48 protein-coding genes and 5 tRNA genes are annotated in these 56618 nt (G+C 65.6%); 34 read left to right on the top strand and 19 right to left on the bottom strand.

From position 1 onward, the window contains the following. Positions 1-19: 19 nt before the first annotated feature. A complete protein-coding gene (locus tag VIR62_RS03220; RefSeq protein ID WP_431868632.1) occupies positions 20-646 on the bottom strand; it encodes an HAD family hydrolase in 627 nt (208 codons plus the stop codon). Then, a complete protein-coding gene (locus VIR62_RS03215) occupies positions 643-894 on the bottom strand; it encodes a DUF3572 family protein (protein ID WP_431868631.1) in 252 nt (83 codons plus the stop codon). The genes VIR62_RS03220 and VIR62_RS03215 overlap by 4 nt, the downstream gene beginning before the upstream one ends. Positions 895-956: 62 nt before the next feature. Here VIR62_RS03215 and VIR62_RS03210 point away from each other — a divergent pair, with 62 nt between their 5' ends. Continuing rightward, a complete protein-coding gene (locus VIR62_RS03210; protein ID WP_431868630.1) occupies positions 957-1355 on the top strand; it encodes a response regulator in 399 nt (132 codons plus the stop codon). Positions 1356-1473: 118 nt separating this feature from the next. On the opposite strand, the gene rpmG is transcribed toward VIR62_RS03210, so the two are convergent. Continuing rightward, positions 1474-1641, bottom strand: a complete 168-nt coding sequence (rpmG, locus tag VIR62_RS03205) for a 50S ribosomal protein L33 (protein ID WP_106640541.1) — start codon at positions 1639-1641, stop codon at positions 1474-1476. 175 nt (positions 1642-1816) lie between these two features. Here rpmG and VIR62_RS03200 point away from each other — a divergent pair, with 175 nt between their 5' ends. The 6 genes from VIR62_RS03200 (at position 1817) to VIR62_RS03175 (ending at position 7512) form a co-directional block, all read left to right on the top strand. Beyond that, positions 1817-2143, top strand: coding sequence for a hypothetical protein (locus VIR62_RS03200; protein ID WP_431868629.1), 327 nt, complete (start codon positions 1817-1819; stop codon positions 2141-2143). Positions 2144-2155: 12 nt separating this feature from the next. Continuing rightward, the gene (locus VIR62_RS03195) at positions 2156-2722 is read left to right on the top strand and encodes a TMEM165/GDT1 family protein (RefSeq protein ID WP_431868628.1); all 567 of its coding nucleotides are present in this window, start codon (positions 2156-2158) and stop codon (positions 2720-2722) included. 87 nt (positions 2723-2809) lie between these two features. Continuing rightward, positions 2810-3307 (top strand): Dps family protein, encoded by a 498-nt coding sequence (locus VIR62_RS03190; protein WP_431868627.1) that lies wholly within the window; start codon positions 2810-2812, stop codon positions 3305-3307. An 87-nt stretch (positions 3308-3394) separates the two neighbouring features. Further along, the gene (locus VIR62_RS03185) at positions 3395-5377 is read left to right on the top strand and encodes a sulfotransferase (RefSeq protein WP_431868626.1); all 1983 of its coding nucleotides are present in this window, start codon (positions 3395-3397) and stop codon (positions 5375-5377) included. Between the two features lie 206 nt (positions 5378-5583). Beyond that, positions 5584-7191 carry a cisplatin damage response ATP-dependent DNA ligase gene (locus tag VIR62_RS03180; protein ID WP_431868624.1) on the top strand — a complete coding sequence of 536 codons (1608 nt, stop codon included), beginning with the start codon at positions 5584-5586 and terminating at the stop codon, positions 7189-7191. A 75-nt stretch (positions 7192-7266) separates the two neighbouring features. Further along, a complete protein-coding gene (locus VIR62_RS03175; protein WP_431868623.1) occupies positions 7267-7512 on the top strand; it encodes a hypothetical protein in 246 nt (81 codons plus the stop codon). A gap of 97 nt (positions 7513-7609) precedes the next feature. On the opposite strand, the gene VIR62_RS03170 is transcribed toward VIR62_RS03175, so the two are convergent. Further along, a tRNA-Lys gene (locus tag VIR62_RS03170) sits at positions 7610-7685 on the bottom strand. 419 nt (positions 7686-8104) lie between these two features. On the opposite strand from VIR62_RS03170, the gene addA reads away from it, so the two are divergent. The 3 genes from addA to secA all read left to right on the top strand — a co-directional run bounded on the left by addA (position 8105) and on the right by secA (position 14914). After that, complete coding sequence (addA, locus tag VIR62_RS03165) at positions 8105-11557, top strand: double-strand break repair helicase AddA (RefSeq protein WP_431868622.1); 3453 nt, start codon at positions 8105-8107, stop codon at positions 11555-11557. Between the two features lie 50 nt (positions 11558-11607). Continuing rightward, entirely contained in the window at positions 11608-11928 is a 321-nt protein-coding gene (gene trxA / locus VIR62_RS03160) for a thioredoxin TrxA (RefSeq protein ID WP_431868620.1), read from the top strand. Positions 11929-12187: 259 nt separating this feature from the next. After that, positions 12188-14914: a preprotein translocase subunit SecA gene (secA, locus tag VIR62_RS03155; RefSeq protein WP_431868618.1), complete on the top strand. Its 2727-nt coding sequence runs from the start codon at positions 12188-12190 to the stop codon at positions 14912-14914. 74 nt (positions 14915-14988) lie between these two features. Here secA and VIR62_RS03150 read toward each other — a convergent pair whose 3' ends face one another. The 3 genes from VIR62_RS03150 to VIR62_RS03140 form a co-directional block, all read right to left on the bottom strand. Beyond that, positions 14989-15609: a hemerythrin domain-containing protein gene (locus tag VIR62_RS03150; protein WP_431868617.1), complete on the bottom strand. Its 621-nt coding sequence runs from the start codon at positions 15607-15609 to the stop codon at positions 14989-14991. Positions 15610-15719: 110 nt separating this feature from the next. Further along, positions 15720-15794, bottom strand: a tRNA-Asn gene (locus VIR62_RS03145). Between the two features lie 69 nt (positions 15795-15863). Further along, the gene (locus VIR62_RS03140; protein ID WP_431868616.1) at positions 15864-16646 is read right to left on the bottom strand and encodes an NAD kinase; all 783 of its coding nucleotides are present in this window, start codon (positions 16644-16646) and stop codon (positions 15864-15866) included. Positions 16647-16793: 147 nt separating this feature from the next. Here VIR62_RS03140 and VIR62_RS03135 point away from each other — a divergent pair, with 147 nt between their 5' ends. Next, positions 16794-18803, top strand: a complete 2010-nt coding sequence (locus VIR62_RS03135) for a putative bifunctional diguanylate cyclase/phosphodiesterase (RefSeq protein WP_431868614.1) — start codon at positions 16794-16796, stop codon at positions 18801-18803. A 380-nt stretch (positions 18804-19183) separates the two neighbouring features. On the opposite strand, the gene mfd is transcribed toward VIR62_RS03135, so the two are convergent. Next, the gene (mfd, locus tag VIR62_RS03130) at positions 19184-22663 is read right to left on the bottom strand and encodes a transcription-repair coupling factor (protein WP_431868613.1); all 3480 of its coding nucleotides are present in this window, start codon (positions 22661-22663) and stop codon (positions 19184-19186) included. Continuing rightward, a complete protein-coding gene (locus tag VIR62_RS03125) occupies positions 22664-22930 on the bottom strand; it encodes a succinate dehydrogenase assembly factor 2 (protein ID WP_431868612.1) in 267 nt (88 codons plus the stop codon). 68 nt (positions 22931-22998) lie between these two features. Between VIR62_RS03125 and recG the strand changes: the two genes are divergently transcribed. After that, the gene (recG, locus tag VIR62_RS03120) at positions 22999-25056 is read left to right on the top strand and encodes an ATP-dependent DNA helicase RecG (protein ID WP_431868610.1); all 2058 of its coding nucleotides are present in this window, start codon (positions 22999-23001) and stop codon (positions 25054-25056) included. Between the two features lie 24 nt (positions 25057-25080). On the opposite strand, the gene tyrS is transcribed toward recG, so the two are convergent. Continuing rightward, positions 25081-26310, bottom strand: a complete 1230-nt coding sequence (gene tyrS / locus VIR62_RS03115) for a tyrosine--tRNA ligase (RefSeq protein WP_431868608.1) — start codon at positions 26308-26310, stop codon at positions 25081-25083. Positions 26311-26369: 59 nt separating this feature from the next. On the opposite strand from tyrS, the gene VIR62_RS03110 reads away from it, so the two are divergent. From VIR62_RS03110 to VIR62_RS03100, 3 genes are read left to right on the top strand one after another with little or no spacing between them, the layout of a single operon-like run. After that, on the top strand, positions 26370-26897 hold the full coding sequence (locus VIR62_RS03110) for a DOMON-like domain-containing protein (protein WP_431868607.1): 528 nt from the start codon (positions 26370-26372) through the stop codon (positions 26895-26897). Positions 26898-26900: 3 nt separating this feature from the next. Next, the gene (locus tag VIR62_RS03105) at positions 26901-28106 is read left to right on the top strand and encodes an exo-beta-N-acetylmuramidase NamZ family protein (protein ID WP_431868605.1); all 1206 of its coding nucleotides are present in this window, start codon (positions 26901-26903) and stop codon (positions 28104-28106) included. Next, entirely contained in the window at positions 28103-29572 is a 1470-nt protein-coding gene (locus tag VIR62_RS03100) for a tetratricopeptide repeat-containing sulfotransferase family protein (RefSeq protein WP_431868604.1), read from the top strand. Before VIR62_RS03105 ends, VIR62_RS03100 begins: the two co-directional genes overlap by 4 nt. A gap of 25 nt (positions 29573-29597) precedes the next feature. Here VIR62_RS03100 and VIR62_RS03095 read toward each other — a convergent pair whose 3' ends face one another. Together VIR62_RS03095 and VIR62_RS03090 are read right to left on the bottom strand one after the other, a co-directional pair. Continuing rightward, positions 29598-31616, bottom strand: coding sequence for an amidohydrolase family protein (locus tag VIR62_RS03095; protein WP_431868602.1), 2019 nt, complete (start codon positions 31614-31616; stop codon positions 29598-29600). 76 nt (positions 31617-31692) lie between these two features. Next, the gene (locus tag VIR62_RS03090) at positions 31693-32874 is read right to left on the bottom strand and encodes a vWA domain-containing protein (protein WP_431868600.1); all 1182 of its coding nucleotides are present in this window, start codon (positions 32872-32874) and stop codon (positions 31693-31695) included. 111 nt (positions 32875-32985) lie between these two features. Here VIR62_RS03090 and VIR62_RS03085 point away from each other — a divergent pair, with 111 nt between their 5' ends. The 4 genes from VIR62_RS03085 to VIR62_RS03070 all read left to right on the top strand — a co-directional run bounded on the left by VIR62_RS03085 (position 32986) and on the right by VIR62_RS03070 (position 37312). Next, positions 32986-34395, top strand: coding sequence for a methyl-accepting chemotaxis protein (locus tag VIR62_RS03085; RefSeq protein ID WP_431868598.1), 1410 nt, complete (start codon positions 32986-32988; stop codon positions 34393-34395). 159 nt (positions 34396-34554) lie between these two features. Next, positions 34555-34639: transfer RNA gene (locus tag VIR62_RS03080), tRNA-Leu, on the top strand. 62 nt (positions 34640-34701) lie between these two features. Then, positions 34702-36225: a trigger factor gene (gene tig / locus VIR62_RS03075; RefSeq protein WP_431868597.1), complete on the top strand. Its 1524-nt coding sequence runs from the start codon at positions 34702-34704 to the stop codon at positions 36223-36225. Between the two features lie 115 nt (positions 36226-36340). Next, on the top strand, positions 36341-37312 hold the full coding sequence (locus VIR62_RS03070; protein ID WP_431868595.1) for a glycosyltransferase family 2 protein: 972 nt from the start codon (positions 36341-36343) through the stop codon (positions 37310-37312). 178 nt (positions 37313-37490) lie between these two features. On the opposite strand, the gene VIR62_RS03065 is transcribed toward VIR62_RS03070, so the two are convergent. Continuing rightward, on the bottom strand, positions 37491-37985 hold the full coding sequence (locus VIR62_RS03065) for a hypothetical protein (RefSeq protein WP_431868594.1): 495 nt from the start codon (positions 37983-37985) through the stop codon (positions 37491-37493). Between the two features lie 332 nt (positions 37986-38317). Between VIR62_RS03065 and VIR62_RS03060 the strand changes: the two genes are divergently transcribed. The 9 genes from VIR62_RS03060 (at position 38318) to VIR62_RS03020 (ending at position 47109) form a co-directional block, all read left to right on the top strand. Further along, positions 38318-38596, top strand: a complete 279-nt coding sequence (locus VIR62_RS03060; RefSeq protein WP_431868593.1) for a hypothetical protein — start codon at positions 38318-38320, stop codon at positions 38594-38596. 66 nt (positions 38597-38662) lie between these two features. Next, complete coding sequence (locus VIR62_RS03055) at positions 38663-38893, top strand: type II toxin-antitoxin system Phd/YefM family antitoxin (protein WP_431868592.1); 231 nt, start codon at positions 38663-38665, stop codon at positions 38891-38893. Beyond that, on the top strand, positions 38890-39357 hold the full coding sequence (locus VIR62_RS03050) for a PIN domain-containing protein (protein ID WP_431868590.1): 468 nt from the start codon (positions 38890-38892) through the stop codon (positions 39355-39357). The genes VIR62_RS03055 and VIR62_RS03050 overlap by 4 nt, the downstream gene beginning before the upstream one ends. Before the next feature lie 233 nt (positions 39358-39590). Next, positions 39591-39800: a terminase large subunit domain-containing protein gene (locus VIR62_RS03045; protein ID WP_431868701.1), complete on the top strand. Its 210-nt coding sequence runs from the start codon at positions 39591-39593 to the stop codon at positions 39798-39800. Further along, positions 39743-40531 carry a hypothetical protein gene (locus VIR62_RS03040; protein ID WP_431868589.1) on the top strand — a complete coding sequence of 263 codons (789 nt, stop codon included), beginning with the start codon at positions 39743-39745 and terminating at the stop codon, positions 40529-40531. Before VIR62_RS03045 ends, VIR62_RS03040 begins: the two co-directional genes overlap by 58 nt. 207 nt (positions 40532-40738) lie before the next feature. Then, positions 40739-43597, top strand: coding sequence for a TonB-dependent receptor (locus VIR62_RS03035; protein ID WP_431868587.1), 2859 nt, complete (start codon positions 40739-40741; stop codon positions 43595-43597). A gap of 198 nt (positions 43598-43795) precedes the next feature. Beyond that, on the top strand, positions 43796-44437 hold the full coding sequence (clpP, locus tag VIR62_RS03030; RefSeq protein WP_431868586.1) for an ATP-dependent Clp endopeptidase proteolytic subunit ClpP: 642 nt from the start codon (positions 43796-43798) through the stop codon (positions 44435-44437). 111 nt (positions 44438-44548) lie between these two features. Beyond that, positions 44549-45808, top strand: a complete 1260-nt coding sequence (gene clpX / locus VIR62_RS03025) for an ATP-dependent Clp protease ATP-binding subunit ClpX (protein ID WP_431868585.1) — start codon at positions 44549-44551, stop codon at positions 45806-45808. A gap of 194 nt (positions 45809-46002) precedes the next feature. Beyond that, the gene (locus VIR62_RS03020; RefSeq protein WP_431868584.1) at positions 46003-47109 is read left to right on the top strand and encodes a methyltransferase domain-containing protein; all 1107 of its coding nucleotides are present in this window, start codon (positions 46003-46005) and stop codon (positions 47107-47109) included. Between the two features lie 138 nt (positions 47110-47247). On the opposite strand, the gene VIR62_RS03015 is transcribed toward VIR62_RS03020, so the two are convergent. From VIR62_RS03015 to VIR62_RS03000, 4 genes are all read right to left on the bottom strand, one after another. Then, the gene (locus VIR62_RS03015; RefSeq protein ID WP_431868582.1) at positions 47248-48381 is read right to left on the bottom strand and encodes an ABC transporter permease; all 1134 of its coding nucleotides are present in this window, start codon (positions 48379-48381) and stop codon (positions 47248-47250) included. A gap of 103 nt (positions 48382-48484) precedes the next feature. Then, positions 48485-49402, bottom strand: a complete 918-nt coding sequence (locus tag VIR62_RS03010) for an ABC transporter ATP-binding protein (RefSeq protein ID WP_431868580.1) — start codon at positions 49400-49402, stop codon at positions 48485-48487. Continuing rightward, complete coding sequence (locus tag VIR62_RS03005) at positions 49399-50379, bottom strand: HlyD family secretion protein (RefSeq protein ID WP_431868578.1); 981 nt, start codon at positions 50377-50379, stop codon at positions 49399-49401. The genes VIR62_RS03010 and VIR62_RS03005 overlap by 4 nt, the downstream gene beginning before the upstream one ends. Further along, entirely contained in the window at positions 50376-51011 is a 636-nt protein-coding gene (locus VIR62_RS03000) for a TetR family transcriptional regulator (RefSeq protein WP_431868577.1), read from the bottom strand. Before VIR62_RS03000 ends, VIR62_RS03005 begins: the two co-directional genes overlap by 4 nt. Positions 51012-51243: 232 nt before the next feature. Between VIR62_RS03000 and lon the strand changes: the two genes are divergently transcribed. The 3 genes from lon (at position 51244) to VIR62_RS02985 (ending at position 54307) form a co-directional block, all read left to right on the top strand. Next, on the top strand, positions 51244-53655 hold the full coding sequence (gene lon / locus VIR62_RS02995; RefSeq protein ID WP_431868575.1) for an endopeptidase La: 2412 nt from the start codon (positions 51244-51246) through the stop codon (positions 53653-53655). 150 nt (positions 53656-53805) lie between these two features. Continuing rightward, positions 53806-54081 (top strand): HU family DNA-binding protein, encoded by a 276-nt coding sequence (locus VIR62_RS02990; RefSeq protein ID WP_431868573.1) that lies wholly within the window; start codon positions 53806-53808, stop codon positions 54079-54081. Between the two features lie 154 nt (positions 54082-54235). Then, positions 54236-54307: transfer RNA gene (locus VIR62_RS02985), tRNA-Val, on the top strand. A gap of 78 nt (positions 54308-54385) precedes the next feature. On the opposite strand, the gene VIR62_RS02980 is transcribed toward VIR62_RS02985, so the two are convergent. Together VIR62_RS02980 and VIR62_RS02975 are read right to left on the bottom strand one after the other, a co-directional pair. Further along, complete coding sequence (locus tag VIR62_RS02980) at positions 54386-55372, bottom strand: LLM class flavin-dependent oxidoreductase (RefSeq protein ID WP_431868572.1); 987 nt, start codon at positions 55370-55372, stop codon at positions 54386-54388. Positions 55373-55542: 170 nt separating this feature from the next. Further along, positions 55543-55722, bottom strand: coding sequence for a hypothetical protein (locus VIR62_RS02975; protein ID WP_431868570.1), 180 nt, complete (start codon positions 55720-55722; stop codon positions 55543-55545). A gap of 34 nt (positions 55723-55756) precedes the next feature. On the opposite strand from VIR62_RS02975, the gene VIR62_RS02970 reads away from it, so the two are divergent. From VIR62_RS02970 to VIR62_RS02960, 3 genes are all read left to right on the top strand, one after another. Beyond that, on the top strand, positions 55757-55906 hold the full coding sequence (locus tag VIR62_RS02970; protein WP_431868568.1) for a hypothetical protein: 150 nt from the start codon (positions 55757-55759) through the stop codon (positions 55904-55906). An 81-nt stretch (positions 55907-55987) separates the two neighbouring features. Beyond that, positions 55988-56064: transfer RNA gene (locus VIR62_RS02965), tRNA-His, on the top strand. Positions 56065-56096: 32 nt separating this feature from the next. Continuing rightward, positions 56097-56618, top strand: a 522-nt coding sequence (locus VIR62_RS02960; protein WP_431868566.1) for a Glu/Leu/Phe/Val dehydrogenase dimerization domain-containing protein, incomplete at its 3' end; no start/stop codon positions are given.

The raw sequence follows: 56618 nt of genomic DNA, 5'->3' as shown, positions 1-56618 counted from the left end.
CACCGGCAGGTACGCCGGGTCAAGCCTCGGCCGGTCCTTCCTCGAACCGTCCCAATATCCAGCCGCGTGCTTCGTCCCATTCGTCGATGCGGGCGTGGGCATGCGGGGCAGGGGGCATGTGCACCGCCGATTTCGGTTCGGCGATCATGTGTAGCCGCCACACCTCCGGCGCGTGCTTCGCCACCGATTCATGGTGTACGGCGAGGTCGTCGACGAAGACCGTGACGCTGGGCTTCAGCTCTTGCAGCAACTCGCGGACGGGACGACCCTTGCCGCCGCGATTGCACAGCACGCGATGGCGGATGTCAAAGGCTACGAGCTGCTCGACGCGGCTCGTGTGATATTCGTCGCCCAGATTGGTGAGGATGACGATGTCGGCGACCTCGCCGATCGCGGAGAGCGCCTCGATCGCGCCCGGCACGACATTCTGCCGATGCATCTCGCTGTCGAAGAAGCCGTCGAGAAGAGGCCATATTCGTTCCTCGGCGACCAGCCTTCCGGTTTCCCTTTCGCGGACGGCATCGCGGAAACTCGTGGCATCGAGCGCGAGGTCGAAACCATGCGCTTCGCCGATCCAGTCCGCGAAATGGCGGAGCATGTGGAGGAGTACCTCGTCGCAGTCGCTGATGAGGAGGGGACGGCTCATCTTTCCAGCGCCCTTCGCGCCTCGATCAGCTCGATCGGTTGGATGCTCAGCGCCTCCGCACAGGCAAGAAGGTCCGGTTCGTGCGCTTCCAGGAAGCGAACCGTCGCCACTAGCAAGGCCGGCTCGCCCACTCGCAATCTGAGATCGCTCGGCGAGAGGCCGGTCAGCGCCAGCAACCGCTGCGCCCGGGCGTCGTCGGCCAGTGTCCAGCCGAGGGCCGAAAGCGCGATGGCCGCCGCCTTATCCATGTTTGTTTCCTGAATCTTCATCGCCTAAAGGTGCATTGGAGGGCTTGTGCAGAGGCGAACGCGTGCCGAAAAAAATACTCGTTGTCGAGGACAACGAACTCAATCTGAAGCTCTTCTGCGACCTGCTTCGGGCCCACGGCTATGAGGCGGAGCCGGTAAGGGACGGCCGCGACGCCATGGAAAAGGCCCGCGATTTCGAGCCCGATCTCATCATCATGGATATCCAGATGCCGCATATCAGCGGGCTGGAGCTCATCGAGCAGCTGAAGGCCGACGAGGCGCTGAAGGCCGTGCCGATCATGGCGGTCACGGCCTATGCCGCCAAGGGAGACGAGGAGCGCATCCGCGATGCCGGCGCCGAAGGCTATGAATCCAAGCCCATTTCGGTCGTGCGCTTCGTTGAGGCGGTGGCGGCGCTGCTGGCCGGGCGGGAACACGGGGAATCCGAATTCGGCACCTAGCCGTCATACCGGCTAAGGCCGGTATCGCAGGACGAGAAGTCCCAACGGGTCTCGCTGGAATCCCGGCCCTCGCCGGGATGAAGCCGGACCTAACGGCGAGACGCCGTAAGGTCGTGCGTCACTTGATCTTGGCTTCCTTGAACTCGACGTGCTTGCGCGCGACGGGGTCGTATTTGCGGAAAGTCATCTTCTCGGTGATGTTCCGCGGATTCTTCTTGGTCACGTAGAAAAAGCCGGTGTCGGCGGAGCTGACGAGCTTGATCTTGACGGTTGCTGGCTTGGCCATGGCAGCCTCTTGAAACTGGGGTGTGTCGAAAAATAAAAGCGGCGTCGCCGCCGCCTTCATGCGCGGCCGGCCTCTGCCCCCATCCGCGCTTTCTGTCAAGGGGAAGTGGCTGCTTAACCGGGCTGTAACTCTACTGGTGCATGATGCAGGCATCGGGAACGGCAGGAGGCTCGACATGCGAGCCGAACATGATGCGACGATGCTGGTGAGGGCCGAGCTTTGCGAGCGGCTCGAAACCCTGCAGCGCCTGTCGCGCCGCCGCCCCGGGCAGGGCTTCATCCAGTCGGTGCAATCTATCCGACGTCTCGCCGCCGCCTATGGGTTGACGCCCGTCGTTCGCCTCGCCGAAGCGATGGAGCGCGCGGCGGCCGAAGGCGGCCCGCATCGCTGCCCCACGGCCCTCTATCTCGACCGCCTTCGCGACGCCATCGGCTGCGACAGCAACGACGACCAGGTAAGCCAGGCGATGATCGCGTCGGTGTCCGTGCGCCTCGGCGCCTGACGCCCTCTACGAATGGACGCGCTGCTCACCACCTTTCTCGCCGCTTTGCTTGCCGAATTCGGAGACAAGACCCAGCTATTCGCTATGGCGCTCGCCGCGCGCTATGGCCGGCCGGCGCCCATTGTCCTTGGCATTGCCGTCGCTGCCATCGCCCACTGCATTTTAGCCGCGACCGGCGGCGTCCTGCTCAATGATCTCATAACCTTTTGGGCAACCTCGCTGCTGGTCGCCCTGGCCCTGGTTTTCTCGGGCGTCAGCGGCCTGATCGACCAGAAGCGCCCCGACATGGGCTCGAACTGGAAAGTGGGCGCCTTCGTCACCACAGCGACGGGCTTCTTCCTGCTTGAAATGGGCGACAAGACCCAGTTCCTCACCGTCGCACTCGCCGCCCAGTTCGACTCCTTCGGGCTGGCCGCTGCCGGGGCGGCCGCCGGAATTTTCGCCGCCAACGTACCGGGCGTTTTTCTGGCGGAACGGCTCGGGGTCGTTCTGCCGCTTCGGTGGATCAGGATCGGCGCCGCCCTCATATTCCTGTTCGCCGGATTCCTCGTCGCGATCAATGCTCTGCGCCTGATCTAGCGATGCGATCAGAGACATCTAACTAATTGAGGGAGCCGATTAGTTCCTCATCTGTTATAGAAGCAGGCAATCAATCAGGAGGAATTAATGGCCACGGCACCGGCTCAGCTGAAAAACCCGACCGGACTCGAACGTAATGCGATCGGCACCGTCGCCGAAGCGTTGAATGCGATTTTGGCGGATAGTTACGCGCTCTACATCAAGACCAAGAACTTCCACTGGCACGTCTCGGGTCCCCATTTTCGCGACTATCATTTGATGCTGGACGAGCAGGCAACCCAGATTCTCGGTACGACCGACGCCATTGCCGAGCGCGTCCGCAAGATCGGCGCCACCACCTTGCGTTCGATCGGCCATATCGCCCGCCTGCAGCGGATAGGGGACAATGACACGGAGTTCGTGAGCGCCAAGGACATGCTCTCCGAACTCCACCGCGACAATCTGGCGCTCGTCGAGTCCCTGCGCGAGGCGAAGGAGATCGTCGACGCCGCCGGCGACAACGGCACCTCAGGAATTCTCGACGACTGGACGGATCAGGCCGAGGAGCGCGCCTGGTTCCTGTTCGAGACCGGTCGCGGCGCCTGACGTCGACGGCCTTGCGCACCGACAAGCTTTCAGGGAATGAGGCGGCAGGAATCCCGCGAGCGGGAGAATGCCAGCAGAGGACCGGCCTTGCCTGAAAACACGACCGCGCTCGACCGCGCCTTTGATCTTCATAAGCGCGGGGACTTCGCCGAGGCCCGTTCCGTCGGTGAAACCGCGCTGCCGCAGCACCCCGATAACCCGTCGCTGCTGCGACTGCTCGGCGACAGCTCCTGTCGCTCCGGCGACCTGACCAGAGGTGTCGAATATCTTCGAAAGGCATACGACCTCACGCCCGCCGACCTTCAAATCCGCCTCGATCTCGCCAACGCACTCGCGGCGCTTGGCGACCTGTCGACGGCCGAGGCCGTCTGTGGAACCGATGCCAGTCAAAGTCCCGAGCTCGGGCGGCTGCGCGGCTACATATTGAATGCCCAGGGCCGACATGGCGAGGCGATCGATGCCTATGGACTGGTGCTCGACAAGAACCCTGATGATTGGGAAACCTGGAACAATCTTGGCAACGCCTTGCGGGCGGCGGGCGACCGGGAGACGGCAGCCGAGGCGCTGGCCCGTGCGACGCGGCTTCGGCCGGACGCCGTCGCGGTGCACCTTAATCTGGGTGCCACGCTGGTCGAATTGGGCCGCCTTCAAGATAGCGTAGCGGCCTATCAGGCGGCGGCTCGGCTCGCGCCGGACCAGGCGCCGATCCAGTTCGAGTTCGGGCGACTCCTGCGGTACCTCGGCCGGCTCTCGGAGGCGCTGGCGCCGCTGGAACGGGCGGCGGAATTGGCGCCGCTACAAGGCGAAATATTGCTCGAATTGGCGCGTGCGCTGGTTGGCCTCATGCGGTTCGAAGAGGCCGAAGCCATCTATCGGCGTGTGCTGGAAAGCGATCCAAAGTCGATCGCGGCCTATCTCGAGCTCGGCATCGTTCTGGAACGCGGCAACCGGCTCGACCGACTCGCCGATCTCCTGATGATGGTGGACACGGATGGTGTTGCGGCGAAGGACCTCACTTATCTTCGCGCCCTGTCGATGAGGCGGGAGGGAAAGCTGACGGAAGCCCTCGCCCTCGCTCAGGAGGCGCCTGCTCACATCGAACCCGCGCGGCGCGCGGGTTTGATCGGCAGGCTCGCCGACAGCCTGGACGATGCGGATAAGGCCTTTGAGGCATTCGATGAGATGAACCGGCTCGCGTTGCGTCGTCATCCGGATGCCCGACAGCGCGCTGAACGTTATCGGCGGGAGATAGCGTCAATCGCCGCTCTGGTGAGTGAGGATTGGCACAGGAGCTGGCGGCCCGCAAATCCGGATCGAGGCCGTCAGGCGCCTGTCTTCCTCGTCGGCTTTCCGCGCTCCGGAACGACATTGCTCGACACCCTCCTCATGGGCCATCCGAGCATCCAAGTCCTTGAAGAAGTACCGATTCTCGAGCCGGTAAAGGCGGCGCTGGGCGATTTCTCCCGGCTCGCCACGCTGGAGGTCGGAGAGGTCAGCCGCTTGCGGGCGCTCTATTTTTCCGAGCTCGACGAGCGGATTCCGGCAAAGGCCGGCCGGCTCATCATCGACAAGCTCCCGCTGAACCTGGTCGGCGCTCCGCTCATTCATCGGATTTTCCCCGACGCCCGCTTCATCTTCGCGCGGCGCCACCCTTGCGACGTGGTCCTCAGCTGCTTCATGCAGGACTTCGACATCAACGATGCGATGGCGAACTTTCTCGACCTCGGCGATGCCGCTCTGCTCTATGATGGCGTGCTGACCCTGTGGGAGAGATGCACGAAGGTTCTGCCCCTGCGCGTCCACGACATCAGATACGAGGGGATCGTGGAGGATGCGGAGGCTGAGATTCGTCCTCTCCTCGAATTCCTCGACCTACCCTGGAACGACAAGATTCTCGACCACCAGCGAACCGCCGTGGAGCGGGGCCGGATCATGGCGCCGAGCTATGATCAGGTGACAGAGCGGATCTATGACCGCGCAAGCGGCAGGTGGGAGCGCTACCGGAAACAAATGGCGGGCGTGCTGCCGACGCTCTCGCCTTGGGCCGAGCGCATGGGTTACCGCGTCTGACGGCCTAGAAGGCCAGATCAAGGAGGCCGCTGACGACGAGAAGCCCGATCACGGCCAGGATGACGACGATGCAGCCGATTGCCCTTAACATTCGAGGCCTCCTTTTGGCGCTGCCTCTCTAAACCCGAAGATGCCCCGGGCGTTCCGGGCACCGGTGACTTCGCACCCCTTGCATCCGCGGCGGGCGTCTGTTCGTTACGCCGGCGATGCACGATTTCTCCCAGCTTCTCGACGGTCTCGTTTATACCCGTTCGCGCAACGCGAAGCTGAAGTTGATCGGCGATTATCTGAAGGCCACACCGGACCCCGATCGCGGCTACGCTCTGGCGGTGCTGACCGGCGAGCTTGATCTCCCTGCAGTGAAACCGGCCGCCGTCCGCGCCATCGCCGAGGAGCGCGTCGACCCTGTGCTCCTCTACATGAGCCGTGACTATGTCGGCGACATGGCGGAGACCGTGTCGCTGCTCTGGCCCAAAGGGATCGATCAGCCGGCCGACATCGACGACGGCACCTTGCGTATCGCCAACGTCGTCGAGCGGCTGGCGAGTCTCGGACGGGCCGAAGCGCCGGGCGCGCTGGCAGAAATGCTCGACCATCTCGACGCCAGCGGCCGTTACGCGCTCCTCAAGCTCGCTACCGGCGCGCTGCGCATCGGCGTTTCCTCGCGTCTCGCGAAGCTGGCGCTGGCCCAGGCGTTCGATCTCGACGTCGATGCGGTGGAGGAGGTGTGGCACGGCATCGGCCCGCCCTATCTGCCGCTCTTCGCCTGGGCCGAGGGCAGGGGCGCTCAGCCGACGGCGGAGAATTTGCCCGTCTTCCGGCCCTTCATGCTGGCGCATCCGCTTGAGCAGACGCGGCTGTCGATGGACGAATTTGCCGCCGAATGGAAATGGGACGGCATCCGCGTCCAGATCGTTCGCGCGGTTGGTGAAACCCGGCTCTATAGCCGCGCCGGGGACGACATCACCCGCAGCTTCCCCGATATCGCCGCCGCGTTCGATCGCGACGGCTCGGTGGACGGCGAGCTGCTCGTTAAGGGCGAGGCCCAGGGCGCAGCGGCGCATGGCGGAGCGGCGGCGAGCTTCAACGCCCTCCAGCAGCGGCTGGGTCGAAAGACCGTCTCGGCGAAAATGCTGAGCGACTATCCCGCCTTCGTTCGCCTCTACGACATCTTGTTCGACGGCGTGGAAGATCTTCGGCCACTGCCCTGGGCTGAGCGACGAGCGCGGCTGGAGCGCTTCGTCACCGCGATCAACCCCGATCGTTTCGACGTTTCCGCGCTGATCGACGCCACCGACTTCGACTCGCTCGAAACCCTCCGCGGCGGCGCCCGCGATGCCGCCATCGAAGGCGTCATGCTGAAGCGCCGCGACAGCCCCTATGTCGCCGGCCGCAAGGTTGGCCACTGGTATAAATGGAAGCGCGATCCCCTCGTCGCCGACTGCGTGCTGATGTATGCCCAGCGCGGCAGAGGCAAGCGCTCATCCTATTATTCCGACTACACGTTCGGCTGCTGGGCCGAGGAGGGTGAGCTGCTCCCCGTCGGCAAGGCCTATTTCGGCTTCACCGACGAGGAGCTGAAGTGGCTGGATCACTTCGTCCGCAACAACACTATCCAGCGATTCGGACCGGTGCGCGAAGTGGAGAAAACGCTGGTCCTCGAAGTCGCGTTCGATTCCATCCATTCGAGCAAACGCCACAAGTCGGGCCTCGCCATGCGCTTCCCTCGGATCAGCCGCATCCGGATCGACAAGCCCGCCGCCGAAGCCGATCATCTGGCAACCTTGCGGCGAATGGTCGCTGGGGCGACGTGAATTGAGGAAAGAAAGACTGGCCGGCCGGTTGGATAGGCTCGCGCAGACAATAGCCGTCGCACCCAAGGAAGTATCATGCTCAAAAAGACAACGGCCGCGCTGGCTTCTCTTTCGCTCCTGCTGGTCACGGCGCCCGCGCTCGCGCAGTCCGTGCCGCAGCCCGCGACCGAAGCGGGCCTCGGCTCCCAGGGAGAAAGCGCCCAGTTCGAGGGTGGCAACATTCTCGGCTATGTGTTGCTCGCCGCGTTCGGCGTGGCGAGTGTATGGGCGCTGATCGAAATCATCGACGACGACGGCGACGATATTCCCGTCAGCCCGTAACGTCTTTCCATCGACACCTCTCGCCGCGGGATGACTTTCCTCGCGCGAGGGCTTTCGATGTCCTGCCCCATCGGGCAGGTTCTCATTTCAGAGAAAATGGTGGACGCACTAGGGCTCGAACCTAGGACCCGCTGATTAAGAGTCAGCTGCTCTACCAACTGAGCTATGCGTCCATGCCGGAAGGCAAACGCGCTTCGGGAGACCGATAGGTTCCCGGCGCGGCGTGCCCGCTAGCATGGCCGATGCGGCGATGCAATGGCGAAGCATCCTGCCCGCCCCGGGACGCGACTGGCCCGGCGGCACGCTCTATGGGGATGGCGCCTGGCCGACCGTGCTGGGCTGTTCGGCGGCGAGCTGCGACCAGCGCGGGCCCAAGGCGTCAGTCCCCATTTTTCCGGGCCCGCACCCTCGGAATTCTTTCAAGCATGCGGATAGACCTCGCGCCTACCACTGCCGCCGGCAACTCCCTTTGTTGCCAACCCCTTAGAGGAAGGGCTGACGCCGATCGGTGGGCCCCTGTCCAACTTGGCCGGGCGGTGGCGAAGTCGATATTCCTCGCCTATAGCTGCTTCGATGCGGGGACATTCTCGAATTGCCTAAGCGCCTGAAGCCTCTCGCGCGGCTGGTCGGCGACCAGCTTCGCGCCTCATCCCCACGCGACCACGCCGCGCTCTCGGCCTCCGCGGGCACGGGCAAGACCCATGTCCTCACGGCCCGTGTGCTGCGCCTGCTTCTTGCCGGCGTCGACCCGGCTTCCATCCTCTGCCTCACCTTCACCAAGGCGGGGGCTGCCGAGATGGCGCATCGCATCCATGAGCGGCTGGCCTATTGGGTGCGGTTGAAGGGCGCGGCGCTTGGCGCGGAGCTGGCCGCGCTGGGCGAGGAAGTGGGCCCGGAAATGCGCGAGACCGCCCGCACGCTCTTTGCCCGGGTGCTCGACGCTGCCGGGGGAGGGCTCAGGATCCAGACCATCCACGCCTTCGCCCAGAGCCTGCTCACCGCCTTTCCCGCCGAAGCTGGCCTCGTCCCCGGCATCCGGCCGCTCGAAGGGCGCGAAGAGCAGTTGCTGGCACGCCAGACGCTGGCGGACATGCTCGTTCGCGCCGAGCGGGAAGGGGATCAGCCCCTGGTTCGCGATCTCCAGGCTTTGAGCCATCGGCTGGGCGAGGGGGGTGCGGAATCCTTCCTGATGGACTGCGCCCGCGCCCCTGCCGCGATGGAGGCGATGGGACCGCGCGACGGGATAGAGGCTCGCCTCCGCCACGCCTTTGGTCTGCCGCTAGGCGACATCGAAGAGGCCATCGCCGCCGCCTGCCGGGACGACGTCTTCGATCGCGCTACCGTGGAGGCCATCGCTGCCGCCAACCGCGCCTGGGGGACGGCCACAGGCCTTAACACCTGCGATGTCATCGCCGCATGGCTCGCCGGCGACGGGGCCGCCCGCGCCGCACGCCTCGCCGATCTCTCCGGTATTGTCCTCAAGAAGGATGGCGAGTCGCGCTCCATCTCCGCCGGTCTCGTCAAGGCCGATTCCGCTTATTCGGATCAAGCCTCGCGGCTGGTCGAATGCTGTCGTGCGTTGCTGGCGATGCGGGCGACGGGCGGCCTCGTCGCCCTGTTCGCCGCGGGGTTGCGCGCCGGCCAGACCTTCGCTCGCGCCTATGCCGAAGCCAAGCGCGCCCAGGGCGTGGTCGATTTCGACGATCTCATCGCCCATGCCGAGACGTTGCTCCTCACGCACGGAATGGGCGACTGGGTGCGCTACAAGCTCGACCAGGCGACCGATCACATCCTCGTCGACGAGGCGCAGGACACCAATGAGCGGCAGTGGAACATCGTGCGCGCCCTCGCGCTCGAATATTTCGCCGGCGAAGGCGCTCGCGGCGGCGGCGAGGATGAAGAGTCCGGCCATCGCACCATCTTCACCGTCGGCGATTACAAGCAAGCGATCTTCGGCTTCCAAGGCACGGACCCCAAAAGCTTCGATACGGCCCGCGCCTACTTCGCGCGAGAAGCGGGCGCTATCGACCGCGACTTTCTCGACCTGTCGATGGACCGTAGCTTCCGCTCCTCGCCGCCGATCCTGGCGCTGGTCGACCGCTATATCGCCGATCTCGGCCACGAGGCGCTGGGCCTCCCCCGCCGCCCCAATCCGCATGAAAGCCACCACGCCGCCCGTCCCGGCGCCGTCACGCTGTGGCAGCCCTATTCCGAGGAGGTCGCCGTGGCTTCGGACGAAGCGGGCGAGGAGGGGTGGGTCAGCGACACGATCCGTCGCTACGCCGGCAAGCTCGCCAAGCAGATCCGCCACTGGCTCGACCACCCCTTCGAATTGGGGGGTGAGAAGGAGCGTCCCGTTCGCCCCGAGGACATTCTCATTCTCGTCCGCCGCCGGAGCACGCTCGCCTCGCTGATCGTCGCTCGTCTCCATGCCGAAAACGTTCCTGTGGCCGGCGTAGATCGCCTGCTTCTCTCGGCCCCCCTGGCGGTTCAGGACCTCCTCGCCGCCGCCCGCTTCGCGATCCAGCCGCTCGACGACCTCAACCTCGCCGGGCTTCTCGTCTCTCCGTTGTTCGGCTGGAGCCAGGACGATCTCTTCGCCGCAGCCCATGGCCGCCCGGGCCATCTCTGGAGTAATGTGCGCGACACCTCCGCCGACATCCCCCCGCTCGCCGAAACGCGCGGGCGGCTGGGCGACATCCTCGCGATGGCGGACTTCGCCACGCCGCACCAATTCTTTGAAACGCTGCTCTCAGGTCCTTTACAGGCTCGCCGACGCCTCCTGGAACGGCTCGGACCGGAGGCCCGCGATCCGATCGAGGAGCTGCTCGCCGCCGCGCTGGAATTCGAGGTGAGCGGCACGCCCTCGCTCCAGCGCTTCCTCGACTGGTTCGTGAGGGGGGACGTCGAGATCGTCCGCGATCCGAGCGCGCCGCGCGACGCCGTGCGGGTGATGACCGTCCACGGTTCCAAGGGATTGCAGTCGCCGATCGTCATCCTCGCCGATTCCTGCGTCGACCCGAACCGGTCGCCGGGCAAATCCGCCGAACTTGGCCTGGGGGACGGCACGCCACCGATTCCCGTCTTCCGGCCGCGCAAGAGCGAACTGGCCGAGCCGCTAAAATCCCAGATCGAAGCGCAGGACGCGCTCGACCGGCAGGAGCATTGGCGCCTTCTCTACGTCGCCCTCACTCGCGCCGAGGAGCGTCTGTATATCGGCGGCGCCCTCGGTCCCGCCGATCGCAACGGTCCGCCGGAGGAGAGCTGGTATGCCGCACTGCACGCTTCGTTCGACGCGATAGACGGCGCGTGGCGGGACGATCCTCATTGGGGCCGTTCACGTCGCTTCGGCGATGCCGAAATCCCATTCCATAACCCGCGTGCAAAGCCGGCCGAGCCGGAGCGGGAGTTGCCCGCCTGGCTCGGTCAGGCCGCGCCGGTCGAAGCACGCCCGCCGCGGCCGTTGGCGCCTTCCTCGCTCGGGGAGGACGATGTTCCGAGCCCGCCGCCGAACCCGGCGATGCGGGCGGCCGCGGATCGCGGCAAGCTGCTCCACCAGCTTTTCGAGCGGCTGCCCTCGGTCGACATGGGGATCAGGCCCCGGCTCGCCGATAGCTGGCTGCAGCATTCCGCCGGCGTTTCCGATCCCGCCTTGAGAAAGAGCCTGGTCGACGATGCCTGCGGGATTATCGGCGACCCGGCTTTCGCCGACATCTTCGGCTCCGACGCACTTGCCGAAGCGCCGATCGCGGCGGTCACGCCGGACGGCTCCGTCATCACCGGCACGGTCGATCGGCTGCTCGTCACCGACGAGCGTGTTCGCGTCATCGACTTCAAGACGGGAAGAGCCGTGCCCACCGCCCCGGCCGACATTCCCGTCCCGCATCTTCGCCAGATGGCTGCCTACACGGCCGCCCTGGAAATGATCTTTCCCGGGCGCGCGGTCGAAGCGTCGCTGCTCTACACCGCCGGCCCGGCGTTGCATCCGCTGCCGCGCGGCCTGCTGGAGGCTTACCGGCCTGGGGCCGTTCTCGCCGACGGTTGAGCCAGCGCCGTCCGCATCCTACATCCGTTTCAAAGCTTCAGGAGATCATCATGACCACCAAGACCGTCACCGACGCCTCATTCCAGACCGATGTGCTGGGCGCCTCCGAGCCCGTGCTCGTCGATTTCTGGGCGGAATGGTGCGGCCCCTGCCGGATGATCGCGCCGGCGCTGGAAGAGATCAGCGACGAACTGGACGGCAAGGTGACGGTCGCCAAGCTCAATATCGACGAGAATCCGGACGCCCCGGCCAAATATGGCGTGCGCGGCATTCCGACGATGATCCTGTTCAAGAACGGCCAGCCCGCCGCCACGAAGGTCGGCGCCGCTCCCAAGAGCGCGCTGCAAAGCTGGCTCGAGGGCCAGCTCTAGAATGCTGGCGGATGCGGCAATGGCACCAGCCGGCGTCGAAGGGCGCGCTCCTGAGTTGATAGCGCACGGCGCCGCACGCGCATCCGCCTGAAAGGGCAGGGTTCATGGGCAGGGTTCATGACCGGGCGCTAGGCCCCGGCCGCTGGCGCGTCAATTGACTTGGCAAGAGGTGGACCCTACATCGCCGACGACATTTTAGCGGGGGTCTGCGGCTTTTCGTCGCCTCGCGCGGCCACGTATTCTAACGACAGGAACGCCCATGTTTGGCGGATTTGCCAAAGCCATTTTCGGATCGTCCAACGACCGCTACGTCCGCTCCCTCCAGAAGATCGTCGACCGCATCAATGGTTTCGAGCCGACCGTCTCGGTGATGACCGACGAGGAGCTTCGCGGCCAGACGCCGATTCTGCGCCAGCGCCTCGCCGACGGCCAGTCGATCGATGATATCCTGCCGGAGGCCTTCGCCACCGTCCGCGAGGCCGCGAAGCGGACGCTCGAGCAGCGTCACTACGATGTGCAGATGGTCGGCGGCATCGTCCTCCATCGCGGCTCGATCGCCGAGATGCGAACCGGCGAGGGCAAGACGCTGGTCGCGACGCTCGCCACCTATCTCAATGCCCTCGAAGGCAAGGGCGTCCACGTCGTCACCGTTAACGACTATCTTGCCCGCCGCGACGCCGACTGGATGGGCCAGATTTACCGCTTCCTCGGCATGACCGTGGGCGTCATCGTTCCGAACCTCACCGACCAGCAGCGCCGCGCCGCCTATGCCGCGGACATCACTTACGGCACCAACAACGAGTTCGGCTTCGATTATCTGCGCGACAACATGAAATACGACCGCGCCCAGATGGTGCAACGACCGTTCAATTTCGCGATCGTCGACGAGGTAGATTCGATCCTGATCGACGAGGCTCGAACGCCGCTCATCATCTCGGGTCCGACCGACGACAAGTCCGAGCTCTACATCTCGGTCGACGCGATCGTGAAGCAGCTCGTTCCCGAGGACTATGAGGTCGACGAGAAGCAGAAGTCGGTCGTCCTCACCGAGGACGGCACCGAGAAGATCGAGCGCATGTTCGAGAATGCGGGCGTCCTCGTCGGCAGCAATCTCTACGATTTCGAGAATACGCAGGTCGTCCAGCACCTCAACCAGGCGCTCAAGGCCAATGTCATCTTCAAGCGCGACACCGACTATATCGTCAAGGAAGACAAGGTTATCATCATCGACGAGTTTACCGGCCGCATGATGGATGGCCGGCGCTGGTCCGACGGCCTCCATCAGGCGGTGGAGGCGAAGGAAGGCGTCAAGATCGAGCCAGAGAACCAGACGCTCGCCTCGATCACCTTCCAGAATTATTTCCGGCTCTATCCCAAGCTCAGCGGCATGACCGGCACGGCGCTCACCGAGGCGCCTGAATTCTACGACATTTACAAGATGAACGTCGTCACCATCCCGACCAACCTGCCCGTCCAGCGGACAGACGAGGACGACGAATTCTACAAGAATATGAATGACAAGTTCGCCGCTATTGCCACGGCGATCAAGGAGAAGCAGGAGGTCGGGCAGCCGGTTCTGGTCGGCACCGTATCGATCGAGAAATCGGAGCTGCTCTCGGATTATCTCAAGCGCGAGGGCGTTCGCCACGAAGTTCTGAACGCGCGCTACCACGAGCAGGAAGCGCATATCATCGCGCAGGCGGGCGCGATGGGGGCGGTCACGATCGCCACCAACATGGCCGGTCGCGGCACCGATATCCAGCTGGGTGGCAATGTCGATTTCCGTATCGAGGACGAACTGTCGGATGTCCCCGAAGGACCGGAGCGCGATGCGGCGATCGCGAAGATCAAGGAAGAGGTCGCGGTCCAGAAGCAACGCGTTCTCGACGTCGGCGGCCTGTTCGTGCTCGGCACCGAGCGCCACGAGAGCCGCCGCATCGACAACCAGCTTCGCGGCCGCTCGGGTCGCCAGGGCGATCCGGGCCTGTCGCGCTTCTACCTCAGCCTCGACGACGACCTGCTGCGCATCTTCGGGCCGCAGACCATGTTCTCGCGCCTGATGAACAAGAACCTGGAGGATGGCGAGGCGATCGTAAGCCCCTGGATTTCCAAGGCGATCGAGACCGCGCAAAAGAAGGTCGAGGCGCGCAACTACGACATCCGCAAACAGGTCGTCGAATATGACGACGTCATGAACGACCAGCGCAAGGTCATTTACGAGCAGCGCGCCGACATCATGGACGCCGACACCGTTGGCGACGTGGTCGAGGACATGCGCGCCGAGACGGTGAACGGCATCGTCGGCGAGGCGTGCCCGCCCAACTCCTATCCGGAACAATGGGATGTCGAGCATCTGAAGGCGCGCGTGGACGAGATTTTCGGCCTGTCACTGCCCATCGACGACTGGCTGAAGGAGGAATCGGTCGATCCGGAGATGCTGGTCGACCGCATCCGCGCCGCCGCCGATGCCCAGATCGCCGACAAGACGGCGTCACTCGCGCCCGAAACCTACATCCAGATCGAGAAGAGCATCCTCCTCCAGTCGCTCGACCATCACTGGAAGGAGCATCTGGCGATGCTGGATGCGCTGCGGCAGGTGATCCATCTTCGCGCTTATGCGCAAAAGAAGCCGATCGACGAATACAAGCATGAGGCGTTCCAGCAGTTCGAGCGCATGCTCGGCGCGATCCGCGAGGACGTGACGCGGACGCTCGCCTTCGCGACCTTTACCTTCCAGCAGCCGGATCTTCCGGACATGCCGGATTTCGTCACGCACCATATCGATCCCTTCACGGGCGAGGACGACAGTGCGGATTTGGACGCCGCGACCGGCAATGTCCTATCACGCCTGCCGCCCCTCCAGGTGCCGCGGCCTGAAATGCCGGGCGATACAGCCGTCGCCGAGATCGTGCCGCCTGCCAGCCGCAACGCACCTTGCCCGTGCGGTTCGGGCCGCAAATACAAGCACTGCCACGGCGCGCTGTAGCCTATCGTTTCCCGGCGGAAAGCGGGACCCAGTCGATGGCATGAATCTGGCCCCGGCTTTCGCCGGGGAACAGACTAGGCGTGCTTGAAGCCTTCCTTGTTCATCATCGTGGTTAGCTTGCTGTTCTCCTCGTCGGAGAGCTGGGCGCGGAACGGCGGGAAGATCGTCTGCTCCTCCTCGCGCATGTGCTCCTCGATCTCGCCACGGAACGCCCGGACCTTGGCGAGCCAGGCGGGGTTGTCGTTCGACATCGTCTCCAATTCGTAAAGATACGTTTTGACCATGCCGTGGTCGGAGTTGAGGTGATCCGCCTGGCCGCCATGGCCCGCCTGCCGCAGCGCCGGATAGATGACCATCTCTTCCTCGGCCGCATGCTTGCTCAGCGCATGTTTGAGCTTGGTGAGAAGGTGCGAGCGCATCATCGTCTGGCTGTCGTCCGTCGCCTCGATCTTGTCGAAGATGGCGAGCGCCATTTCATGCTCCATCTTCAGCGCCTCGAACCAGTCGCCCGCTGTGACGTTGCCGAACTGCATGAACAGCTTGCGGCCGGCATTGGCCGCCAGACCGACCGCGGCGCCCGCGACCGCGGCGCCGACCAGGACTCCCGTGTTGCCGTTGTTCCAGCTGAGCGCAGTCTTCTGGTCGCTGTGGGCCTTGCTCTCGCCGGTGCTTTTCGATTTCGTCGTCGTCGCCATCGTGACCTCCTCCTGATCAGGAAGAGGGAACAAGCGGCGCGGCAGGCCAGTTCCTGCGTTCGGCTCGGCGGACGATCCGTTGGGCGAAATTCGGCGGCTGAAAAGGAAAGTGGCTCCCCGGGACGGATTCGAACCATCGACCAACCGGTTAACAGCCGGTTGCTCTACCGCTGAGCTACCGGGGAGCAGCCCCTTGGGGCAGGCGGGCCTATAGCAGCCCCTTTTCGCGGCTGGCAAGCACCCTTGGGCGATAATCAGACGGCGAACTGTTCCATCGCGATCCGCTCGTCGAGGGCATGTTCGGGATCGAAGAGCAAGGTAAGCGCGCGGGTCCTGTCGACGGTCACCTCGACGATGGAGACCTCGCGCACCTCCATCTGGTCCGCGACGGCGGAAACGGGGCGCTTCTCGGGATCCAGGATACGGAACGAGACCTTGAGATCGTCCGGCAGGATCGCTCCGCGCCAGCGGCGGGGCCGGAAGGGGCTGATCGGTGTCAGCGCGACCATCTTCGAGGCGAGCGGCAGGATCGGACCATAGGCCGACAGGTTGTAGGCGGTCGAGCCAGCCGGGGTCGCCACCAGCACGCCGTCGCAGACCAACTCGGGCAGGACCACGCGGCCGTTGACCGACACCTCGATCCAGGCCGTCTGCCGCGTCTCGCGAAGCAGCGACACTTCGTTGATGGCGGGGTTGGTGCGCGTTTCCCCCTTGACGGTGGTCGCCACCATCTTGAGCGGCGCGACCGAGAAGACCTTCGCCCGGGCAATGCGCTCTTCCAGGCGATCGAGCCGCCAATCATTCATCAGGAAGCCGACGGTGCCGCGATTCATGCCGAAGACGGGACAAAGCTTCTCGCGGTGAAGCATTTCGTGGAGCGTCTGGAGGAGAAAGCCGTCGCCGCCTAGGGCAACGATAAGCTGCGCTTCCGAGAGCGGCACGAAATCGTAGCGCTTCCTCAGCATGCGCTCCGCCGCCTGTGCCGCCTGGGTGGAGGAGGCGACGAGCGCCATGGGCTGGTCCGTGAAGTCCCGCATCGCCGCCATAGCTACGGGGCTTGCTCGCACCGGGCAAGCGGCGGGTGTCCCAGAACGAGTCGCTCCCGGAAACGCGATTGGCGCGCGGGCGGGGGCAGGGTAGACCGCTGAAAGGCACCGTCGCCGCGGAGAGGATTGCGAAAGATCATGATCGCTGGTGGGCCGGCCGCCTTGTTCATCCTCTCCTTCCGCCATCGCGACGAACTGACGAAGGTTTCGGAAGGCGCCGGCTGGCAGCCGATCGCGGCGCGGCGCCTCGCCAATGCGGAGGCGCGGTTCATCGCCTCGAGCGCGACGGTCGCCGTGGTCGACGCGCGCGGCGCGCTCCCCGACGGGCAGGAAGCGGTACGCACGCTGGGCGACACCATCGAGGCCAATGCGGGGGCCCTGCTCGTCCTTCTGTCGCGCAATGACGGGGCGGCGCTGGACCAGTTCCACGCCGACGGAGCCACACATTTCCTAGTGAGCCCGTTCAGCGAGCAGCAGTTCGTCAAGGCCATGCAGTTCGCCGCCCGCCACGCCGAGCGCGTCGCTGGCGGTTATCGCCGCCGCGCCGGCGACGAAGGACAGGAGCGGCAGGGCTCATGGCGATGGGAGGCCGGCTCCCGCACGATCGAGCTCAGCCCCGCGCTCGCCCGAAAGGCGGGGCTCGGCGAGGACCACGGACGACGGATCAGTTTGCTGGAGCTGTTTCGCAAGCTCGATCCGGAAGGTCGCCGCGCCGCCCGGAGCGCGGTGGCGCGGCTGATGGAAACGGGGGAATCGACCGCTTTTGCCCATGAGGATTCCGAAGGGGCGCGGCTTGCCCATCATCTGCGCGCCGGCAATGAGGGGCGGGAGATCATCGGCCATACCGAGACCATCGCCGGGATCGACGCCGGTGCGTTCCAATCCCGCGATCCGATAACCGGTGTCCGCGATTCCCGCGCGGCGCGAGGCTGGATCGAGGACACGCTGATCCGCGAGGGCGGGCTTGTCGTGCTGCTTCTCGCCGTCAGCCGCTTCGACGCGATCAATGCCGCCTTCGGTCGCGCCACCGGCGACGCCGTTCTGCAAGCCGCGGCGCGCCGGATCGAGCGGCTGGTCGACGGAGGCGCGGGTAGGCGCTTCGTTGCCCGGCTGGCGGGCGCCGAGTTCGCGGTGCTGCTGGCGGCGCCGGCAAGCCTCGGCGAGGGCCGATTTCTGGCCGGAGAACTGGTCGAGGCGCTCGCCCGACCGTTCATGTCGGGTGATCATGTCATCACCCTTGGCAGCCGGGTCGGCGTCGCCGCCTCGGCACCGGGCGATAATGCCGCGACCTTGCTCCGCCGCGCCAGTGGCGCCCTCGCCGAGGCGAAAGAGTCGGAGACGGGCGCCGTCCGGGTTCTCGATTCCGCGGGAGCCGAAGATGCCGCGATCGGCGACCGGCTGGAAATCGACCTGCGCCGTGCCCTCGACAAGGACGAGATCGAGATAGTCTTCCAGCCGCAGGTCTCCGTCACCAGCGGAGACATTGTCGGCGTCGAGGCGCTGGCGCGCTGGCGGCACCCGGGTTTGGGCGAGCTGGGTGCCCCGACGCTGTTCAATGCCGCCGAGCGGTCAGACTATCTCGTCCAGCTTTCCGACCATGTGCAGAAGAAGGCCATCGCGGCGGCCGCTGCCTGGCCGGCGGCATTGTCGGGCCTCCGGCTTTCAGTCAACATCACCGCCGCCGACATCGTCCGCCCCGGCTTCGCCGCGCAGTTCCTGGCGCTGGTCGATGCGAGCGGCTTCGACCCCGGACGCGTGACGGTGGAAGTGACCGAGAGCGGGCTCATCGAGGACCTCGGTGCCGCCGCGACCTTGCTGGCGGGGCTGAGGGAAGGGGGCCTTCGCGTCGCCATCGATGATTTCGGCACCGGCTATTCGAGCCTGGCTTATCTCAAGGCCTTGCCGCTCGATTATCTCAAGATCGACAAGCGACTGGTCGAGGACATCGCCGGCTCCCCCCGCGACCGGATCGTCGTGCGCAGCGTCATCGACATGGCCCGCTCACTGGGCCTTGGCGTCATAGCCGAAGGGGTGGAAACCGAAGAGCAACTCGACCTTCTCGCGCAGGAGGGATGCACGCTCTATCAGGGCTTCCTGTGCTCCAAGCCGGTCGCTTCGGGGGCGCTGGAGGCGCTAGTGGTCGGCTGACTAGGAAAAGATGAATTCCCCTACATGCCCGGTGGGCGCGGATGTGCTAACCTTCCGCCGGTTCGATCGCGAAAAGGGCAGGGCGTGGCCGCTCCTGGTGCTGGATCCGGACATGCCGTTGTCGCCGGCGCGGGAAACGCTGGGCTGGCCGCCGCCGCGGCGCGGTCGCCGCTGTTCGATACGATTACCATCTTCGAAAAGGACCGGCTGCCCGCCGATCCGAGGCCGCGCGAGGGCGTCGCCCAGGGCCAGTATGTCCATGTCTTCCTGATCGGCGGCCTCGCCCGCCTCGACGAGCTTCGTCGACGACTTCCGGGCCGTGCCGGTCGAGCTCGGGCTGCGTGCAAGGGTGCAAAGCGCTCTGGGTGGCGGAGGGAGGATTATTTGACGATCTTCGCCAAGCCCTTCGACAACTGCAGCGCGCCGTTGATGCGGGATTGGGGGTCGGGCCAGTCGCGGGCGATGACGAGCTTGCTGTCGGGCCTTAGCTTCGCCGTGCCCTGGAGCCGCTGGACATAAGCGATCAGGCCCTCGAGGTCGGGGAAGCAGTCATTGTGGAAGTGGACGAGGGCGCCCTTGGGGCCGACGTCGAGCTTGACGATGCTCGCCTTGCGGCAATTGAGCTTCGTCTCGATGACCTTGAGAAGGTTTTCCGTTGGCGCCGGGACCTTGCCGAAACGGTCGATCATCTCGGCCGCGAAGGACTCGATGTCCTGGCGGTTCTCCAGTTCGTTCATACGGCGGTAGAGGCCCATGCGAAGGTCGAGATCGGGGACATAATCCTCGGGCAGCATGATCGGAGCGTCGACGGTGATCTGCGGGGAGAAGTCCCCGGCGCGACGTTCCAGGCCAGCGTCGCCGGCTTTGGCGGCGACGATCGCCTCCTCCAGCATCGACTGGTAGAGCTCGAAGCCGACTTCCTTGATATGGCCGGACTGCTCGTCGCCCAAAAGGTTGCCGGCGCCGCGTATGTCCAGGTCATGGCTGGCGAGCTGGAAGCCGGCGCCCAGCGAATCGAGATTGGCCAGCACTTGCAGTCGCTTGTCCGCACCCTCTGTGATCGTGCGTGAAGGCGTGGTAGTGAGATAGGCGTAGGCGCGGGTCTTGGCCCGGCCGACGCGTCCGCGGAGCTGATAGAGCTGGGCGAGGCCGAAGCGGTCGGCGCGGTGGATGATGAGGGTGTTCGCCGAGGGGATGTCGAGGCCGCTTTCGACGATGGTCGTCGAAAGGAGCACATCATATTTGCGGTCGTAGAAGGCCGACATGCGCTCCTCGACCTGGGTGGGCGCCATCTGACCGTGGGCGCTGATGAAGGTGACTTCGGGTACCTCGTCGCGGAGGAACTGCTCGATGTCCGGAAGGTCGGCGATGCGAGGGGCGACGAAATAGCTCTGGCCGCCGCGATAATGTTCGCGGAGCAGCGCCTCGCGGACGACCACCGGATCCCATGGCATGACATAGGTGCGCACCGCTAGGCGATCGACCGGCGGCGTCTGGATGACCGAAAGCTCGCGCAGGCCCGACATCGCCATTTGAAGCGTGCGCGGGATGGGCGTGGCGGTAAGCGTCAGCACATGCACGTCGGAGCGGAGCGCCTTCAGCCGCTCCTTGTGCGTCACGCCGAAGCGCTGTTCCTCGTCGACGATGACGAGGCCTAGATTCCTGAACGCGATGCCCTTGGCAAGGAGGGCGTGAGTGCCGATGACGATGTCGACCTTGCCAGCGGCGATGCCTTCCTTGGTCGCCTTGGCCTCGGCGGCGGGGACGAGCCGGGAAAGGCGGCCGATCTCGATCGGAAAGCCCTGAAAACGTTCCTTGAACGTGTTGTAATGCTGGCGGGCGAGGAGGGTGGTGGGGCAAACGAGCGCGACCTGCATGCCGGCCATCGCGGCGATGAAGGCGGCGCGCAGGGCCACCTCGGTCTTGCCGAAGCCAACGTCGCCGCAGACGAGGCGGTCCATCGGGCGGCCGGCACCCAGATCGCCGACGACCTCGCCGATGGCGCGGTCCTGGTCGTCGGTCTCCTCATAGGGGAAGCGATCGACGAAGGCGGCGTAGCCGGTGTCGGGCTCGGCGACAGCGCCGGCACGCAAGGCGCGCTGGGCCGCCGTCTTGATGAGCTCGCCCGCGATCTCGCGGATGCGCTCCTTCATCCGCGACTTGCGACGTTGCCAGGCTTCGCCGCCCAGCTTGTCGAGCGCGACGCCGTCGCTCTCGCTGCCATAACGGGAGAGGATGTCGATATTCTCGACCGGCACGTAGAGCTTGTCGCCGCCCGAATAAGAAAGGGCGACACAGTCGTGCGGCGCCTTCTGCACCGGGATCTGAGTCAGGCCCTCATAACGCCCGATACCGTGATCGGCGTGCACCACGAGATCGCCGGGCGTGAGCGTGGCGAGTTCACTGATGAAGGCGTCGGCGCTCTTCTTGCGCTTGCGGCGGCGTACGAGGCGGTCGCCGAGCATGTCCTGCTCGGTGAGGAGAGCGGCGTCCCGGGTGGTGAAACCGTGATCGAGCTGGATGACGGTGAGAGCAACGGCATCCGAGGCAGCACCACGGGCTCCCGAGGAAACGCCCAAAGCCTCCTGCCATGTGTCGGCCAGGGTCAGTTTCTTGAGGCCATGATCCTCCAGCAGCCCCTTCAATCGCTCCCGGGCGCCATTCGAATAGCTCGCCAGCACGACCTTGTGCTTCGAGCGCCGGAGCTCGGCCACTTGCGCCACGATCGCTTCATAGACGTTCGCATTCTGCGCGCGCTCGGGGGCGAAGTCGCGCGGGCCGTCGACCCCGAAATCGAGGACCGTGGCGCTTTCCGGCTCGTGAAACGGCGTGACCTGATGAAGCGGTCGTTCGACGATGATCCTCTCCCACTCGTCGCGGCCGAGATAGAGGGTTGGCGGTGCCAGCGGACGGTAGCTGCCGGGATCGGACGACTGGGCGCGCGCCCGGTTCTCATAATAATCCTGAATCGCCTCGAAACGGGCGTCGGCGGCGCCGGCGTCATGGGCGTCGCGGACGAGTAGGTCGTCTTCGGAAAGATGATCGAAGAGGGTTGAGAGCCGCTCCTCGAACAGGGGCAGCCAGTGATCGAGCCCCGCCAGCCGACGGCCGTCGGAAATCGCCTGATAGAGCGGATCGCCAGTCGCCGTGGCGCCGAACAGCTCGCGATAGCCGGAGCGGAATCGCTTGATGCTGCCTTCGTCGAGCAGCGTTTCGGAGGCGGGGAGAAGGGTGAAGCCGTCCACCGAGCCGATCGTGCGCTGCGTGGCGGGGTCGAAACGGCGGACGCTCTCTATTTCATCGCCGAAGAAATCGAGGCGCAGTGCTTCCTCCTCACCCGAGGGGAAAAGATCGACCAGCCCGCCACGCACAGCATATTCGCCGGCGTCCGCGACGGTATCGGTTCGGACGTAGCCGTTTGCCTGAAGCAGCTCGGCGAGCTTGTCGCGGTCGATCCGTTCGCCCGGGGCCAGGCGGGCTACGAGCTGGCGGACGCGAAAGGGCGTCAGCGTGCGTTGCGTCGCGGCATTGACCGTCGTGACGAGCAACTGCGGCTTGTCCGCCCTGCGCTGCAGCGCGTGCAACGTGGCGAGCCGCTCGGACGAGGAGCGGAGCGAGGGCGAGCTGCGGTCGTAGGGAAGGCAATCCCAGGCGGGGAAGGAAAGGGTCTCCAGCTTCGGCGCGAAATAATGGGCGGCATCGACGATGGAGCGCATCGCGGCTTCGTCCGGCGCAATGAAAACGGCCCGTCCCCTGGCCGCACGTGCGAGGTCGGCGGCGAGCCACGGCAGGAATCCGGCGGGAGCACCGGCCAGCGTCATCGGCTTGTTGGCCGAAAGGATTTTTTGGAGGTCGGACATCTAGCGGGCGTGCTTGATATAGTTGACGGTCTGGAGCTGCTGCATCATCGCGCCGTCCCATCGTTCCGGAGGCGCGGCGGTTCCAATGGCCCACGCCATGATATCGACGTCCTGCTCCTCCAGTAACGCTTCGAACCAGGCCATCTTCGCTTCATTCCATTCGGCTCCGTAACGATCATAGAATCCCCCGATCAGCATGTCGGCCTCCTTCGTGCCGCGATGCCAGGCGCGGAAGCGTAAGCGTTTGAGGCGGTCAGCGCGGTCCATGAGGCTCCAAGCGGAAAAGGCCGCTCTGGTGAAACCAGGCGGCTTTGAATAGGAACGCTCACTTAGTCATGCGGCCCGACATTCTCAATCCGCTGTTCGCCGAGGTGGAGGTGCTAAAGGGCATCGGTCCGACGCTCGCCAGGCCGCTGAAGCGGCTCGGCCTGGAGCGCGTGGTCGACATCCTCTTTCACCTGCCGGTCAGCTGGATCGAGCGGAAGCGGGTCGATATCGTCGATCAAGCGGATGCCGGGCGGGTGGTGACGGTGGAGGTGACGCCCGTCGACTATCGCCAGGGCGGGCCGCGAAGTCCGTTTCGCGTGCACGCCACAGACCGGGCGGGGAATTACCTAAGCCTCGTCTATTTCAACAGTCCGGGCTGGGCGAAGAAGCAGCTCAAGATCGGCGAACCGCGCGTCGTTTCCGGGCGGATGGAGCTGTATGGGCAGGAATTGCAGATCGTCCATCCGGATTATGTGCTGGCGCCCGATGAAGCGGCGACCCTGCCGGAGAGCGAACCCGTCTATCCGCTGTCCGAAGGTCTCACCAACAACCGCATGGGGCATCTCGCCGGCCAGGCGCTGGCGCGGGTGCCGGAGCTGGCCGAATGGGTTGAGCCGAGCGTGCTGAATCGGCGCGAATGGCCGGGCTGGGCCGAGGCGTTGTCGATGGCGCACCGTATGCGACATGCGGGGAAGGCGCGCGAGCGGCTCGCCTATGATGAGATATTCGCCAACCAGCTCGCGCTGATGCTGGTCCGGGCCTCGTCCCGCAAGCGAAAGGGCGTACCATTGAAGGGAGACGGGCGCCTGCGCGGACAAGTCAAGCTTCCCTATGCGCCGACCGGTGCCCAGGCGCGCGCTATCGGGGAGATCGAGGGCGATCTACAACAGGGCGTGCCGATGCTCCGCCTGCTTCAAGGCGATGTCGGTTCGGGGAAGACCCTGGTGGCCCTGAAGGCGCTGCTGATCGCGGTCGAAGGGGGCGCGCAGGGCGCATTGCTCGCGCCCACCGAAATCCTCGCGCGCCAGCATTACGAGACTCTGTCCCGCCAGCTTGCCGGTCTCCCGCTCAATGTCGCGATCCTCACCGGGCGGGAGAAGGGACGCGCCCGCGAGGCGACGCTGATGGGCCTGGCTGACGGCTCGATCGATATCCTCGTCGGAACGCACGCCATCTTCCAGCAGCACGTCGCCTATAAGCGCTTGGGTCTCGCCGTCGTCGACGAACAGCATCGCTTCGGTGTGGCCCAGCGGATGATGCTGGCCGAGAAAGCCGAGCGGCCGCCGCATCTCCTGGTCATGACCGCGACTCCGATCCCGCGCACGCTGACGCTCACTCATTATGGCGAGATGGATGTCAGCCGCCTCGACGAGATGCCGCCCGGCCGCCAGCCGATCGAGACGCGTGTGCTGAGCGCGGAGCGGCTCCCCGAGGTAGTGGACGCGCTAGGTCGTCACATCGCGGCGGGAAAGCAGGCCTATTGGGTCTGTCCTCTGGTGGAGGAGAGCGAAGCCTCCGACCAGGCCGCCGCCGAGGAAAGGGCGCAGGTTCTGAAACTCCGCTTCGGCGACCGTGTCGGGCTCGTTCACGGCCGCATGAAGGGGCCCGACAAGGATGACGTCATGGCGTCATTCCAACGCGGGGAAATTTCCGTCCTGGTGGCGACGACCGTGATCGAGGTCGGCGTCGACGTACCCAATGCCAGCCTGATGATCGTGGAGGGGGCCGACCGCTTTGGCCTCGCCCAGCTCCACCAACTGCGGGGCCGGGTAGGACGGGGCGAAGAACGCTCCGTCTGCCTCCTGCTGCGCGGCAACACCCTCAGCGAAACCGCCCGCGCCCGTCTCGCCCTGATGCGCGAGACGAATGATGGATTCCGCATGGCCGAGGAAGACCTGCGGCTGCGCGGTGCCGGTGAAATATTGGGGACCAAGCAGTCGGGCGAAGCACAGTTCCGGCTCGCCAGCCCGGAGCAAATCCAGGAGTTGGCCCAGACCGCGATGGATGATGCCCGGCTGCTGGTGGACCGTGACGGCGGCCTCGAGGGGCCGCGCGGACAAGCGGCGCGGACCCTGCTCTATCTGATGGAGCGCGATGCGGCGGTGGGGTTGCTGAGAGGCGGCTGAGTCCAACCGTTATCCGGATGACGATCAGCGCGTCAGCAGCCCGTGCTTCTTCTTGCCGAGGCTGAGCTTCAGCGGCTCGTCCGTCTCCAGCACGATCGTGAAGGTCGGATCGGAGATCACGACATTGTTGAGCCGCACCGCCCCTTCCGCGATCTTGCGCCGCGCTTCGCCGTTGGACGCCGCGAAGTCGAGCACCGTCAACGCCTGGACGATGCCCAGCCCTTCGCCTGTGACCTTCAGCGTCGGCAGGGAATCGCCGACCGCACCCTGCTCGAAGGTCTTGCGGGCCGTCTCGGCCGATTCGGCGGCGGCGGCGGCGCCATGCGCCATGGCCGTCGCCGCGTCGGCCAGCACCTTCTTGGCGTCGTTGATCTCGCTGCCCGGGAGAGCCTCCAGTCGCGCGATCTCGTCCAGCGGCAGGTCGGTGAAGAGCCTCAGGAAACGACCCACGTCCGCGTCCTGGGTGTTCCGCCAGAATTGCCAATAATCATAGGGTTTGAGTTGGTCGGCGTTGAGCCACACGGCGCCGGCAGCGGTCTTGCCCATCTTGGCGCCGTCGGCAGTGGTGATGAGCGGGGTGGTGAGGCCGAAGACCTGCTTGCCGTCCATGCGTCGCGTAAGTTCGACGCCGTTGACGATATTGCCCCACTGGTCCGAGCCGCCGAGCTGCAGCCGGCACTGGGCGCGGCGCGAGAGTTCCAGGAAATCATAGGCCTGGAGGATCATGTAGTTGAATTCGAGAAAGGTCAGCGGCTGCTCGCGCGACAGGCGGAGCTGGACGCTGTCGAAGGTCAGCATCCGGTTGATCGTGAAATGCGGCCCGACGTCGCGGAGGAAGTCGATATACTGAAGCCCGCTCAACCACTCGTCATTGTCGAGCATGACCGCGTCGGTCGGCCCGTCGCCGAAGGTCAGGAAATGTTCGAAGACGCGCCGGATCGAGGCGATGTTGGCCTGGATGTCCGCGTCCGTCAGGAGCCTGCGGCTTTCGTCGCGGCCGGAGGGGTCGCCGATCTTGGTCGTCCCGCCGCCCATCAGCACGATCGGCTTGTGCCCCGCCTGCTGCATCCGCCGCAGCATCATGATCTGGACGAGGCTGCCGACATGAAGCGAAGGCGCGGTGGCGTCGAAACCGATATAGCCTGGCACGATCTCGTTGGCCGCCAGGGCGTCCAGCCCCTCGGCATCCGTCAACTGGTGGATATAGCCGCGCTCGTCGAGTAGGCGGAGGAGGTCGGACTTGTACTGGCTCATGGGATGCGCGGTTACATGGCGGAGGTGAGGCTGGCAATCGGGCTGCTAACGGGGGCGGCATGCGACTGACGTTGCGGTGCCATCCGCAGACGCCTTGCGATGCCGTCAAACGCATTGAAGTGGTGGTCGAGCGTCCGAAGCCCGGCGGATTGGCGTTGCACTACTTCGTGACGGGAACGATCGCCGACGTCCTCCTGCCGTCTCCAGCGGCGCCGACGCGCAGCGAAGGCCTGTGGGAGCATAGCTGTTTCGAGGCGTTCCTCCGCCCGACCGCCGGGTCGGCCTATCACGAGTTCAATTTCGCACCTTCCACACGGTGGGCCGCTTATGCTTTCAAGCGTTATCGCGAAGGCAGGATCGACGCCGAGGTGGAGCCGCCGGTCATCGAAGCCAGCGCGCATGCCGGTAGCTATGAACTGCGCGCCACGCTCAATTTCCCAATGGGAATGCCCGCTGAGCTCGGCCTTTCAGCGGTAATCGAGGATACGAACGGCCGTAAATCCTATTGGGCGCTAGCCCATCCGCCGGGGGGTCCGGATTTTCATCATGAGGATTGCTTTGCGCTTCAACTCCCGCCAGCAGCTTGAGCCATGAAATTCGGTATCGATCGCCTTCTCGCCGACCCGGGCCTTCGTGCCCCGCTGAAAGGCAAGCGCGTCGCCTTGCTCGCGCATCCGGCCTCGGTCACGGCAAACCTCATCCATTCGCTCGACGCCCTGGCCGCTTGCGACGACCTCAACATCACCGCCGCTTTCGGCCCGCAACACGGCCTGCGCGGCGACAAGCAGGACAATATGATGGAATCGCCGGATTATACCGATCCGGTCCACGGCATCCCGGTCTTCAGCCTCTATGGCGAAGTGCGCCGCCCCACCGGTCAGTCGATGGGCACCTTCGACGTTCTGCTCGTCGACCTCCAGGACTTGGGCTGCCGCATCTATACATTCATCACGACCCTGCTCTACGTCCTCGAAGCGGCGGCCGACCATGGCAAGGAAGTGTGGGTGCTCGATAGACCCAATCCCGCCGGGCGGCCTGTCGAGGGCCTCGTCCTTCGCTCCGGCTGGGAAAGCTTCGTCGGCGCCGGGCCGATGCCGATGCGCCACGGCCTGACGCTCGGCGAGTTGGGCCTCTGGTTCGTCGAGAGAATGAAGCGCGACGTCGCCTATCGCGTCATCGAGATGGACGGCTACAAGCCCGACGCCCCCCCCGGTTACGGCTGGCCGCTGGAAGAGCGCATCTGGATCAATCCCAGCCCCAACGCCCCCAACCTCACCATGGCCCGCGCTTATGCCGGTACGGTGATGCTGGAAGGCACGACCCTGTCGGAAGGGCGGGGCACCACCCGCCCGCTCGAACTGTTCGGCGCGCCCGATATCGACGCGAAGGCTGTCTTGGGGGAAATGCACTCCCTCGCACCCGGGTGGTTGAAGGGTTGCGCGCTACGGCACTGCTGGTTCGAGCCGACCTTTCACAAACATACGAGCAGGTTGTGTAATGGTCTTCAGATCCACGCCGAAGGCGCCTTTTACGACCACGAGGCCTTCAAACCGTGGCGCCTCCAAGCGCTCGCATTCAAGGCGATCCGGCACCTCTATCCCGATTACCCGCTGTGGCGCGACTTCCCCTACGAATACGAGTTTGGCAAGCTCGCCATCGACGTCATCAACGGTGGCCCTTCGCTTAGGGAATGGGTGGACGATGCGGCCGCGATGCCGGAAGACCTGGACGCACTGACCCTGTCGGACGAGCGGGCATGGGCGGAAGAACGTCTGCCCTATCTACGCTACCCATGACGGCGGGCGAGACGCCCGAGGCGCTGCTCAGGCGAGCCACCGAGCTTCAGCGGGCCGGGCGGGTACGCGAGGCGATCGAAACCTATGAACGCCTGCTCGCCGTTCGCCCGGACCTGCCTGACAGCTGGTACAATCTCGGCTACCTCCAGCGCTGGGCCGGGCAATTCGAGGCGGCGCTGGCATCCTATCAGCAGGCGCTAGACCGGGGGGTTAGCCAGCCGGAGGAGGCCCATCTCAATCGCGGCGTCATCTTCGCTGATCATCGCGCCCGGAGCGACGAGGCCGAGACGGAGCTGAAGGCGGCCCTGGCCCTCAACCCGCGCTACGTGCCCGCCTGGCTCAACCTCGGCAATCTCCACGAGGATCGGGGGGATCGATCGGAGGCGCGGCGGGCCTACGGGCAGGTGCTGGCTCTGGAGCCCGACAATGCGCTGGCCCTCACGCGGCTCGCGGGGCTCACGGCGATTGAGGGGCCGGACGATCCCATGATTGAGCGATTGCGGCAAGCCATCGCGCGGCCGGGCGCCAGTGCCGCCGATCGGGCGGACCTAGGCTTCGCGCTCGGCCAGGCGCTCGACGCCGCCGAGGCCTATGATGGGGCCTTCGCCGCCTATGGCGAGGCCAACGCCGCCAGCCGCGAGAGCGCCAACCCGCCGGTCCGCTACGCCGCCGCGGCCGTGGAGAGCTTGGTGGATCGCCTGATCCGGGCTTTCCCTGCCCCTGTCTCCCACGCGCGAACACCGACGGGCGCTCCGATCTTCATCTGCGGCCTGTTCCGCTCGGGCTCGACCCTGGCCGAACAGATATTGGCGAGCCACAGCCGGGTAACGGCGGGCGGTGAGATGAACCTGCTCCCCGCCCTCATCCAGGCGGAACTCCAGCCCTATCCCGAGGCGGCGGCGAAGGCCGACCCCGAAATGCCCGATCGCCTCCGCCGCGCCTATCTGGAGCGGCTTCGCGCTATCCATCCCGGCGCCAACCTCGTCACCGACAAGCGGCCCGACAATTTCCTCCACATTGGCCTCATCAAGACCCTCTTCCCGGACGCGAAGATCATCCACACCCTCCGCGAGGCGATCGACAACATCCTATCGATCTACTTCCTCCACCTCGACCACAGCATGCCCTACGCGCTCGACCTGATGGACACGGCCCATTGGCACGGCGAGTACCGCCGCCTGATGGCGCACTGGCAGGCACTCTACCCGGACGACATCCACGACCTCGACTACGAAGCCTTGGTCGCCGAGCCCAAGCCCACCATCGAGCGCCTCCTCGCCTTCTGCGGTCTGGAATGGGAAGACGCCTGCCTTTCGTTCCACGAGACGGATACGGCGGTGAGAACGGCCAGCGTCTGGCAGGTGCGTCAGCCCATCTACCGCCGCTCCGCCGGCCGCTGGCGCAATTATGAGGGGCACCTCAAACAGGTGCGGGCGGTGCTCGAAGGCGAACAAGGGGCGCGCTGACCCGGCTCGGGCGCTCCCCCGTCCGTCACTGAGCGACGGTTACGATCTGGGGCGCCGGCGCGAACGGCTTTATCCCGAAGTGAGGATAGATCTCGCTCGGGAAGTAGACGGTGCCATTGGCAACCACCATCGAAATCGCCTTGAGCGCCTTGAGGTCCTTCGTGGGATCAGCGGTGACGAGGAAGAAATCGGCTAATTTGCCGTCCTCGATCGAGCCCAGATCCTCATCCTGGCCGAGATATTCCGCCATGCCGAGCGTCGCCAGCCGCAGCACCTCGGGCGCGGTGTAGCCGGCGCGCTGGAACAGTTCGAGCTCGCGGTGATAGGCGAAGGAGCCGCCCATGTCGGTCCCCGGCACCATGAAGATGCCGCGGGCTTTCATCATCCGTACCGTGGCCAAGATCTGCTCGAAGGCACCGCGATATTTCTCGTCCTGGCCCGGCGCCGAAACGTCCGCCCAGGCTTCCTTCAGGCCGCGTTGCTGGCCGACCGGCATATGGTCGTAAATGTCGGCGAAGCTCGGCGACACCTTCCCGTTGCGGCCGAGCAGCAGATTCTCGTGAATGGTGATGGTGGGGTCGATGGCGACGTCATTGCGTGCCATCATGTCCAGCGTGCGCTGCACCGGAGCGCTGGAAAGGTCGAGGTCGGGGAGCCGATCCAGCGCCGTGAGGCGCAACAAGGTTCGGGTGTCTTCGCCTTCCTCCAGTACCCAGCCGAGCATCACCTGATTGATGTGGGTGAGTTCGTCGAAACCGGCCTCGATCATGGCGTCGGCATCGGAGAAAGCGGGGACGTGTCCCGCGACCTGCAGCCCTAGCCGGTGCGCTTCTTCGACCAGGTCGGGCGCCCATTCCGGCGTCATCGAATTGTAGAGCTTCACCTGATGGTAGCCGCGCGCCGCGTACCAGCGCACTTGGCCGAGCGCCTCCTCCTTCGTCTCGACCAGCTCACCGGTCTGCGAGCTGAAGGGGCTCTTACCTTCGATGAAGCCGCTGCGGGTGATCCGCGGCCCCGCGATGGTCCCGGCGTCAACGCGCTGGATAAGACCGTCGAGCACGTCATTCTCGTTACCCATGTCGCGCACCGAGGTGATCCCGGCGGCGACGTTGAGCAGCGCGCCGCCCTGCGAGATGTGGCCATGCATCTCGTACAGGCCGGGGACGAGCGTGCCTCCGGTGCCGTCGATCACCGTCTCGCCCTGAGTGGCGGGCGCGTCGTTCGGCTGTACGCTGCTGATCCGCTCGTTATGCCAGACGACCGCAAAGGGTCCTTTACGGGTCATGTCTTGGGCATCGAAGATGTAGACGTTACGAAGCCGCACCGGCCCTTCGAAATCGTGCGCCGCCTCCTGCTGGATACGGACGAAACGGTCAGTCGAGAGCTGTTCGGCATAGTCACGGAGCTTCTGGTCCGCCGCTTCATAGCCGGCGCGGACAATGGCGAAGCGGGGGCTCGCCAGCGCGAACAGCTTCCCTTCAGGATCAAGCGCCAAGTAGCTGGGATTAAGATCGAGGCCGCTGAGCTCGTACATCGTCGCCGCCACCGGCCCGTCGGGCCCTTCGAACGTCATCGTCTCGCGCGCGACAAGGCTGGCGGTGCCGCCCGGCAGTACTACCATGCTCCGGTCCTCGTCCGCGAGCAGGGCGCGGGCCAGCAACGCCAGCGACCAGGGGCTTCCGTTCTGCGGCACGTAGAAGCGCGCGTCGGTCCCGGCCGCCTGTCCTTCGCCGGTCGCGTCTCGCCACGTCGCCGTGCCGCCTTCGCGCGCGAAGCTCTCGTCGACCTTGTTGCCGAAGGTGGTCGCCCCGTCGATGTCCCAGCGGACCGGATAACCCTCGGCATCGAGCGCGATCACCTCGGCGATGGTCGGCCCGCGGCCGTTATTCTTGTAATCATAGTCGATGGCCACCCGCTGCGCCTCGACGTTGGCCTTGAGGTGCCCGACATCGTTCCCGCCGGAAAGCACGCGATATTCCTGGACTTCGGCGATGGCCGGCGCTGCCGACAGGATCGTGGCCGCGAGGAGAAGATATTTCAGCATTAGGAAAGCGCCCCCTGGCTAGACTAGGAGCGAAACGATGCCCGCCGCCAAGGCTCATGACAAGCTGCGGCTAACCTCAGTTCTTCCGGCTCAACGTCCGCATCGCTTCGTCCAGCCCCTCCAGCGTCAGCGGATACATTCGGTCCTGCATCAAGGCTCGGATGAGGCCGATGGACTGGGAATATCCCCAATATTGCTCGCCGAGCGGGTTCAGCCAGACGGCAGATGGGTAGGTGTTGACCATCCGCTGCATCCACACGGCGCCGGCTTGCTCGTTGAAATGCTCGATCGAACCGCCGGGATGGCTGATCTCATAGGGGCTCATCGAGGCGTCGCCGATGAAGACGAGTTTATAGTCGTGGCCGAATTTGTGGAGCACGTCCCAGGTGGGGGTGCGCTCGGAGTGGCGACGGCGGTTGTCCGTCCATACGCTCTCGTAGACGCAGTTGTGGAAGTAGAAGAATTCTAGGTTCTTGAATTCGCTATGGGCCGCGCTGAATAGTTCCTCGCAGACCTTTATGTGAGGATCCATCGATCCGCCGACATCGAGGAAGAGGAGCAGCTTCACCGCATTATGCCGCTCCGGCCGCATCCGGATGTCGAGCCAGCCACGGCGGGCGGTGCCGTCGATGGTGGCGTCGAGATCAAGCTCCTCGGCCGCGCCCTCGCGGGCGAAGCGGCGGAGGCGACGGAGCGCGACCTTGATGTTCCGGGTGCCGAGCTCCTTCGAATTGTCGAGATTCCTGAACTCGCGCTTGTCCCAGACCTTGATGGCGCGACCCTGTCGCCCGCCGTCCTGGCCGATGCGGACGCCTTCCGGATTGTAGCCATAGGCGCCGAAAGGGGAGGTGCCGCCGGTGCCGATCCACTTGCTGCCGCCCTGGTGCCGCCCCTTCTGCTCCCCCAGTCGTGCTTTCAACGCCTCCATGATCTCGTCCCAGGAGCCGAGCGACTTGATCTCCTCCATCTGCTCCGGCGTCAGGTAAAGCTCGGCCACTTTGTGCAGCCATTCTTCGGGGATCGGCACCGCTTCGGTGCCGTAGCTGGTTTCGATCCCCTTGAAGACCTTGCCGAACACCTGATCGAAACGGTCGAGTAGCCCCTCGTCTTTCACGAAGGTGGCGCGGGCGAGATAGTAGAATTCCTCCGGCCGCGCGGCGATGACCGCGGCGTCGAGCGCTTCCAGTAAGATCAGATGCTCCTTCATCGAGGCGGGGATGCCCGCGGCGCGCAGCTCGTCGACGAAGGAGAAGAACATGGGACGGCTCTAGCCCAGCCGAGGCGTCTAAACCAGCGCGCCGGTGGTTAAGAACCCCTCAACATTTCGCTCCTAGAACGGCGCGCGACGCAAGTAAGCGGGGGCAATGGCGTGGCGAGCAGCGCGATCGACCGGGCGGATGGAAACGCGATCAACATCGTGGCACGCAATTGCGGGTCGCTGGCGATCGAATGCAGCGACGTTTCGGGCTATGTCGCCGGCGTTTCGGACCGGATCTCCTCGCACCTCAAGACGCTGGACACGCTGGAGGAGGTCACCTCCCGCCTGATGGATGATCAGGCGCGGGTCGCCGATTCGACCGACGAGGCGCGGCTGCTGGCCGAACAGGCGCGCGAGAAGCTGGGCCAGGGTCGTGTCGCCATCGAGGACACGATCGCCATCTTCAGCGACCTCACCGACCTCGTCGTCCAGCTGGGCGACCGCATGGCCGGCTTTGCCGACGCGATGGTCCAGGTGCAGAAAGTCTCCAGCAGCATCGAAGGCATCGCCAACAAGACCAATATGCTCGCGCTCAACGCGACGATCGAGGCCGCAAGGGCAGGGGAGGCAGGCCGTTCCTTCGCCGTCGTCGCCGCCGAGGTGAAGAAGCTTGCCCACGACACCCGCGCCGCGACCAGCGAAATCGCATCGACAATCGCCTCCCTGACGCGCGAGGCGGAGGCGGTCACTTCCGAGATCAAGACCGGCGTCGACAAGAGCAAGGTCGCGCAATCGAGTTTCGGAACGATCAACGACACCGTGCGCGATGTCGCCGATATCGTCGCCATGGTCGACCAGCAGACCGACGGCATCGCCCAGTCCACCGCACTCATCCAGCACAGCGTCGACAGCGTGAAAGGGGGTCTCTCCGCATTCGCCGCCGACGCGCGGGAAAATGGTGGCCAGCTCCATGCCGCGCAGGAGCGGCTGGCGAAGCTGGAGGAGTTGTCGGGGGACATGCTCGACCGGCTCGCGGGCTGCGGCGTTCGGATCGACGATACCGTTTTTATTGAACGAGCGCAGGAAACGACGCGCGAAATCACTCAGGCCATCGAGGAAGGCATCGCCCGGGGTGAGATCGACGCGGCTGCGGTGTTCGACTTCGATTACGTGCCGATACCCGGCACCGACCCGGTCCAGTATGAGACGCGCTTCTGCGCCTTCGCCGACGAGCATATCCGGCCGATCCTCGACCGGACCAAGAATGCCGACCCGCGCCACATCGCCGGGGCGGCGACCGACGTCAACGGCTACCTGCCGACGCATATTTCGGAGCGGTCCCAGCCGCAGAGCCCCGATCCGGAGTGGAACGCCAAATATTGCCGCAATCGCCGCAACTTCATGGACGAGGCCACCCGACGTGCCGTCGAAAGCGACAAGGAAGCGATGCTAGTCACCTATCGCATGGACCTGGGGCAGGGTCGTTATCTGCCGGTCAAGAATGTGTTCGTGCCGCTCTACGTGAACGGCCGTCGCTGGGGCAATTTCGAGCTCGCTTATCGCGACGAGGCGATGGGCTAGCGCTAGCGTCGCGGCTAAGCCGCGTCGTCGGACGGGCTCGGCTTGCCAGCCCGGCCGGCCGGGCTGGCGCTGGTCCTTGCCCAAGGCGCCGATTGCTTTGCAATCCGCGCCTTGCGCTTCGGGCGCTCAGCCTATAGACGCGCGGCGACCGGCGGCCCTGCGGGCGTGGCGGAACTGGTAGACGCGCCAGGTTTAGGTCCTGGTATCGAAAGATGTGGGGGTTCGAGTCCCTTCGCCCGCACCAGCTTTGCCGCTACGCGAAGTGCCGCTCACACGAAATCCATCGAACGAAGGTTTGGCTCCACCATGCAGACTGTCGAGACGTTGAACGAGGGCTTGAAGCGCGCCTTCAAGATCACCATTCCGGCCAAGGACATCGACGCTCGCGTCGACAAGGAGCTGAAGACGGTGGCGCCGCGCATCCGCATGCCCGGCTTCCGCCCCGGCAAGGTGCCCGCTAACCTGGTCCGCAAGATGCACGGTCCCGCGCTCCAGCAGGAGGCGCTCAACACCGCCATCCAGGAAGGCGTCCAGAAGCTGATGCAGGACGAGAAGCTGCGTCCCGCGATGCAGCCCGCGATCGAGCTCAAGGAAGGCGGCGAGCCCGGCAAGGATGCGGTCGTCACGGTCGAGCTGGAAACGCTTCCCGAAGTGCCCGAGGCCAAGATCGACAAGCTGAAGCTCGAGCGCCTCACCGTCGAGGCCGACGACGCCGCGGTCGACAAGGCGCTCGTCGACCTCGCCCAGGGCCAGAAGAGCTTCGACCCCGCCAAGCCCGCGCACAAGGCGGGGAAGGGCGACCTCGTCCTCATGGATTTCGAGGGCAAGGTCGACGGCGAGCCGTTCGAAGGCGGCAAGGGCGAGGGCATGTCGATCGAGATCGGCTCCGGCCGTCTCATCCCCGGCTTCGAGGACCAGCTGATCGGCGCCAAGGCCAATGAGCAGCGCACGATAAACGTTACCTTCCCGGCCGACTACAACGTCGAATACCTCAAGGGTAAGGCAGCGACCTTTGACGTCACGATCAACGAGGTGCAGACGCCGCGCGAGGCCAAGCCCGACGACGCCTTCGCCAAGGCGATGGGTCTCGAAAGCCTCGACCAGCTTCGCGGCCTCCTCAAGGGCCAGATCGAGCAGGAGCTGAACGGCCTCACCCGCACCCACATGAAGCGCAAGTTGCTCGACCAGCTCGCCGCGTCCCACGATTTCCCGGTCCCGCCCTCGATGGTCGAGGCCGAGTTCAACCAGATCTGGCGCCAGCTCGAGCATGAGGCGAGCCACGAGGCCGACCCCAAGGCGGCCCTCGCCGAGATGGAGAAGGAAAAGGACGAGTATCACGCCATCGCCGAGCGCCGCGTCCGCCTCGGCCTGCTCCTCTCCGAGATCGGTCAGAAGAATGGCGTCGAGGTGACGCAGCAGGAGATGAACCAGCTCATCATCCAGGCCGCGCAGCAGTACAAGCCCGCCGACCGCGAGAAGTTCGTCCAATATGTCCGCCAGGAACCGATGGCGGCGGCGCAGTTGAGGGCGCCTTTGTTCGAGGACAAGGTGGTCGATTTCCTCTTCGCCAAGGCCGAGATCAGCGACCGCACGGTGACGCGCGACGTGCTGGAGCATGAGATCGAGGCCGAGGAAGGCCACGTCCATGGGCCGGAATGCGGTCATGACCATGGCGCGAAGAAGCCGGTCGCGAAGAAGGTCAAGGCCGAGGCGGCTCCGGCGAAGAAGGCGGCTGCCAAGAAGGCCGCGGCTCCGGCGAAGGAAGCCAAGGCCGAGGCGAAGCCCGCCGCCAAGAAAGCCGCGCCCAAGAAAGCCGCGGCGAAGAAGTAATCACGGCGACCGTCCGCAGACGCTTTCACCCTCACCCAGCTTAGCCTAAGCTCCTTCGTCGCTAAGGCTACGCAACCCTCTCCTCTCAGGGGAGAGGGAATTCAGGGGGCGCTCCTTGTCGGATTCCAATCTTCGCATAGCCGTCCTTCTGCCCTGCTATAACGAGGAAGCGGCGATCGGGCAGACGGTCGCCGGCTTCCGCGCCGCGCTGCCGACGGCGCGCATTTACGTCTACGACAACAACTCCACCGACCGCACCCGCGAGGCCGCGGCCGAGGCCGGCGCCGTCGTGCGGACCGAGCGAATGCAGGGCAAGGGGCATGTCGTGCGGCGGATGTTCGCCGACGTGGAGGCCGACATCTACGTAATGGCGGACGGCGATGCGACCTACGACGCGGCCGCCGCGCCGGCGCTGGTCGAGCGCCTCATGGGCGAGCAGCTCGACATGGTCGTGGGCTCGCGCAAATCGGAGGAGCAGGAGGCGTATCGGCGCGGGCATCGCTTCGGCAATCGCCTGCTGACCGGCATCCTCGCGCGCATCTTCGGCCGCACCTTCAGCGACATATTGTCGGGCTACCGCGTCTTCTCCCGCCGCTTCGTCAAGTCCTTCCCGGCCCTCTCGCGCGGCTTCGAGATCGAGACCGAGATCAGCGTCCACGCGCTGGAGCTCGCCATGCCAGTGGCCGAGGTGGAGACCGCCTACGGCGCCCGCCCCGAAGGCTCGGAATCGAAGCTCTCCACCTGGCGCGACGGCTGGCGCATCATGCGGACCATCGGCCACCTCTTCCGCATCGAGCGGCCCGTTCTCTTCTACGGCAGCTTCGGCCTGGCGCTGGCGGTCGCGGCCGTGGTCCTCGCCGTCCCGCTCGCGATCACCTACGCCGAGACCGGTCTCGTTCCGCGCTTCCCGACGGCGGTGCTCGTCACCGGCATGATGATCGTGGCGGCCCTGAGCTTCATGACCGGCCTCATCCTCGACACCGTCGTACGCGGGCGGCGCGAGGTACGGCGGCTCCACTATCTGAGCTTTCCGGCCGTGGGAGAGGATGAGTCCCTCTCGCTGGAAGGGAGGGCTAGGGGTGGGTAGGGCGAAGCGCCCGAACCACCGAAGCGGATACCGCGCAGCCGCCGAGTGCCTCGGCGGAACCCACCCCCGGCCCCTCCCTTCCAGGGAGGGGAGGCCAAGGCGGCCGCGCTTCGAATAGGCAAAAAAATTCCCCGCCCGGCGCAAGGCGCGGGGCGGGGGATCTTGTCGTTCGGAGGGCCTAGTCGGCGCGGCCCCGTTCGTAGGTCTGCAGGCAGTTGTCGGTCACTTCCGCGGTGCAGGGGGGATGGGAATCGTCGACCGCGGTGACGGTCTCTCCGGTCGCCGGATCGACGAGCGGGCCGCCGACGGCCGTGCCGGTGATGCCGTTCCAGCCGGCGGGAACGACGGCCGGGTCCGACAGGACGGCGATGCCGCGCGCGTCATGCTCCGGATCGTCATTGCCCGGCGCGACGACCGCGGCGCTGGCCGGAGCCATGGCCGTCGTCACCGGGGTCTGCGTCGGTGCCATAGTCGTCGTGGTCGTATCGGTCTGGGTGGTCATGCCGGGATCAGTCGTCACGTCGGTCTGCGTGCTGACATCGGCATCGACATCCAGATCGGTATCGGGCTGCACGCCGACATCGGCATCGACATTGGTGTCGGTCTCATAGGTCTGCGCGATCGCCGCGCCACTCATCAGAAGCGCTATCGCTAAAGCGGCGGTTCTCATCATATCTTCTCCCTTGGTTCAGGCACGTCGCCGGCGACGCCGGCACCGTCTCGTGTCGCGGCCCGCAGGCCGCAGCAGATGGAAGGTAAACCGACGAGCAGCCTTTTTATCCGCGCCGATTCGGAGGCGCCGGACTGGCGACGGGACCAGACGTGCCTAGGGCGCGATGGGTCGCTTTTCCGATGCCTGAACCTCGGACCTCGACGAAACGACGCTTCTTCGCGACGGGGCACGATGCCCGGCCGCCGTCCAGCCTGCTCGTTCAGGCGGGATTACGCCACGATGCCGGATCAAGGTGGACCGGATCAAGGCGAGCAAAGCCGAAGGAGAGAGTCATGCGTCTCAAGCTTATCCTTTTCGCCGCCGTGGCGGCGCTGACGGCGGGCGCGGCCCAGGCGGACAGCCAGTCGTCGAACACCAGCTCGAACAGCTCGTCCAACAACGGCGTCGTCCGCGAGCGGATCGTCGATACCTATTGCGAAGACGGCTATTGCGACCGCTACGTCCAGCGCCGGACCTATCGCGACGACCGCCGGAGCCGCCGTTACTATCGCGAGCGTGATCGCCGCTATCGGGACTATTATCGCGATTATTACCGCGACGATGACGATTGAGGCGGATTGTTCGGGGCAGGGCTGAGACATCTTGCAATAGTTAGTGTTTTCCACTAACTTCCTTCCATGGATCGAGCCATCAGCGCCAGCGAGGCCAACCAGCGCTTCTCGGAGCTACTTCGGGATGTCGCCGACGGCGAGAGCTTCACCATCATGTCGCGGGGGCGGCCGGTCGCGCGCGTCTCAGCGGTCGATCGCGCTTCTGAGCAGCGTTCGATCGAAAAGCTGCTGACGTTCGTGAAGGGACTGCCTCTCCGCCGTTCCGGCGCCTGGTCCCGCGCCGATCTGTACGAATGACGCGGGTCGCGCTCGACAGCAATATTCTCGTTTATCTCGCCGGGGTCAGTCGCACCGCCGAAGATGACGCTAAGGTCGAGAGGGCGCGCGATTGGCTGGAGCGGCTGTCGAAAGCGGCGAGTCTGATCGCGCCCGCCCAGGCTTTGGGCGAATTGTTCGTCGTCCTGCGCCGTTCGGGCGCGTCGGCGACAGAGGCCCGAGCAATCCTGCTCGAGTTCGCGGATTCGTTCGGCACGTCGGCGTCGGTAGCGCGAACGGCTCTTTCTGCCGCCGATCTCGTAGTCGATCACAAGCTGCAATATTGGGACGCGCTGATCGTGACTGCGGCGGCCGACGCAGGCTGCACGCTGCTCCTCTCCGAAGACAGACAGCACGGCTTCGTCACGCGGGGGCTGACGATCGTCAATCCGTTTGCCGAGCCGACGCATCCGAAATTGAGCTCGCTACTGGAAACGACCTCGTGACCAAATAATAAGGCGGTTCTCCCGCCTCTGATTTTCTGAACCATCCTGGTAAAAACACTTTCCTACATCGTTCCTGATATGTTCTAACTCATGAATGAGCGGGACGCTGGCGGGGGCCGAGTGGGTCTGGGCGCGGGCGCGGGAGAACAGGGACGCGCGGATCGCGCTGGTGGCGGCGAGCCTCGATGAAGTCGCGAAGGTGATGGTGGGAAGGGGAGAGTGGTCTCCTCGCCATCGCGCGGTCGGACGAGAGCCCCAGGTGGATTGCGAGCCGGGGCCTGTTTCTCTTTCCCTCGGGCGCCCGCGGCTTTGCCTATAGCGCCGAGCGGCCGGGGAAATTGCGAGGGCCGCAGCATGATTTCGCCTGGTGCGACGAGCTGGCGAAATGGCCCCTTCGACAGGCTCAGGACACGGTCGCGCCGATGCGGCCTGGGACAATCTGATGCTGAGGCTGGGGGAGGCGCCGCGCACGATCGTGACGACGACGCCGCAGCCGGTGCCGCTGCTGAAGCGGGTGCTGGGGCTGAAGCGCAGCGGGGCGACGCGGGGGCGGACGGACGAGAACCCGCATCTGCCCGCCGATTTCCGGGAGGCAGTGACGGAAATGTACGGCGGCACGCGGCTCGGCCGGCAGGAGCTGGACGGGGTGCTGCTGGAGGATCTGCCGGGGGCGCTTTGGACGCGGGAGATGATCGAGTGTTCGAGGCAAAGGGGTACTTTGCCTCGGATGGAGCGTGTTGTCGTCGGCGTCGATCCGCCAGCCTCCGCGTCGGGCGATGCGTGTGGGGTCGTGGTGTGCGGGCTGGGCGCGGACGGTGTCGCCTACGTGCTGGCGGACGTTAGCGTGTCCGGCCTGCGTTCCGAAGGCTGGGCGCGGCGTGTGGCTGGGGCGGCGAAGCATTGGGGTGCGCAGAAGATCGTCGCCGAGAAGAACCAGGGCGGGGACATGGTCGAGAGCGTGCTGAGGGGCGTGGACTCGTCGCTTCCGGTCAGGCTGGTCAGCGCGACCAGGGGAAAGGCGGCGCGGGCGGAGCCGGTGGCGCTGAGGTTCGAGACCGGCGAGGCGCGGCTGGCGGGGCGGTTTCCCGAGTTGGAGGACGAGCTGATGGGGCTCACCTATGCCGGCTATCAGGGGGCGGGCAGCCCCGACCGTCCGATGCGATGGTGTGGGTGATGAGCGAGCTGTTCGAGAAGGCCAGGGCGGAGCCGCGGGTGAGGGTCCTCTAATAGGGACCAAGTGTTACCTGGGCGCAACAAAGAACCGCAAATCGGCGCCCAAGACGACCTATGCCGGTTCGCCGCCGGAACTTTCCCGTTCGAGAATATTATTCAGCTGCGCGGCCGCGAGCTCCGCGGTCCCGAACGGTGAAAGGGGCAAATAATGTCGCAGTCTCTTAAAGTGCGTCGTTTCGCTTGGGTCTCGCTCGCGACCGTCGCCGCGGGGCTCGCGGCCCCGGCCTTCGGGCAGGAAATGACCCCTCCCGAGCAGCCGGACGAACAGGCTTCGACGGCGGCGGAGGCGGAGGAGGGCGCGATCGTCGTCACCGGCTCGCGCATCCGCCGCGACCCGCTGTCTCAGGATGCGCCCATGGTCGTCGTCGACGGGGGGGACATCGCCAAGACCGGTCTGAACTCGATCAACGACGTGCTGCAGCGCCTGCCGAGCTCGGGCGGCGGCCTCAATTCCAAGTTCAACAACAGCGGCAATCTCGGCAACCCGCCGGACGGCGGCGGCGTCGGCGCCGGGGCGGCCGAGATCGACCTGCGCTACCTGGGATCGCGCCGGGTCCTCGTCCTGGTCGACGGCGTCCGCTATGTGCTGGGTGCTTCGGCGAGCGGCGTGCCCGGCTCCACCGACCTCAACTCGATCCCCGAAAGCGCGATCGAGCGGATCGAGGTGCTGCAGGACGGCGCCTCGGCCATCTACGGATCGGACGCGATCGCCGGCGTCGTCAACATCATCACCAAGAAACGGCAGGAGGGCCTTGAAGCCTCCGCCCAGATCGGCGTGTTCGAGCAGGGCGACGGCACCACCCAGAACTACCAGCTGAGCTGGGGCAATGGCGGCGACGGGCCACTGCAGATCGTGGTCGGCGGCAATTACGTGAAGCAGGATCCGATCAACGCCGTCGACCGGGCGATCTCGCGATTCCCGGCCCCCTACGCCACGAGCTGCGCGGCCGGCGGCTGTTCGGGCTTCCTGCCCAACGGGCGCTATTCGATATTCGGCCCGGGCCCGGGCCAGCGGCCCGACCTGACGCTGAACGGGCCGGTGATCGGCCGCCCGGCCACGCCCGCCGACTTCCGGCCGTTCGTCGATCCGGACGACCGGTTCAACTTCGCGCCCTTCAACTACATCCAGATTCCGCTCGAACGGTACGGCGTGTTCGGCAATTTGCGCTATGAGATCACGCCGGACGTCAACTTCTCGGTGAAGGGCATCTGGAACGAGCGCAAGTCGAAGAACCGGGCAGCGCCGCTGCCGTTCGGCATCGGCCCGGCGGCGGGCATCACGCCGGTGCTCGACGGGACGACGGTCGATGCCACCAACCCGTTCAATCCCTTCGGCGTGACGCTCGACGCGAGCAACATGGACTTCATCCTGCGCCGCTTCGTCGAGGGTGGGCCGCGCCGGTTCAACCAGACCGTCGAAACCGTCTACGGCGTCGCCACCCTCGACGGCCATTTCGAGCTGGGCGGGCGTGACTGGTATTGGGACATCAACGGCGCCTACGGCCGCAACAAGGCCGAGCAGCGGATGTTCGGCAACATCCACTCCGGCCGGCTGCGTCAGGCGCTGGGCCCGATCGCCGGATGTACCGACCCCTGCGTGCCGTTCAACCTGTTCGGCGGGGCCGGCTCGATCACCCAGGAGATGATCGACTTCGTGACCTTCGTGCAGAACGACAGCAGCCGGCAATCGACCTGGGACGTCACCGGCAACATTTCGGGCGAGCTGTTCGACCTGCCGGGCGGTCCGCTCGGTGTGGCCGCGGGCCTCCAGTATCGCAAGCTCAAGGGCCGGTTCGACCCCGACCCGATCGTCGCCGCCGGCTTCAGCTCCGACATCCCGGCGCAGCCGACGCGGGGCAGCTACTCGGTCAAGGAAGCCTATGCCGAGATCAACGCGCCGGTGCTGTCCGACCTGCCGTTCGTCGACCTGCTCGAATTCAACGGCGCGGTGCGCGTCTCCGACTATTCGACGTCGGGCTCGACGACGACGTTCAAGGGCGGGGTCAACTGGAAGCCGATCAACGACCTGCGGCTGCGCGCATCCTTCGCCGAGGGCTTCCGGGCGCCTTCGATCGGCGAGCTGTTCGGAACACAATCGCGCTTCGACCAGACGCTCGACGACCCCTGCTCGTCCCATCCCACCAACACCGCGCCGCGCAGATTCCAGAATGACGCCACGGTGCGCGCCAACTGCATCGTGGCCGGCGTCCCCGCCAACGGGAGCTATCAGCAGGCCAATCCGCAGATTTCAGTGCTTGTCGGCGGAAACGAGGCGTTGGCGCCCGAAACGTCCAAGAGCTGGGTCCTGGGCGGGGTTTACAGCCCGTCCTTCCTGCCGGGCTTCTCGGTAGAGGCCAATTACTACGATATCGAGGTCAACGGCGCGATCCAGACGGTCGACGCGCAGGTGACCGTCGCGAACTGCGTCGTCAATAACGATCCCGCGGCCTGCGCGCTGGTCACCCGCGCGGGCGCCCAGCTCACCCAGGTATCTGGGCTGCTCCAGAACATCGCCGCCATCGAGACCGACGGCATCGATCTCAACGTCCTCTATCGGACCGACGAGACGGGGATCGGCCGCTTCGGCTTCTCCTGGTACAACACCTTCCTGCGCAACTACGACGTGATCCTTCCGACGTCGACGGGCGTGAACGTCATCAGCCGGGAGGGAACGGAGGTAGGCAGCCCGTCGCAGGGTTTCCCGAAATGGAAGGCCATCGGCATGATCGACTGGGACATGGCCAACTTCGGGGCCACCATCACCGGGCGCTACATATCGAAGCTGCGGGAGGACGGCGGCAACGTCATGAACAGCCGCTTCTATACCGACGTGCAGCTGCGCTTCACCTTGCCGGACTCGGACGCCTTCGGCTTCGCGATCGGGGTCAACAACCTCTTCGACAAGGATCCGCCGGCCTGCCTCACCTGCGACCTCAACAATTTCGACCCGACACTCTATGACGCGCCGGGCCGGTATTTCTATGCGCGGGCGACGGTGCAGATGTAGGTCGAGGGGCAGGCGTCACGGGCGTCGATCCCGTGACGCCGGCCGGCGTCAGGCGCCGCTGGCCGGCCTGCGCGCGCTCTTCGCTGCTCGACGATTGCCGCGCGGTCCCCTCCTCGCGCTCGAGCGCTTAGGGCTTGAACCCTTGTCGCTTTCACCCGATGTAGCCGGAGCAACCCGATACACAGGATTCTCCCCCACATGGACCACGCCGACATCGTCAACGCCCTCGTCCCCATCGTCATCGAGCAGTCGAACCGGGGCGAGCGCAGCTTCGACATCTATTCGCGCCTGCTGCGCGAGCGGATCGTGTTCGTGACCGGAGGGGTCGAGGACCATATGGCGACGCTCATCACCGCCCAGCTTCTGTACCTGGAGAGTGAGAATCCGAAGAAGGACATCTTCATGTACATCAACTCGCCGGGCGGGGTGGTGACGGCGGGGATGGCGATCCACGACACCATGCAATATATCCGCCCGCGGGTCGGCACGGTGTGCATCGGCCAAGCCGCCTCGATGGGCGCCTTTCTGCTCTGCGCCGGCGAGCCGGGGATGCGGGTCGCGCTCAACAATGCGCGGATCATGATTCACCAGCCTTCGGGCGGCGCCCAGGGCATGGCCACCGACATCGAGATCCAGGCCAAGGAAATCCTGCGCATCCGGCACCGAATGAACGAGCTGATGGCGCAATATACCGGCCAGCCGATCGAGGAGATCGAGAAGAATGTCGAGCGCGACAAGTTCTTCTCGGCGGGCGAGGCCAAGGAATTCGGGCTGGTCGACGAGGTGTTCGACAAAAGGCCGGCGCCGGCCGAAGAGGATGCGGCGAAAAACGCGGCCTGACGTTTGTTCAGGCCATCGGGCTTAACGTTTAGGCCATTGTGATCGTGCGATAGTGCGGTAGGATGAAGCCCGAGGGGCTGGAGAGACAGGCGCACGCCTGAAGGAACTGAGATGACGAAACTGAGCGGCGGCGACTCCAAAAGCACCCTCTATTGCTCCTTCTGCGGGAAATCGCAGCACGAGGTGAGGAAGCTCATCGCCGGGCCGACCGTGTTCATTTGCGATGAATGCGTCGAGCTGTGCAACGACATCATCCGCGAGGAAACCAAGTCCGCGCTCGTCAAGACGCGGGACGGGGTGCCGACGCCGGCGGAGATCTGCAAGGTCCTGGACGATTATGTGATCGGGCAGCAGCACGCCAAGCGAGTGCTCTCGGTGGCGGTGCATAACCATTACAAGCGGCTCAACCACGGCGCCAAGGGCGCCGACGTGGAGCTGGCCAAGTCGAACATCCTGCTCGTCGGGCCCACCGGCTGCGGCAAGACCTTGCTGGCGCAGACGCTGGCGCGCATCCTCGACGTACCCTTCACCATGGCCGACGCGACCACCCTGACCGAGGCCGGTTATGTCGGCGAGGATGTCGAGAACATCATCCTGAAGCTGCTCCAGGCCAGCGACTACAATGTCGAGCGGGCGCAGCGCGGCATCGTCTACATCGACGAGATCGACAAGATCAGCCGCAAGTCGGACAACCCCTCCATCACCCGCGACGTGTCGGGTGAGGGCGTGCAGCAGGCGCTGCTGAAGCTGATGGAAGGCACCACCGCCTCGGTGCCGCCGCAGGGTGGCCGCAAGCATCCGCAGCAGGAGTTCCTGCAGGTCGACACGACCAACATCCTCTTCATCTGCGGCGGCGCCTTCGCCGGCCTCGAGAAGATCATCGCCGACCGCCTGCAGGGCAAGTCGATCGGCTTCGGCGCCTATGTCGCCGCGCCGGACGAGCGCCGCACCGGCGAAGTGCTGCGCCAGGGCGAGCCCGAGGATCTGCTGAAGTTCGGCCTCATCCCCGAATTCGTCGGCCGCCTGCCGGTGATCGCCTCGCTGGAGGACCTCGACGAGGGGGCGCTGGTCGAGATCCTCAAGGAGCCGAAGAACGCGCTGATCAAGCAGTACGCCAAGCTGTTCGACATGGAGGACGTGAAGCTCAGCTTCACCGACGACGCGCTCGTCGCGGTCGCCAAGAAGGCGATCGCCCGCAAGACCGGCGCCCGGGGCCTCCGCTCGATCCTGGAGAACATCCTCCTCGACACCATGTTCGACCTGCCCTCGATGGACGGCGTCGACGAGGTGATGATCGACAAGGACGTGGTCGAAGGCCGCAAGGAGCCGGTCCGCGTCTACGCCGAGAAAAAGGACGAAGACGCGGCCTGATCCCGCCGCCGCCCAGAGACGGCGCTTCATGACATAAGTGCCTTGGAGCCACGGCGTGAAGAGTCGCGCCGTCGGCTAAACGCGCGGGGCGGCCGTTCCAGCTTGGCGAGGCGCGATTCCAACGTTGGTCCAAACGGTGGCGCCAACGGTGCTCCGGTAGCGGCGTTTGCCTCTCAACCAATGGAGGACCAGCCATGGGCACCACTTTCGACACTCTAGAACGCACGCCGGTCACCCCTGCCGCGCAACCGGATCCCGCCAAGCTCGAAGCCTTCATGGGCAAGATGGTGGGCGACATGGGCGCGGCGAACGGCGGCGCGCTGGTCATCCTCGGCGAGCGGCTCGGCCTCTACAAGGCGTTGGCCGAGGGCGGACGCGCCACGTCGCGGGAGTTGGCCGACCGCACCGGGCTGCACGAGCGCTACGTGCGCGAATGGCTGAGCGCCCAGGCGGCCGCGGGATATGTCGAATATGATGCCGAGGAGCGGACCTTCTTCATGTCGCCGGAGCAGGTCATGGCGCTCGCCGACGAGAACTCGCCGGTCTATATGGCGAGCGCCTTCCATCTCACCGCGTCCGTCTACATGGACGAGCCGAAGATCGCCGAGGCGTTCCGGACGGGCGAGGGCGTCGGCTGGCACGAGCATTCGACATGCCTGTTCTGCGGCGTCGAGCAATTCTTCCGCACCGGTTACCGCGCGTTTCTGGTCCAGGAATGGCTGCCGGCCCTGGACGGCGTCGTCGAGCGGCTCGAGGCGGGGGCGAAAGTCGCCGACATCGGCTGCGGCCACGGCGCTTCGACGATCATCATGGCGAAGGCCTTCCCGAACAGCGACGTCGTCGGGCTCGACTATCACGAAGCCTCGATCGAGCGGGCGCGGGAGGCAGCCCGCGAAGCCGGCGGCCCGGCGAACGTCCGCTTCGAAGTGGCGTCGGCCAAGGACAGCCCCGGCGAGGACTACGACCTGGTGACCGTGTTCGATGCGCTGCACGACATGGGCGATCCGGTGGGCGCCGCGCGGCGCGTGCGCGAGATGCTCAAGCCCGACGGCATCTTCATGATCGTCGAGCCGTTCGCGGGCGACTCGCTGGCCGAGAACATGAACCCGGTGGGGCGGCTCTATTATGCGGCCTCGACCATGATCTGCACGCCGGGCAGCCTGGCGCAGGAAGTCGGCCTGGGGCTCGGCGCCCAGGCCGGGCCGAAGCGGCTGGGCGAAGTGCTGGCCGAGGCGGGTTTCAGCCGGGTGCGGGTGGCGACGACGACGCCGTTCAACCTGATCCTGGAAGCGCGGCCTTAGCGGGCGATTGGACTCATCCGTTATCCCGGCGGAGGCCGGGATCCCGGGACATATGGCCTTGAGCGAAGGTAAAGGCGTTGTCGCCTGACTTGCTTAGCCCGTGTTCTTGGGTCCCGGCCTTCGCCGGGATGACGGGAATTAATCCAGCGTCGTCCGGTAGCGGGCGAGGGCGAGAGCGGTCACCGCGCAGACGAAGATGGCGAGCGCCAGCAGGCTCGGCCCCATGTCGGCGAGGCTCTGGCCCTTGAGGAGGGCGCCGCGCACCAGGCGGAGGAAGTGGGTGACGGGGATGACGGTGCCGAGCGCCTGGGTCCAGTCGGGCATGCCGCGGAAGGGGAACATGAAGCCCGACAGCAGGATCGAGGGCAGCATGTAGAAGAAGGAGAGCTGCATCGCCTGGAGCTGGGTGCGGGCGACGGTCGAGATCAGGAAGCCGAGCGCCAGCGAGCCGATGATGAACAGCATCACGCCGATGGCGAGGCCGAGCCAGCCGCCGGCCATGGGGACGCCGAACAGGACACGGGCAAGAATGAGGATCAAGGTCGTCTGGATGAGGCCGACGACGACATAGGGCGCGAGCTTGCCGACCATGACCTCGAGCGGCTGCACGGGCGTCGCAAGCAGACTTTCCATCGTGCCGCGTTCTTGCTCGCGGGTGACGCCGAGGGCGGTCATCATCACCAGGGTCATGGAGAGGATGACGCCGAGCAGGCCGGGCACAATGTTGTAGCTGGTGATGTTCTCCGGATTGTAGCGACGGTGGACGACGACTTCGAACGGCCTTGCCGAACCGGCATCGGGAGCGACCGCCCCTTCGAGGTCGTGACGCAGGGCCTCCAGCGGCAAAGCGGCGAGGGCCGCGACGGCGCCGCCGGTGGCGGCGGGATCGGTGGCGTCGGCCTCGACCAGGATCTGCGCCTCGTCGCCGCGGACGACGCGGCGGGTGAAGTCGCCGGGGATGGTGACGGCGAACTGGACTTCGCCCTTGCGCACCAGGTCGTCGAGCTCGGCGGGAGTGCGGGCCTGGGCGACGATTTCGAAATAGCCGCTATTCTCGATCGCCGCGAGCGTGGAGCGGGCGAAGGTCGAGTTCTCCTGGACCAGCACCGCGGTGGGGAGCTGGCGCGGATCGGTGTTGATCGCATAGCCGAAGAGGAGGAGCTGGATGACCGGGATGCCGAGCAGCATCGCATAGGTGATGCGGTCGCGGGTGAGCTGGATGAACTCCTTGACCAGCACCGCTATGACGCGGTCGAGGGAGAAGCCGTTCATTGGTCTGCCGCTGTCATTGCGAGGAGCGAAGCGACACGGCAATCCAGGCAGCGCTGGATTGCTTCGCTGCGCTCACAATGACGTAAGAGGGCGGGTGCACCCCTCATCCGAAATTGTCCTCGGCCTTGCTCATCAGGTGGATGAACACGTCCTCCAGCGTCGGCTCGGCCTCCTCCCAGCGGAAGGGCGGGCGGCGATAGGGGGCGAGAGCGGATTCGAGCGCGGCTTCATCGCTGCCGCTGACGTGGAGCGCGAGGCCGAAGGGCGCGGCCATCTCCACGCCGGGACGCTGGAGCAGCTCGTTGGAGAGGCGGTCGACGCCGGGGCCCTCGCCGCGCCAGGTGAAGAGCTTCGCGGCCTCGATCACCTCCTCGGCGGTGCCGCGCGCCATGAGCTGGCCATAGGCGATGTAGGCGATGTCGTGGCAGCGCTCGGCCTCGTCCATGTAGTGGGTGGAAACGAGGACGGTGAGGCCTTTGGCGGCGAGGGCGTGGATCTCGTCCCAGAAGTGGCGACGCGCCTGCGGGTCGACGCCTGCGGTGGGCTCGTCGAGGAGGAGCAGGCGCGGCTCGTGCAGGGTCGCGACGGCGAGGGCGAGGCGCTGCTTCCAGCCGCCGGACATGACGCCGGCGAGCTGGCTCTTGCGCTCGGCAAGACCCAAATCCTCCAGCGCCGTTCGGACCCGTTCCTCGCGGCGGTCGAGACCGTGGATGCGGGCGGCGAACTGGATGTTCTCCTCGACCGTCAGGTCCTCGTAGAGCGAGAAGCGCTGAGTCATGTAGCCGGTCTGGCGCTTGATGGCGGCGGCGTCGGCGACGATGTCGAGGCCGAGCGCGGTGCCGTGGCCGCTGTCCGGGGTGAGCAGGCCGCAGAGCATGCGAAGCGTCGTCGTCTTGCCCGAACCGTTGGGGCCGAGGAAACCGGTGATGCGGCCTTCCTCCACCTGGATCGAGAAGTCCTTCACGACATGATGGGCGCCGAAGGACTTGTTGAGGCCCTGAACGTCGATGGCGACGGTCATGGCCCAGCCTTCAATGGAACCACGTCGACGGGCAGGCCGGGAACGAGGCTGGCGCCGTTGGCGGGCCTTGCCTCGACCATGAAGACGAGCCGGTCGCGCGCCTCGCGGCTGTAGATGACGGGCGGCGTGAATTCGGGGCGGGGACTGACGTAGACGATCGTGGCCGAGAGGTCGTCGGGGCAGCCGTCGCAGGAAAAGCCGACCTTTTGCCCCGGCTTGTAGGCGGCGACTTCGGTTTCGGGGACGAAGAAGTGGACATAGACGCGGTCGTCCGGGATGAGGGCGACGACGGGCTGGTTGGCGCTCGCCCATTCGCCGCGCTGGAAGAAGACGTCTTCCACGCGCGCGGCGGCGGGAGCGACGGGGGCCATGTCGTCGAGCCTCGCGCCCGTCTCGACGACGCCGGCGCGCGCCTGAGAGACGCGAGCATCCGCGGCGCGTATCTGGTCGGCGCGGTCGCCCAATGTGGCGGCAGCGACGCGGCGACGGGCGGCCGCCACGCGCGCTTCGGCACTTTGCGACTGGTTGCGAGCGTCGTCGAGGCGGGCCTTGGAATATATGCCTTTCTCGACGAGCGCGGAGACTCGGCGAAGGTTGGCGCGCGCTTCGCGGGCCTGGGCTTCGGCGGCGTCCTGATCGGCCTCCAATATGCCCAGCTCGATCGGGCGCTGGCCCTTCCTCGCGTCCTCGGCCTGGGCGAGGGCGGCGGTGAGCTGCGCCTCCGCCTGATCGCGCTGGGCAAGGCGCTGGTCGGGCTCGATCACGAACAGGGGCGCGCCCGCCGCGACCCGCTGTCCGCGGCGAACGCCGAGCTCGGTCACCGTGCCGGCGACCGGGGCGGAGAGATAGAGCGTCTCACCCTCGATATAGCCCGAGAGGGCGGGCGCGGGCCGGAACTGCGGCGCGATCAGCCGCCATGCGAGGAAGAGCAGGGCAAGGCCCACCAGTACGAGAATAACGACCCGCTGCGGCTTCATCCTTTATTCTCCGCCGTAAGAAGGCCCTCCAGCACCGTGTCCGCGTGCTGGCGGGCGATGGTGGGCAGGTCGACCTCGGCCGCGCCGACGGGCGTGAAGGTTTCGCGCCAGAGCACCCCGAGCAGCATAGGGCCGATCAGCGAAAAAGCGTGGATGCGCGGATCGCCGGGCCGCACCTCGCCGCGCGCCTGGGCCTGTTCGATGGCGCCGCTCAGGATTCCCACGGCTTTGAGGACGACGTCGTCGTGCCAGACCTTGGCGAGCTCCGGAAAGTTGCGCGACTCGCCGACGACCATCTTCAGCACGGCGCCGAGCGGGACGGTGGTGATGATCGCCGCCACCTGGGGGAGCAGCATGCGGACGAGATCGGCGAACGGGAGTGGGGTCGCCAGAACGCTTTGCCGGATGGCTTCGATATTGGGGGCGACCGCGTCACGCACGACGGCGCGGAACAGGGCCTCCTTGGTGGGGAAATAGAGATAGACGCCGCCTTTCGAGAGGCCGGCGCGCCTGGCGATCTCCTCGATCCGCGCACCGGCAAAGCCTTTTTCGGCGAAGACTTGAAGGGCGGCGGTACAGATGTCCGAGGGCCGGGCTTCCTTGCGTCTCCGCCACTTGGGCGTGTCCGTCATGATGCGACTCGTAAGTAAATGACCAGTCAGTCAGTTACTCTGTGACTTCTGTATTGTCGAGGGGCACGTTTGCAGCTTGGGCCACGAGCCACTGTGTACCTGGGTCCCGGCTTCCGCCGGGATGACGCGTGGGGTGCTCCGCGCGTCGCGCGCCCATTGCTAAGGCCGCGGTCGCGACCATATAGCTGGGGCGCGCCCTTTCACCTCCCAGCCGCGCGTGCGTGGAGTCCTCATGACCGAATCCCTTCCCGTTCTTCCCCTGCGCGACATCGTCGTCTTTCCCCAGATGATTGTCCCGCTGTTCGTCGGGCGCGACAAGTCCGTGGCCGCGCTCGAAACCGCGATGGCGGCGGACAAGTCGATCTTCCTCGTCTCGCAGCTCGACCCCGCCGAGGACGATCCCGATCGCGACGCGCTCTACGATCTCGGGGTGGTCGCCACGGTGCTGCAGCTCCTGAAGCTGCCCGACGGCACCGTGCGCGTGCTCGTGGAGGGGCAGCGCCGGGCGACGCTCGAGTCGATGGAAATGCAGGGCCAGCATCTGGTCGCCGACGTGCAGCCGATCGAGATCGACGAGCCGGACGGGGCCGAGGTCTCGGCGCTGATGCGCTCGGTGATCGAGCAGTTCGAGAATTATTCGAAGCTCAACAAGAAGCTGCCGGCCGAGACGGCCGTGCAGCTCGCCCAGATCGAGGACGCCTCCAAGCTCGCCGACGCGGTCGCCGCCAACATCACCATCAAGGTGTCGGACAAGCAGGCTTTGCTCGCCGAGCTCAATCCCGTGCGCCGGCTGGAGATGGCGTTCGCCTTCATGGAGGGCGAATTGGGCGTGCTGCAGGTCGAGAAGAAGATCAGGAGCCGCGTCAAGCGCCAGATGGAGAAGACGCAGCGCGAATATTATCTGAACGAGCAGCTGAAAGCTATCCAGCGTGAGCTGGGCGCCGAGGGCGAGGAAGGCGAGGGCGACGAGCTCGCCGAGCTGACCCGCAAGATCGCCAAGACCAAGCTTTCCAAGGAAGCGCGGACCAAGGCGACCCAGGAGCTGAAGAAATTGAAGGCGATGGCGCCGATGTCGGCCGAAGCCACCGTCAGCCGTAACTATCTCGACGTGCTGCTGGGCCTGCCGTGGGGCAAGAAGTCCAAGGTCAAGAAGGACATCGCCGAGGCGCAGACGATCCTCGACGAGGACCATTATGCGCTGGAGAAGGTCAAGGACCGGATCGTCGAATATCTCGCCGTCCAGGCCCGGACCAACAAGCTGAAGGGCCCGATCCTGTGCCTGGTCGGCCCTCCGGGCGTCGGCAAGACCTCGCTCGGCCGCTCGATCGCCAAGGCGACCAGCCGCGAGTTCGTGCGCCAGTCACTGGGCGGCGTGCGCGACGAGGCCGAGATTCGCGGCCACCGCCGCACCTATATCGGTTCGCTTCCGGGCAAGATCGTGTCGAACCTCAAGAAGGCCGGCACGTCCAATCCGCTCTTCCTGCTCGACGAGATCGACAAGCTTGGCCAGGATTTCCGAGGCGATCCGGCGTCAGCGTTGCTCGAGGTGCTGGACCCCGAGCAGAATTCGAAATTCCAGGACCATTATCTGGAGATCGACTACGATCTGTCGGACGTGATGTTCGTCACGACGGCGAACAGCATGAACATGCCGCAGCCTTTGCTCGACCGCATGGAGATCATACGGCTCGAAGGCTATACCGAGGACGAGAAGGTCGAGATCGCGATCCGACACCTCATCCCCAAGCAGATCGAATCGCATGGCCTCAAGGACGGCGAGCTGATCTTCACCGAGGAGGGCCTGCGCGCGCTCATCCGTCATTACACGCGCGAGGCGGGCGTGCGCACGCTGGAGCGAGAGATCGCCAAGGTGGCCCGCAAGGCGCTGCGGCAGATCCTCGAGGGCAAGACCGAGAAGGTCGCGCTGACGCCGGACAATGTCGGCGACTTTTCGGGCGTACGGAAATTCCGCCACGGCATTGGCGAGGAAGAAGACCAGATCGGCGCCGTCACGGGCCTGGCCTGGACCGAGGTCGGCGGCGAGCTGCTCACCATCGAGGCGGTGACGGTTCCCGGCAAGGGACTGATCCGGACCACCGGCAAGCTGGGCGAAGTGATGAAGGAGTCGGTCCAGGCCGCGTTCTCGTTCGTAAGGGCGCGCTCGCCAAGCTATGGTGTCAAGCCGAGCCTCATCGCCCGCAAGGACATCCACGTCCATCTGCCCGAAGGCGCGGTGCCGAAGGACGGCCCCTCGGCCGGTGTCGGCATGGTGACAGCGATCATCTCCACCCTCACCGGCATCCCCGTCCGCCGCGACGTGGCGATGACGGGCGAAGTGACGCTGAGGGGGCGCGTGCTCCCGATCGGCGGCCTCAAGGAGAAATTGCTGGCGGCGCTGCGCGGCGGCATCACCACGGTGCTGATTCCGTCGGAGAACGAGAAGGACCTGGTCGAAATACCCGAGAACATCACGACGGCGTTGGAGATCCTGCCGGTGAGCCATGTCGACGAGGTGCTGGCCCGGGCGCTGCTGACGCCGGTCGTCCCCATCGAATGGACCGAGGCGGACGAACTCGCGGCGCTGCCGTCGACCGAGCTTGCATCGGCGCCGGACGAGACGGCGGGGGTTGCAAGCCGCCACTGATTTGCTGCCACGCAACACGAAAAAACGGGTCACGAGGCGCACATTTCCTCGGGAAAAGGCGCTTTCCCCTTTGACTCCTGCCGCCGTCCTGATTGAAGGTATGGGTTCGGCTTCAGCCGCGATTCCATTTGTAACAGGGGTTTGGACAGCATGAACAAACAGGAGCTTATCGGCGCGGTCGCGGACACGACCGGGCTCAGCAGGAGCGATGCCGGCAGGGCCGTTGAGGGCGTTTTCGACGCAATCAGCGGGGCGCTGAAGAAGGGCGACGAAGTCCGCCTCGTCGGCTTCGGCACCTTCTCTTGCTCGCAGCGCAAGGCTTCCACGGGGCGCAATCCCCGCACCGGCGAACCGATGCAGATCAAGGCGTCGACCCAGCCGAAGTTCAAGGCCGGCAAGGGCCTCAAGGACTCGGTCAACCGGTAATCAATCTGGGGACCGGCGGCGCCGCGGGGCGCGCCGGTCCGTTTCATTTCCGGCAATGCTGGACAGGCTTTGGGCGGCGCATTATGGGACCGTCCGATCGGCGGCTTTTGCCGCCTTTTTTCCCGTCAGGATACCACGGACGGGTCAGGAGCGTGGGCGCGTAGCTCAGTGGTAGAGCACTGTGTTCACACCGCAGGGGTCGCAAGTTCAATCCTTGCCGCGCCCAACACGCTCAGTTTCTCCGATCCGCGGGTCAACGCGCGGAAGCTCATTCTTCTCCTGAGGCGCCGGGCGCCGCCCGCCTTTACCCCTCCAGGAAGAGCCTTGCGACGATCTCGTAGGAACGCAGCCGTGCGGCGTGATCGAATATCTGTGAGGTGATCATCAGCTCGTCGGCGCCGGTGCGGGCCACGAAATCCTCGATGGCGGCCTTCACCGTCCCGGGTGCCCCGATGGCGGAGCAGGAGAGGAGCTGATCCAACATCGCTTGCTGCGGGCGCGGCAGCGACTGCTTGTAGCCTTCGACCGGCGGCTGGAGCGGGGTCGGCTGGCCGCTCCGGAGATTGACGAAGGTCTGCTGCATCGAGCTGGCGAGACGCTCGCCCTCGTCGTTCGTATCGGCGGCAAAAGCGTTGAAGCCGAGCATCACATAGGGCTTGTCCAGCCGCTCCGAGGGGCGGAAGGTCGAGCGATAGACGTCGATCGCCTCCATCATCTGCTGAGGCGCGAAATGCGAGGCGAAGGCGTAGGGAAGCCCCAGCATGGCGGCGAGCTGGGCGCCGAACAGGCTGGAGCCGAGGATCCAGATTGGGATGTCCAAGCCTTCGCCGGGAATGGCCCGGACGCGACGTCCGTCTTCCGACGGTTTGAAATACTCCATCAGCTCGACGACATCGCGCGGAAAAGCATTGGGGTCGCTGTCGAGGGTGCGGCGGAGCGCGTGGGCGGCCGCCTGGTCCGTGCCGGGCGCTCGACCGAGGCCGAGATCGATGCGGCCGGGATGGAGCGATTCGAGCGTGCCGAACTGCTCGGCGATGACCAGCGGCGCATGGTTCGGCAGCATGACGCCGCCGGCGCCGACGCGGATGGAGGACGTGCCGGCGGCGATATGGCCGAGCGCCACCGCCGTCGCCGCGCTGGCGACGCCCGGCATCGAATGATGCTCAGCCATCCAGAAGCGCCTGTAGCCCCAGCGTTCGGCATGGCGGGCGAGATCGAGGGAGTTGCTAAAGGCGAGGGCGGCATCGCCCCCTTCCACGATGGGCGCGAGGTCGAGGATGGAAAGGATCATGGCAGGGATATGGGGCCGCGGCCCGCGGTTGCCAGCGGTGCTACAGTCCCCGTGACCTTCCGGCCTCCCCGCCCTTATGTGCGCCGCGCATCAATTGCACCCATGTGGCGATCGTAGCGCCGCTGGTTGGAGCACTGGTTTGTGGTCGCGGGTTCAATCCTTGCCGCCCATCACGCTCCACCGTCGATAGCGGGCATTCCCCTCGATCCCCCCGAAACGATCACCAGCGCCTCTCGTGCGTTTATGGTGCCGATCCATTCCAGCTGATGCGGATTATCGCTCGCCTGAAGGACCGGATAAAGCGACGAACGGATTAAGGCGCGGCGCTCGATCGTTCTCGCCAATGCCATGGAGAGCGCCTATAATCGGCGCACGGAGGGGACGATGGAAAGCGAGCACCATTATTATGTTCGCCGCGCGCAGGAGCATCGTCGTTTCGCCGAAATGGCGGCGAGCGATGTCGCCAGGCTCAAGCACCTGAAACTGGCGGAGCTTCTCGCGGCGCGGGCGCGGCCCGGAACGGACGAGGCCTGAACCCTCTCGGCGGCCCAGACTGTCCTTGACGCTAGGCGGGCGCGGCCCTTATGTGCGCCGCGCATCAATTGCATCCATGTGGCGATCGTAGCTCAGCTGGTTAGAGCACTGGTTTGTGGTACCAGGGGTCGCGGGTTCAAGTCCCGTCGGTCGCCCCACTTTCAAAGACGTTCAACACCAGGACAAAGTCATGCAGTCGCCTTGGGATTACCCCGATTTCGACGACCACGAGGTCGTACATTTCGTCACAGACCGGGAATCGGGCCTGAAGGCGATCATCGCCGTCCATTCGACCCATCTCGGGCCGGGCGCGGGCGGCACCCGGTTCTGGCATTATGAGCAGAGCGGCGACGCGGTCGCGGACGCGCTCCGCTTGTCGCGCGGCATGAGCTACAAGAACGCCATGGCCGGGCTGCCGTTGGGCGGCGGCAAGGCGGTGATCCTGGCCGACAAGGACGGGACCAAGACCCACGCGATGCTCGCCGCCTACGGCCGCGCCGTCGATCGCCTGGGCGGCACCTACATCACCGCTGAGGATGTCGGCATGGGCGTCTCCGATCTCGTCGCCGTGTCGAAGCATACGCGCCACGTCGCTGGCCTGCCGGTGGGCGAGGGCGAGGTGGGCGGCGATCCCGGCCCGCACACCGCCTACGGCATCTTCCTCGGCGTCAAGGCGGCAGTGCGCCGCGCGCTCGGCAAGGACAGCCTTTCC

The organism is Allosphingosinicella sp. (genome assembly GCF_036570505.1).
Lineage (GTDB): Bacteria > Pseudomonadota > Alphaproteobacteria > Sphingomonadales > Sphingomonadaceae > Allosphingosinicella.
Note: the sequence above shows the minus strand (reverse complement) of the source record. Positions and strands in the feature narration are given on the sequence as shown.

Excerpts from the sequence above, each read along its gene's own strand:
- VIR62_RS03100 (WP_431868604.1), top strand. The coding sequence starts at position 28,103 with ATGACGGCGGGCGAGACGCCCGAGGCGCTGCTCAGGCGAGCCACCGAG.
- VIR62_RS02975 (WP_431868570.1), bottom strand. The coding sequence starts at position 55,722 with ATGGCATTGGCGAGAACGATCGAGCGCCGCGCCTTAATCCGTTCGTCG.
- VIR62_RS03055 (WP_431868592.1), top strand. The coding sequence starts at position 38,663 with ATGGATCGAGCCATCAGCGCCAGCGAGGCCAACCAGCGCTTCTCGGAG.
- VIR62_RS03180 (WP_431868624.1), top strand. The coding sequence starts at position 5,584 with ATGCACGATTTCTCCCAGCTTCTCGACGGTCTCGTTTATACCCGTTCG.
- VIR62_RS03105 (WP_431868605.1), top strand. The coding sequence starts at position 26,901 with ATGAAATTCGGTATCGATCGCCTTCTCGCCGACCCGGGCCTTCGTGCC.
- VIR62_RS03190 (WP_431868627.1), top strand. The coding sequence starts at position 2,810 with ATGGCCACGGCACCGGCTCAGCTGAAAAACCCGACCGGACTCGAACGT.
- VIR62_RS03095 (WP_431868602.1), bottom strand. The coding sequence starts at position 31,616 with ATGCTGAAATATCTTCTCCTCGCGGCCACGATCCTGTCGGCAGCGCCG.
- VIR62_RS03215 (WP_431868631.1), bottom strand. The coding sequence starts at position 894 with ATGGATAAGGCGGCGGCCATCGCGCTTTCGGCCCTCGGCTGGACACTG.
- VIR62_RS03150 (WP_431868617.1), bottom strand. The coding sequence starts at position 15,609 with ATGGCGACGACGACGAAATCGAAAAGCACCGGCGAGAGCAAGGCCCAC.
- VIR62_RS02980 (WP_431868572.1), bottom strand. The coding sequence starts at position 55,372 with ATGATCCTTTCCATCCTCGACCTCGCGCCCATCGTGGAAGGGGGCGAT.
- clpX (WP_431868585.1), top strand. The coding sequence starts at position 44,549 with ATGACGAAACTGAGCGGCGGCGACTCCAAAAGCACCCTCTATTGCTCC.
- VIR62_RS03060 (WP_431868593.1), top strand. The coding sequence starts at position 38,318 with ATGCGTCTCAAGCTTATCCTTTTCGCCGCCGTGGCGGCGCTGACGGCG.
- VIR62_RS03135 (WP_431868614.1), top strand. The coding sequence starts at position 16,794 with ATGATCGCTGGTGGGCCGGCCGCCTTGTTCATCCTCTCCTTCCGCCAT.
- mfd (WP_431868613.1), bottom strand. The coding sequence starts at position 22,663 with ATGTCCGACCTCCAAAAAATCCTTTCGGCCAACAAGCCGATGACGCTG.
- VIR62_RS03090 (WP_431868600.1), bottom strand. The coding sequence starts at position 32,874 with ATGTTCTTCTCCTTCGTCGACGAGCTGCGCGCCGCGGGCATCCCCGCC.
- VIR62_RS03015 (WP_431868582.1), bottom strand. The coding sequence starts at position 48,381 with ATGAACGGCTTCTCCCTCGACCGCGTCATAGCGGTGCTGGTCAAGGAG.
- rpmG (WP_106640541.1), bottom strand. The coding sequence starts at position 1,641 with ATGGCCAAGCCAGCAACCGTCAAGATCAAGCTCGTCAGCTCCGCCGAC.
- VIR62_RS03050 (WP_431868590.1), top strand. The coding sequence starts at position 38,890 with ATGACGCGGGTCGCGCTCGACAGCAATATTCTCGTTTATCTCGCCGGG.
- VIR62_RS03065 (WP_431868594.1), bottom strand. The coding sequence starts at position 37,985 with ATGATGAGAACCGCCGCTTTAGCGATAGCGCTTCTGATGAGTGGCGCG.
- trxA (WP_431868620.1), top strand. The coding sequence starts at position 11,608 with ATGACCACCAAGACCGTCACCGACGCCTCATTCCAGACCGATGTGCTG.
- VIR62_RS03200 (WP_431868629.1), top strand. The coding sequence starts at position 1,817 with ATGCGAGCCGAACATGATGCGACGATGCTGGTGAGGGCCGAGCTTTGC.
- VIR62_RS03000 (WP_431868577.1), bottom strand. The coding sequence starts at position 51,011 with ATGACGGACACGCCCAAGTGGCGGAGACGCAAGGAAGCCCGGCCCTCG.
- VIR62_RS03020 (WP_431868584.1), top strand. The coding sequence starts at position 46,003 with ATGGGCACCACTTTCGACACTCTAGAACGCACGCCGGTCACCCCTGCC.
- tig (WP_431868597.1), top strand. The coding sequence starts at position 34,702 with ATGCAGACTGTCGAGACGTTGAACGAGGGCTTGAAGCGCGCCTTCAAG.
- VIR62_RS03175 (WP_431868623.1), top strand. The coding sequence starts at position 7,267 with ATGCTCAAAAAGACAACGGCCGCGCTGGCTTCTCTTTCGCTCCTGCTG.
- VIR62_RS02970 (WP_431868568.1), top strand. The coding sequence starts at position 55,757 with ATGGAAAGCGAGCACCATTATTATGTTCGCCGCGCGCAGGAGCATCGT.
- secA (WP_431868618.1), top strand. The coding sequence starts at position 12,188 with ATGTTTGGCGGATTTGCCAAAGCCATTTTCGGATCGTCCAACGACCGC.
- VIR62_RS03195 (WP_431868628.1), top strand. The coding sequence starts at position 2,156 with ATGGACGCGCTGCTCACCACCTTTCTCGCCGCTTTGCTTGCCGAATTC.
- lon (WP_431868575.1), top strand. The coding sequence starts at position 51,244 with ATGACCGAATCCCTTCCCGTTCTTCCCCTGCGCGACATCGTCGTCTTT.
- recG (WP_431868610.1), top strand. The coding sequence starts at position 22,999 with ATGCGGCCCGACATTCTCAATCCGCTGTTCGCCGAGGTGGAGGTGCTA.
- VIR62_RS03125 (WP_431868612.1), bottom strand. The coding sequence starts at position 22,930 with ATGGACCGCGCTGACCGCCTCAAACGCTTACGCTTCCGCGCCTGGCAT.
- VIR62_RS03220 (WP_431868632.1), bottom strand. The coding sequence starts at position 646 with ATGAGCCGTCCCCTCCTCATCAGCGACTGCGACGAGGTACTCCTCCAC.
- tyrS (WP_431868608.1), bottom strand. The coding sequence starts at position 26,310 with ATGAGCCAGTACAAGTCCGACCTCCTCCGCCTACTCGACGAGCGCGGC.
- VIR62_RS03010 (WP_431868580.1), bottom strand. The coding sequence starts at position 49,402 with ATGACCGTCGCCATCGACGTTCAGGGCCTCAACAAGTCCTTCGGCGCC.
- clpP (WP_431868586.1), top strand. The coding sequence starts at position 43,796 with ATGGACCACGCCGACATCGTCAACGCCCTCGTCCCCATCGTCATCGAG.
- VIR62_RS02990 (WP_431868573.1), top strand. The coding sequence starts at position 53,806 with ATGAACAAACAGGAGCTTATCGGCGCGGTCGCGGACACGACCGGGCTC.
- VIR62_RS03040 (WP_431868589.1), top strand. The coding sequence starts at position 39,743 with ATGGCCCCTTCGACAGGCTCAGGACACGGTCGCGCCGATGCGGCCTGG.
- VIR62_RS03140 (WP_431868616.1), bottom strand. The coding sequence starts at position 16,646 with ATGCGGGACTTCACGGACCAGCCCATGGCGCTCGTCGCCTCCTCCACC.
- VIR62_RS03005 (WP_431868578.1), bottom strand. The coding sequence starts at position 50,379 with ATGAAGCCGCAGCGGGTCGTTATTCTCGTACTGGTGGGCCTTGCCCTG.
- VIR62_RS03110 (WP_431868607.1), top strand. The coding sequence starts at position 26,370 with ATGCGACTGACGTTGCGGTGCCATCCGCAGACGCCTTGCGATGCCGTC.
- VIR62_RS03035 (WP_431868587.1), top strand. The coding sequence starts at position 40,739 with ATGTCGCAGTCTCTTAAAGTGCGTCGTTTCGCTTGGGTCTCGCTCGCG.